The sequence below is a fragment of the Paraburkholderia ultramafica genome (assembly GCF_902859915.1).
GTDB lineage: Bacteria > Pseudomonadota > Gammaproteobacteria > Burkholderiales > Burkholderiaceae > Paraburkholderia > Paraburkholderia ultramafica.
Map to the genome: position 1 here is coordinate 57672 of NZ_CADIKK010000022.1, position 56591 is coordinate 114262.

The window sequence follows — 56591 nt, forward strand, 5'->3', positions numbered from 1 at the left end:
TCGCGCGCATGGAGCAGAGCATCGGCTTTGCGTTGTTCGAACGCGCGCATGGGCGGCTGCGGCCCACGATGTCCGCGCTGACGCTGTTCGATGAGATCAAGCGTGCGTATATCGGGCTCGAACGGGTCGCGTCGACGGCGGCGAGTCTGCGCGAATTCCAGGGCGGCCAGCTTTCCATCATCGCGTTGCCCGTGTTCTCGCATTCGATCCTGCCGGGCGCGTCGAAACGCTTTCACGACGCGCAGCCGGGCGTGAGCCTGTCGATCGCCACGCAGGAGTCGCCGTTTCTCGAAGAATGGCTGACCGCGCAACGCTACGACCTCGGCCTGACCGAACACGGCGCGCCGCCGCCCGGCACGCGTCTGACGCCGTTGCTCGAAGTGGACGAAGTGTGCGTGCTGCCTGACGGGCATCCGTTGCTGGCCAGGCGCGTGATCGAGTTGAGGGATTTCGCGGATCAGGCTTTCATCAGCCTGTCGTCGAACGATCCGTACCGGCTTCAGATCGACGAAGCGTTCGCGCAAGCTGGCATCGCGCGCCGCCAGCTCATCGAGACGCCGACCGCGGTCTCGGTTTGCAGTTTCGTGCGCCAGGGCCTGGGCATCGCAATCGTCAATCCGCTGACCGCCGTCGATTTCGCGGGCCGCAATCTGCATATCCGGCCGCTCGCCGTGTCGTTGCCGTTTCGCGTGAGCGTGATTCATCCGGAGCATCGTCCGAGCCATCCGCTGGCCGGCGCGTTCGTCAAAGCGCTGCAAAGCGAAGCCGCCGCGCTGCGGCTACAATTGAAAACCAATGCCGGACACAGGCGCGGACACAGCCGGCAATAACGGCGTCGTCCGCAACCCAACGTGCACTCGCGCGAGCCGTCGCGGATGCCATCCGCTAAAAACGCCGGGCGCGCTTCACGCTGAACACCACTAGCAAACCGATTGCGGACGCGAGCGCGCGCACTGCGCGTTCGCGCCGTAGCGGAGTCTTCACACGTGGTAGACCATCAACAGGAGTTTCCCAAATGATGAATCGAGACAATCCCGTCTGGCTGATTACGGGCTGTTCCACCGGCTTCGGCCGCGAACTGGCGAAGCTGGTGCTGGAGCGCGGCTGGCGTGCGGTCGTCACCGCACGCGACGCGTCGAAAGTGAAAGATATCGCGGAAGCCCACGGCGACCGCGCGCTGGTTCTGCCGCTCGACGTGACGAACCGCGCGCAGATCGAAGCCGTGGTCGCGCAGGCGAAGCAGCGTTTCGGCCGTATCGACGCGCTCGTCAACAACGCGGGTTATGGTTATCTGGCCGCGATCGAGGAAGGCGAGGACGACGAAGTCCGCGCGATGTTCGAGACCAACGTGTTCGGTCTGATCGACCTGACGAAGGCCGTGCTGCCGATCATGCGCGAGCAGCATAGCGGCCTGATCGTCAATGTGTCGTCGATCGGCGGCATTGCGAGTTTCGCGGCGACCGGCTATTACCACGCGACCAAATACGCGGTGGAAGGCTTGTCCGAATCGCTGGCGCTGGAGGTGAAGCCGCTTGGCATTGGCGTGCTGATCGTCGAGCCTGGCCCGTTCCGCACGAACTGGGCAGGGCCGTCGATCAAGCAATCGGCCACCGTGATCGACGCGTATGCGGGCACGGCCGGCGAGCGCCGCAAGCAGACCGAAGCGCGCAGCGGCAAGCAGGCGGGCGATCCGGTGCGCGCCGCGCAGGCGATCATCGACGCCGCGCTGTCAGACCAGCCGCCGCTGCGTCTGCTGCTCGGCAAGGTCGCGCTCGACCTCGCGTACAAGAAGCTGGACTTCATGCGCGGCGACTTCGACACGTGGAAGACCGCGACCGAGGGTGCGGATTATCCGGAAGGGACGGCTTGATAGCGCTGGATTGCCCGGCTTGCGGGCGGGTTTAAAACTCGACCAACGCAAAATCTTCCTTGCCCACGTCGCAAAGCGGGCAGCGCCAGTCGGCCGGGACGTCCGCCCAGCGCGTGCCCGGCGCGATACCTTCGTCCGGCAGGCCGGCAGCCTCGTCGTAGACCCAGCCGCAGATCACGCAGACCCATTGCTTGAAGTCGTCCGCGCAGACGGCATGGCCGGGCGCCGGCCCGGCCGCGTTCGTTGCGGGCGGCGCCGGCGTCTTGTCGAGGCTCACGACCAGCGGCGCGGCCGTGCCGCCGCCGTTCCCGTTCGCGGCAAGACGCGCCTGCAGGCTTTCCAGCAAGCGCTGGGCTTCGTCCTGCGTCAAATCGATCCAGTACGGATCGCCGGCGCCGTCGTTGAGCCGCTCGGGGGAAAACTGGATTTCTACGGCTACGCCCTTCCTGTACATGGCAATCGCAATATCGAGAAAGCCGGGAACCCGTGCCGGCGTGGGGCCGCACGCGTCACGCAGCGGCGTCGCAGTGCGACTAGACCAGATGATTCAGCAGGATGGAGGCGATCAGGCCGGCGGCGCCGATCAGGCCAAGCAGTTGCAGCAAAGTGAGCGATTTACGCGATGCGGTGGGGAGTTGTTGCGTGGTCACGAGCGTTTCTTGAAGATCGGAAAAAGCGAAATAGTACACGGGTGTGAGCGCGGCGCATGCCGATTAGCGCAAACCCGCGCGCATCAGCCGACATTATCGCCGCTCGCGCGCGCCGCATTGCCTACCGTGTGGAGATGAATTAATTCCGTGAGATGGGGAAAGCAAGGGGCAAGCTCGCCTACGCATGCACCGCCTTGTCCACATGTTCGGAGACCGCCGCGACGATCTCGGCCAGCGCCGCAGGCTCCAGCGTCAAGCCGATATGGCCCACAGCGGGCACGATCGTGACCGGCACCACGCGCCCCGCCTCGACGAATACGCCGGCAAACGCTTCAGCGCGAAACGCCTCGTCGTCGGCGCCGACCAGCACTTCGAGCGGCCGCCGAGTCGCGCGAATATCGGCGCGGTAGTTATCGTGCGGACGAAAATTCTTCATCAGGTTGTACGAGTATTGCGGCGTGAGTCTCGCCGCCGCTTCGGGTGACAACGCGTAGGCCACTGTCGGCAGATCGTTGAAGGCGGTGATGCGCAGCTTGTTGAGGAGCGTCAGCGCGACAGTGCGCGGCACACCGACGCTCACCCATCCACCGCTCCCAGGCCGCGTGGTCGGCGCGTTGTGGTGAATGAACGGCGCAAGCAGCACATAGCGATCGAAGACCAGTTGCCGCGAATCGCCCGCAAAGCGCAGCGCAAACCCGCCGCCGGCCGAGAAGCCCACCAACGTGCGCGGCCCGGCCGGCTGAACCGCGTCGAGAAAGTCGCTGAGATCGTCCTCGAGTTGCCCGATATAGGCGATCGTGCCTTTCCTGCCCGATTCGCCGTGGCCGCGCATGTCGGGAACGTAGACGTCGTAGCCGGCCGCGCCGAGCGCCTTCGCCAACGTGTGCAGGCTGACGCCGCTCGCCGACGAGCCATGAATCAGCACCACGCTGCCGCACGCCCGCGCGAGACGGTTCGGATAACGCCGATACGCGAGCGGCGCGTTGTCGCGGGCGGTATAGCGTTCGAGCGGGGGTAAATCGGAGGTATCGACGGATTTGAACGGCTCGTTGATCGACGCGAGCGGCGGCGGTGGCTTCGGACCGCCCTTCACGAGCGCCAGCGCAATGATGGCGAGACCCACAAGGAACACGGCAACCGGCATGACCACATGCAGTTCGGGACTCATCGAATGGCCTCTCTCTCAGGCGATCAATTATGTTTGCGGCTTTCCCGCTCGATGAGTCTGTGCGTGGTGAGTGTCGTTATACCGTTGCTACCGTTATAACTGCCGCCCGGCCCGCCGCTCATCGTCGCCGATGATTGTACGATCCCGCGCGGCGTCAAGAAACCCGAATATCAGGTATTCGCCAATGGGTTGCCGTGCCGCGAATCCCAGAAGCGGATCACCACCGTGTCGCCGGTGCCGGCGCCCACCAGCTGATCGGGCGCGCCGCACTCGCGCAGCAACGCGCGCAGATCGTTGATGACCGGAAACACCTCATGATTCCAGTCGGCGCCCTGCGAGTCGTGAGCGCGCTGTTCGGCTTCGACGATCTCACGATCTTCCTTGAAAATCCGTTCGGTGAACCACACGAGAAGCGGCCACGCGAGATTCAGCACGCCGGGAATCCCGGGCTTGCGAATCGACAGCAGCCCGAACGTGCGGTTGGTGCGCTGCTCGCGATCGAGCGGCACATAGGCGATCCACAGATTCATCACCAGCGTCTGTTCGGTCGTGCGGATCTGCAGCGTCTGATACGGATACTCGGTGCGGATCGTCATCACGTCCTTGTCATTGTTGCTGCCGGTTCTGCGGCTCTGGCCGAACACGATCGCTTCGCCAAACGGCTGCTGGCCAGCCATGCGCGCAAACGTGTAGTCGACTTCGACCCAGCCTTCGCCGCGCCGCCTCCCCACCGAACGCGCCCGCATCTGCCCCATCTGCTTACGGTGCAGAAACTGATGGTTCATGTCCATCAGGTTCTCGTGCATGAATGAATAGTGGCAATTCACCGGGCGGCCGAACCGGCGCGTCTTGTACTTCTTGTCCGCCACCGAACCGAGATCGGGCAGCGGCCGTTGGTCGGCGAACTCGGCATTGCCCGGAAACACGAAAATCAACCCTTCGATTTCCTGGCAAGGATAGGAACGCACGCCGTTCGGCAGACGGTCGCGGCCCAGGTACGGCACGTCGACGCACTTGCCCGAGCAGTCATAGGTCCAGCCGTGGTAGCCGCAACGAATCGATTCGCCGGTGACAACGCCCTGATGCAGCGGCACCTGACGATGCGCGCAGCGGTCTTCCAGCGCGAACACCTTGCCGGACTCCGTGCGCGCCAGCACGATCGGGTCGCCCGCGAAGGTCACACCATGCGTCTTGCCCCGCTTCACTTCATGCGACCATGCGAGCGGATACCAGTAGTCCGGGTGAATGCCGACGCGGCGCAGATCGCGTACCGGCGCATGGTTGGCGGCGTGGCCCGGCGCGTGCGCGTGCGCCGTTGTTGCGGCGGCATGAGCAGCATTCTGCGCCGCTGCGTGAGCAGGCGACGCATCGACGGTTGCATCGACGGTGTCTTGTTCGAGCGGGGGAACAGCATGCATAAGTGAAGCCTCCGTGCACGAGCGGATAGAAGGTCGCCGCCCTGCATGTCGAGGCCGGCATCGTCGCCAGTCTACTCGAAGCGGCCGCCGCCTGGTCGGATGCCGGCACACGGCGGCCTGTCTGCGACGCCTCGCGCCTGCGTAAGCGCGCCTCCCCGCGATCCGGAACGCGCCGGAAAACGCGACGTGCGCTCAGTTCTCGTCGTGCGCCACCAGTCCGGAGCGGCGCTGCACGCCCCACGAGCGTCCGCCGCGCAGAAAATGCAGCCAGCCAAGCGCGGCACCGACATGCCGCACGAGCTGAAACGTGAACGGCTCGGCAAGCGCCGCGAGCATCGCCATCCACAGACTGTTGCCGCTGCGCTCGCCGGTCCAGCGTCGATACAGGTGAATGCTCCACAGATAGAACGCGAGATCGATCGCGGTTTTCAGGCCGATCACGCTGAAGATCGACACGACAATCGCGCCATGGCCGCCGAACAGAAAGCCAAGCAGCAGCGCGAATGCGGTCAGCCCGTAGATCGGCTGCATCGTGTCGATTGCCTTGACCGGCAGCATCAGCATGCCGAGCCTGCCGTAGCGCGGATTGCCGGTCATGTCGCGGTTCCAGTACTGCGTTTGCAGGAAGCCCGCGAACCAGCGGCGGCGCTGCCGCAGAAAACTGCCGAGGTGGTCCGGCGCGTCGGTATGAGCGTGCGCTTCGCCGACTACCCGCACGTCCCAGCCGAGCCCTCGATCGACCGAATAGCGGCGCAGCCGGTGGATCAGTTCATAGTCTTCGACCAGACATTGCGGATCGAAGCCGCCCACGTCGAGCAGCGCGTCACGCCTGAACGACGCGAACGCACCCGAAATCAGCAGCAGACTGTCGGCCCGCATCCACGCAAAGCGGGCGATGAAGTTGCGCATGTACTCATAGGTCTGGAACCACTGGAACACGCGGCCCGACATCGTGATTCTGGCGCGCCGGTTCAAACACGGCGCCACCGGCCAACAGACCGCTCACAACCGCTTCCCGTTGCACGCAGTGCCGTGGCTGGCCGGCGCGATCGCGGCGGGCGGCGTCGCCGGGCCCGCGCTGTTGATGCTGGGTCTGAACACGACGCCCGCCGCCACCGGTTCACTGCTGCTGAATCTGGAAGGCGTGTTCACCGCGCTGATCGCGTGGATCGTGTTCCGCGAGAACGTCGACCTGCAGGTGTTCCTCGGCATGGCCGCGATCGTCGCGGGCGGCGTGGCGTTGTCATGGCAGCCGGGCGCGGCCGGCCTGCCGCCCGGCACGCTGCTGCTGGTCGGCGCGTGCGCGTGCTGGGCCGTCGACAACAACCTCACCCGCAAGGTATCGACGCACGACGCGATGTTCATCGCCTGCATTAAAGGGCTGGTCGCCGGTTCGGTGAACGTGGCGCTCGCGCTCACCCTCGGCGCCCGCTGGCCGAACCTGTCGAGCGTCGCGCTGGCGATGCTCACAGGCTTCGCGGGCTACGGCGTCAGTCTCGTGCTGTTCGTCGTCGCGCTGCGCAATCTCGGCACCGCGCGTACCGGCGCCTATTTCTCGGTCGCGCCGCTATTCGGCGTGACGCTGTCGTGGCTGCTGTGGCCGGAACTGCCACCGCTGCTGTTCTGGGTCGCCGCCGCGTTGATGACGCTCGGCGTGTGGCTGCACATCCGCGAACGCCACGAGCATCCACATACGCATGAGCCGCTGGAGCACACGCATCGTCATCGGCACGACGCGCATCATCAGCACGAGCACGACTTCGCCTGGGACGGTGAAGAACCGCACACCCATGCGCATCACCATGCGCATCACCATGCGCCGATCACGCATGCCCATGCGCATTTTCCGGACATTCACCACCGGCATACCCATTGATTTCGCGCATCGCCCTGCTGCATAGGCGTTGGCCACAGCGCAAGAAAAAAATCTCTGTGAAACGGATCACACGATAGATCGATTCAATTGGCATGCTCGCGCTTCGCATCCTGTAATAAACACCTGTCGTCTGCGTTCCATCCGTTCAACCCGCCGGCCTCTCCGGAGAGATCCATGTCGCAGCCCGAGCCCAATGTAGACGAAGTGGTGAGAAGCATCGCTGAAGAAACCGATACGCCAACGGAAACGGTTTCCCAGATGTACGCGGACACCCTGGCCGATTATCGGCAAGACGCACGCGTATTCGATTACGTGCCGCTGTTTGCCGCCAAGAAGGTGCGCGACCAGCTTCGCCATAGTTCGAACCACAAACATTGACACGGTGGCGCGCGGAGACCACCGCACCCCGGATCACGCCTCGCATCGGCCCGCTAGCGCTAGTCGGCGCGCCGATTCTTGCGAGCGCGTACCGAAGATATTTCGCACTGCCAGACTCTGACCCTGAGCCATCGACTCGGGGATCGGGATGCGAGTGATAATCGTAGCCGCGGGTATCGCCGGCTTGAGCACGGCGTGGTCGCTCGCCAGGCTGGGACACGACACCACGTTGATCGAGCAGGGCTCGATTCCGAATCCGCTCGCCCCGTCGGGCGATCGTCATCGGATGATCCGCCGCGCGCAAACAACGATGTCCGACGCCAACGCACTGTTCATCCCCCAGCAGGACGACATCGACGAACCCGCGATGACGCGGGCCGCGCTCGCCTGCATCGACGGCTTCACGGCAGCCTTGGCATCACAGCGACTCGTTCGATTGCCGCCATCACTCAACAAGGAACCGTACACATGACCGACTCGATCCAGATCCGCGCCGTTACTCGTGACGACTTCGACGCATGGCTGCCGCTATGGGACGCCTACAACGCGTTCTATGGCCGCTCGGGCGAAACGGCATTGCCGCGTGAGATCACGCAAATCACATGGGGACGTTTCTTCGACGGCTACGAGCCGATGCACGCGATGGTGGCCGAACGCAACGGCCAGTTGCTCGGCATCGTCCACTTCCTGTATCACCGTCACACGACGATGGCGGGGCCGATCTGCTATCTGCAAGATCTGTATACGCTGGAAGCCGAGCGCGGCAAGGGCGTGGGGCGGGCGCTGATCGAAGCGGTGTATGCGCGCGCGAAAGCGGATGGTTCGCAGCGTGTCTATTGGCAGACGCATGAGACCAATCAGACGGCGATGAAGCTTTATGACAGCGTCGCGGATAAGTCGGGGTTTGTGGTGTATCGCAAGGCGTTATGAGGGGGGGCGCCACGTTTGTATGTTTGGCCGGTTATCCGCCCAAAAAACAAAGGCCCACCCAACCCCTCACACCCTCAAGCCTCCAGCTGCTCCAGCACCTTCCCCTTGGTTTCGATACCAAGAAAATGCACCGCAACCGCCGCCAGAAACGGCACTGCCGCAAGAATATAAAACGCCACCTGCAAATTGCCGCCGATCATCGTCTTCGACACGATCGCCGGTGCGAAGATCGCCGCCACCTTGAGCCACGCGCCGCCGACGCCGCAGCCCATCGCCCGGATACTGGTCGGATACAGTTCCGGCGTATACACGTAAGCCGTGATGAACCCGCACGCAAGGAAACCCAGCGCCAACGCGCAGCACGTCGCCACCACATACACCGACGAGCCGTGGAACACGCCCGCCATCACCAGCGAAAGCGCACACGCCACGAACGACACATTGATGATCGGCTTGCGCCCCACCTTGTCGACCAGCAACGCACAGGTCAGCGACCCAAGCACGCCGAGCACCGAAGCCGCCACCGCCAGATTCAACGCCAGTTGCAGCGGCACATGATAAATCGTGCGATAGATCGTCGGCAGCCACGTCGACAGGCCGTACTGAATGAAGCCGCAGGTGATCCACAACATCGCCACGGCCAGCGTGCGCTTCAGATACGCCGGACCGAACAGGTCCGCCATGCGGCGCTTCGGATGACGATTCGCCATCGCGTCGAATTCAGCCGCATTGGCCACCGGCGGCAGCGGACCTTTCGCGGCACGTTCGAACGCATGCACCGCCGCATCGGCATCGGCCATCCGTTCGCGCTCGGCGAGCCAGCGCGGCGATTCCGGCACCAGCTTGCGCAACACGAAGAACAGAATCAAGGGCATCCCGCCGATAAAGTACATCGCTTGCCAGCCGAAGCGCGGCACGATCCAGGCACCCAGCGCATTCGACGCCAGCAGGCCGACCGGGAACACGATTTCATAGAGGAGCACGAAACGTCCACGGCCATGCGCGCGGCTGATCTCGTTGATGTAAGTCGCGGCCACCGGCAACTCGCCGCCGAGCCCCAAGCCCTGAATCACCCGCAGCACGACGAACGCAGCGAAGGTCGGCGCAAAACCGCACGCAATACTCGTGATGCCGATGATCCCCGAGCTCAACGCAATCGCCTTCACGCGCCCCTTGCGCTCCGCATACCACGGGAACACGAACGCGCCGATCAGTTGTCCGACCGAACCGGAGCCGATCAGGAAGCCGATCTCCCATGGCGTCAGTTGCCACTTCGCGATCAGGATCGGCAGTGTGGCCGCAATCGCGATCACGTCGAAGCCGTCGAAGAACGTCGCGAGACCGATCAGAATGCGCGCGCGCACCTGCATCGCATTCTTCGGCAAGCGCTCGAGACGCGCGATGATCGAGCCCCGGGTCACGGGGCCTGAGACACCGGCGCTGCTGCGGTCCCCAATGTTGTTGTCGATGGTTCTCATGCCGTGGTGCCGTCCGTAGATGTGTTAGGCAAGCGCCGTCGAGGCGTCGGTCAGGGTGGCAAGGTCGATGGTCCGGCCTTGGTTCATCCACTTGCGCGAGAGTTTCAGTTCGCGCGGCGTGTTGATCGCGATCACGCCGCGAATCGCGCTGTCTTCCAGATAGAACAGCGTCGCGCGTTTGCCCGGCAAGTCGCCGCGCACCGCCAGTTGCGCATGGCCCGGAATGTCGCCGAGTATTTGCAGATTGACGTCGTACTGATCGGACCAGAACCACGGAATGTCCGCGTACGGTTCGAACGTGCCGAGCAAGGCTTTCGCCGTCGAGATCGCCTGGTTCTGCGCATTGGCCCACGATTCGAGCCGCACGCGGCGCTTGAGCCACGCGCTCGGATGATTGGCGACGTCGCCGCAGGCGAAAATGCGCGGGTCGTCGGTCGCGCCGAAATGATCGACGACGATGCCGTCGTCCACCTTCACACCCGCCGCTTCAGCGAGCGCCGTGTGCGGCGTGAGGCCGATGCCGGCGACAGCGAAATCGGCGTCGAGCGTCGAGCCGTCCGCGAATGTCGCGCGAACCCGGCTGGCATCATGCGGATGATCTTCGAGCTTCACGAGCGATGCGTTCAAACGCACGTCCACACCGTTCGCACGATGCAGTTCGAGCAGGAAGTTCGACACCATCGGCGGCAACGAGCGCGCGCACAGACGCGGCGCACCTTCCACCACGCATGCGTCGACGCCGAGCTTGCGCGCGGTGGCCGCCACTTCCAGACCGATCCAGCCGCCGCCCACCACCAGCACGCGCTGGCTCGCGCGCAACCGTTCGCCGAGCGCGACCGCTTCGTCGAGCGTGCGCAGGTAGGTAACGTGCGAGGTCTTCACCATCGCGTCCGGCAAACGGCGCGCCGCGCCGCCGGTGGCGATCACCAGCCGGTCGTATTGCACTTCGCGGCCCGACTGCGTGCGCACGATGCATTGCTCGCGATCGATCGAACTCGCGCACTCCGGTTGCCACGCTTCGACGTTCAGCGCGTCGAAGTCCTCGGGCTTCACCAGACGCACGGTGTCGATATCCGCGTCGCCGGAGAGCACCGCCTTCGACAGCGGCGGGCGCTCGTACGGCAGATGAACCTCGTCGGCGATCATCACGAGACGGCCGTCGAAGCCTTCCTTGCGCAGCGTCTTCACGACCCAACCCGCCGCCTGGCCGCCGCCGATCACGACGATCGTGCGCGGTGCTTCGAGTCCGGCATGCGCGGCTTGCGCCTTTGCAGTAGCAGCATCAGTCATTTTTGCGCTCCGTCATGAACTTGCCTTCCGGCGCCTTCGCGTTTTTCTGGCGCCGCGTATTGCCGTCGATGCCGCCGTCGATCGCCCATTCGGCGAACACGGTCGGCCCCGGTTCGAAATCGCGCGGCTGCCATTCGGGCGTGAGCTGGTCTTCGTCGGCGTAGTACTCGATCAGGCCGCCGGCCGGATTCTGGAAGTACCAGAAGTACGCCGACGACACCGGATGACGCCCCGGCCCGAGTTGCGTGTCCCAGCCGCAGCGGCTGACATGCATGCCGCCGCCGAACACTTCGTGGATGTCGCGCACGGTGAACGCGACGTGATTCAAGCCGCGCTTACCGTTGGGCAGCGCCAGCAGGAAAATGTCGTGATGGCCGCCGTGCGGCGCGCAGCGCATGAACGCGCCACGGCCCGGATAACGGTCCGACATTTCGAAGCCGAGCAGTTCCTGGTAGAACTTTTCCTGTTCGGCCAGTTTGTTCGTGAAGAACACGACGTGGCCCACTTCGACCGGCTCAGCGCGTTCGTAGATCGGCGACGGCTGATCGACGCGCAACGTCTGGCCCCACACGTTCGACGGCGAACCGTGCACGTCGAGCGTACGCTTGCGAGTCACTTCGACACGAATCGCCATACCGTTCGGGTCGATGCAGCCGACCGCGTCGCCGGTTTCGAAATGACCCGGCTGGCCGGCGAAACGGCCGCGCAGTTCGTCGAGTTCAGCCTTCGTCGCGACGCCCCAGGTCACCTCACGCAGCGTCGGGCCTTCTTCGAACGCGGGCGGCAGCGACGGGTCGTTCGCGTCGACGGCGAGAATCGTGCAGCCGTTGAGCGTTTCGAAGCGTGCATGCGTCTCATCGTGCGCGGTCTCCTTGAGGCCCCAGTCCGCGAAAAAGCGGCGGCAGGTGGCGAGATCCGTCACGCCGTAAATAATCTGTTCAATGCCGAGAATCGCCATAACGTACCTCTTGCCTATCTTGCGTATTCAGTTCGCCCGGGGCGCGTCAGCCCGGGGCGCGTTAGCCCACGCCAGCGGCGCGTCGTTCAAGCCCCAGTAGAGGCTCTTCTGCTGCATGTATTCGCGGATGCCGAGGCGGCCTTTCTCGCGTCCCATGCCGCTCTCTTTCCAGCCGCTGAACGGCGTCGAGATCGAGAACAGCTTGTAGGTGTTGATCCAGATCGTGCCGGCTTCGAGCGCGCGGGCGATCCGGTAAGCGCGCTTGTAATCGCGCGTCCAGATGCCGGCTGCGAGGCCGAACACACTGTTGTTCGCTTCTTTCAGCAGCGAGGCTTCGTCGTCGAACGGCATCGCCACGAGCACCGGGCCGAAGATTTCTTCCTGGCAGATGCGCGCGTCGTTGGTCAGGCCTTCGAGAATCGTCGGCTGGAAGTAGGTGCCGGCTTCGCGGCCATCGCCGACCGGACGTTCGCCGCCGCACAGCAGGCGGCCGCCTTCTTCGAGACCCAGCGCGACATAGCGCTCGACGGTTTCGCGATGCGCTGCCGTAATCAGCGGACCCATCTGCGTTTCCATCAGCGACGGATCGCCGACGCGCAGCTTGCGTGCGCCTTCAGCGAGACGCTTCATGAACGCGTCGTAAATCGAACGCTGCACGAACAGGCGCGAACCCGCGATGCACGCCTCGCCCGACGAACTGAAAATGCCGTACAGCACGCCGTTCACCGCGTGATCGAGATCGGCGTCGTCGAACACGATGGTCGGCGACTTGCCGCCGAGTTCGAGCGACACCGGCATCAGCTTGTCCGCCGCGATGCGCGCGATGCCGCGGCCCACTTCGGTGCCGCCCGTGAACGACACTTTCTTCACCAGCGGATGACGCACCAGCACGTCGCCGATCACCGAGCCCTTGCCCGGCAGCACGCTGATGACGCCCTTCGGCACGCCAGCTTCTTCACAGATGCGCGCCAGCGCCAAGGAAACCAAGGGCGTGACTTCGGCGGGCTTCAACACCACCGCATTACCGCCCGCGAGCGCGGGAGCGAGCTTCTGCGCGTCGGAAGCGATCGGCGAATTCCACGGCGTAATCGCCGCGATCACACCGATCGGCTCGTACACGCTCATCGTTAGATAGTCGCCGCGCGACGGCGTGACTTCTTCGTCGAGCGTTTCGAGGCAGGCCGCGAAATAGCGGAACGTGTTCGCGGCGCTCGCCACCAGCACGCGCGTTTCGCCGATCGGCTTGCCGTTGTCGCGGCGCTGCAATTGCGCGAGCGCTTCGTGGCGCGCCATGATCAGATCGGCGATGCGGTACAGGATCAGCGCGCGTTGATGCGGCTTCAGACCCGACCAGTCCGCGCGGCGCCATCCGAGGTCGGCGGCTTGCACGGCGTCGCGGGCGTCGTCGGCGTTGGCCGTCGAGATTTCCATGTTGACCGACTGATCCGCCGGATACAGGCTTTTGTACGGGTTGCCACGCCCTTGCCGCCATTCGCCGCCGATGAAGATATCGCCGGTAGGCACGAGGCTGGTATCGAAGTGAGTCATGTCGGTCATTCCGGTTTGCTTCAGCTAAAGTCTTAAATCACGCAACGGGCCGCGCGATTGCGCAGCGCACGCATCGCGCTGTACGCGGTCAGCGCGGACGTCTTGGGGTTGTCCGGCAGCGGCTTGCCGCACATTTCCAGCGACATCTCGCCGAATGCGCCGCGCGCCACGATGCGATGCACGTTGCGCGTCACGTTCGGGTCGGCGATCAATCGGACCGTGGTGTGGTCCAGACCGAGACCGGCCAGCGCGATCGTCGCGGCAACGTTGGCGTTCTTCGGATAGAGGCGCGCCGCTTCGCGCGCGCTGCCTTCGAAGATCACCATCTCTTCATTCAGCGCGTTCAGATCGCAGACCTGTTCGGCCGGTGTGCCGAGCCAGCCCGTCGGCGGCTTGCGGCCCGTGTACAGCACTTCGTCGAGGCCGCCGAGCTTGGCCGCGGCCAGCGCGTCCACGCCGCCAATCGCGCCGGAGAGCAGCGTCAACGTCGCGTCGCCTTCATCGGCGGCGGCGGACAACGCGTCGAGCAGCATCACATCGGACAACGCACCGATCGACGCCACCGCGCAATCGGTACCGGCTTTCAGCAGCGGCACCACGTGATCGACGAGCGCGCTGTGTCCCGCGCATTCCAAAGCGAAATGCGGCTGGCTGCTAAGCGCGGACACCGACGTCACCACGTCCACCATCGAGCCCACCACGGCGCGCACCGAGGCCATATGGCGCTCCGGCACGATCACGTGAGACACGCGCACCGCCGGATCGGCGGCGACCGAGCGGTACACCGCCTGGCCGATCGCACCGAAGCCGATCATCGCGACGTCGACGGGCGCGTGATGTCCCGCGTAGCCGGCCTCATGCATGTTGCGGCTCCTGTTCCTTGACCGGCGGCCCCGCGAATGCGGTGGCGAACGAGCCGACCGACAGCATGTCCACTTCGACCAGCACCGGACCAGTCTTCGCGATGCCTTCGCGAATGATCGCGTCGGCCTGGTCGAGCGACTTGATGCGGTAGTGCGTGAGCTTCAGGCTCGCGCAGAACTGCGCGAAATCCGGCTGATGCAGATCGACGTAGCAGCGGCGGCCACCGTATTGCGCGTCCTGAATGTTGCGGATCACGCCGTAGCACTGGTCGTTCATCAGCACGATCATCACGTTGGCGTTTTCCTGCACGGCCGTCGCGAGTTCGCCGACGTTGACCATCAGGCCGCCGTCACCGACCAGACACACGGTCTTCGCCGCATTGCCCGCGAGCGCCGCGCCGATGCCCATCTGCATGCCCTGGCCGATGCCACCGCCGAGTGCATGAACCCCCGCGCGCGGCGCGAAGATCTTCAGCATGCGGTTGCCCCACGTGCTGTTTGAGATCGTGACGTCGCGCACCCAGTTGTAGTCGCGGCCCACCGCCGCTTGCAGCGCGTCGACGAGGCACTTGTACGGGCCGAGGCCCTTGCCCACGTCGGCAACCGCGCTTTCGCGCGCGGCGGCCAGATCCTGCGCGAACTTCGGATCGACCTTCAGGCGGCCTTCGAGCAGCGTCGCGAGTTCGTCGAGGACGGCCGCCGCATCGCCGTGAATGAACATCTCGTTGCGGTAGCCGCGGTTGTCGGCGAGCGCGTCGGCGTCGATGCGATACAGCGGTTGCGGCAACGCCAGCTTGTACTTCAGCGTTTCGTTGCCACGCAGACGCGAACCGACCACCACGAGCGCGTCGCACGTCTTATAGAAACGCTCGACCGCCGCATGCACGTTGAACGCGCCGAGCGTCGCCGGATGATCTTCCGGCAGCACGCCACGGCCCTGCACGCTGGTGACGACGCCAAAGCCCAGCGCCACCAGACGCTCGACCGCCTGGGTCGCATGGCGCGTGCCGCCGCCCAGCCACAGCAGCGGGCGCTTCGCGTTGACCAGTTGCTCCGCGAGTTGCGCGACGCGCTGGCTGCAATGCGTGAGTGTCGTGACGTGCGGCGCGGCGAGGTCGGTCGGCCATTCGACTTCGGCAGCCTGAATGTCGATCGGAATCTCGACGCTCACCGGGCCGCTCGGCGCGGTTTGCGCGACCCGTACGGCTTCGCGGATCGTCGGCAGCGCGGTCTCGACCGAGCGCACGCGGAACGCGGCCTTCGAGATCGACGACAGCATCGACAACTGGTCCGGCGCTTCGTGGATGTACGCGAGGTCTTGATCCAGGTATTCGGTTTCGATCTGGCCGGTGACGTGCAGCAACGCGGTGCCCGCGGTCAATGCTTCGACCATCGCGCCCGCTGCGTTGCCCGCCGCGGTGCCGGTGCTGGTGAACGCCACGCCGAGGCCACCGGAGACGCGTGCGAGGCCGTCGGCCATGTTCACCGCGCCGGCTTCGCCGCGCGCGCCGACATAGCGGATCTTGCCGCGGTTGTGAATCGCGTCGAGGATCGGCATGTTGTGGATCGAGATCACGCCGAATGCGGTTTGAACGCCGCATTGCTCGAGAAAGGCGGCGATCAGTTCGCCAACGGTGGTTTTGTTAGACATGTCGTGCAACGCCTCCAGAAACATCGATGTGACTGCCCGTCGTATAGGACGACAGCGTCGTAGCCAGATAAAAGAGCGCTTGAGCGGCTTCTTCGGGGCGACCGAAGCGGCCTAGCGGAATGTTTTTCTTGCGCGCCAGTTCGGCGGTCCAGTCTTCCCAGCTCTGGCCCGGCTGCGCCTGGGTCGCGTAACGGCGGCGCCACTGACCCGATTCGACGATGCCGATCAGAATCGAATTGACGCGGATGCGCTGCGGCGCGAGTTCCACCGCGAGCGACTTGATGAGGTTCTGCACGCCGGCGCGCGCCGACGACGTCGCCACCATGTGCGGCTCGGGTTGCAGCGCGAGCAGCGAGTTCACGCAGACCACGGCCGCGTTGTTGCCAGCCCCGGCCGCATCGCGCAGCATCGGCAGGAACGCGCGGGTCGGACGGATTACGCTGAAGTACTTCAGGTCGAGCTCTTCGCGCCAGGCGTCGTCGCTGGTGTCGGCGAACGTCGACACGCGACCCTGGCCCGCGTTGTTCACCAGCATGTCGGTGCGGCCGAAGCGCGTTTGCACCGCTTGCGCGAACGCGTTGACGTCGTCGGTGTCGAGCACGTCGCAACTTTGCGCGAACAGTTGCGCATGGGGAAACTGCGCGTTCAGCGCGGCTTGCGCTTGCGCGAGACGCTCGGTGTCGCGGCCGCAGATCGCGACCGATGCGCCGGCCCGCAAAAACAGTTCGGCGGTCGCGAGGCCGATGCCGGACGAACCGCCCGTCACCACCGCTACCTGCCCGCACAAGTCGATTTGAATCGTCGGATCCCCAATGCCTTCATGTATTTGCTGCCCGCATTCGGCCCAAGCTTCGGCCGATAGTTGAGCCGCTGCGAAAGTTCGTCGGCCGCGCGGCGGACTTTGTCGATCAGGCCGCTGTCGAGCAGCGACGCGTCGATCTCGTGGCGCGGAATCGTCGTTGTGATGACCGCGACGATGCGGCCCGTGTCGTTGCGCACCGGCGCGCTGACCACCGAAATGCCGCGTTCGAACGACGACTCGCTGATCGCGAAGCCGCGCCGCGCGTCGTCGCGAATCCGTTCGTACAGATCCTCGACAGTGGTGGGCGTCTGCTTCGTGAAGCGCTCGAGTTCCGGTTCGGGATAGAGCTTCTTCAGATCGTCGAGCGTCATGTCGCCCATCAGCACCTGGCCATGCGTGGTCGCATAAGCGGGCAGACGGGTGCCGACGTTGACCTTCACTGAACTGAAAATCGGCGCATGGCTTTGCGCCTTGGCGACGAACACGACATCGCGTCCGTCGCGAATCACGATGTGGCTCGTCAGACCTGTTTCGTTGCGCAGCGCTTCGATGATCGGCAGGCCGAGGTCGGTCAATTCGAGCGAGCTCAGATACTCGAAACCGAGCCGCAGCACCGCGATGCCAAGGCGATAGTTGCGGTCCTTGTCGGCACGTTCGAGAAAACCGAGCGATTCGAGCGTTTGCAGCAGACGGAACACCGTCGTGCGAGGAATCTTCAGGCGCCGGGACAATTCCGGCGCGCCGAGAACCGGCTCGCGCGGCGAGAACTCGGTCAGAATCTTCAGACCGCGTTCAAGACCCGGCACCCGGTAGCCGGAATCGCTACTGGTGTCGTTGCGGTCGTCGTCCGCGTCGCGCTCGGCGTTGATGGTGTCGGGCGTCATTCATTGGCTCCGTGGTCCGCCGCTCGCGCGGCAGAACGTGTCGATGATCGCGGTGTACGCGGCGGGTGCTTCGATATAGCCGGCGTGCCCCGCGTGCGGCACGACCTGCAGTGGGGTGCGCGCGGCCTGCGCGAGACGCTCGCAGGCCGCGGGCGGCGTAACGGCGTCGGCGGCGCCGACCGCGACGTTGATGCGGCCCGTGCAGCGCGCGAGGTCGCCGGCGAGATCGGCGTTGGCGAGCAGATGTGCCGCTTGCGCGTAGCCGTGCGGGATCACGCGCGACATGTTCCAGCGCACCCACGCGCGGGCTTCGTCGCTCGCGTGAGCGGACAACATATTGGCGCTGCGCTTTTCGGCGAGACCTTGCGGGCCGAGTTCTTTCAGCATCGCGAGACGTTGATCGCGTTTCGTCTCGCGCACCTCGGCCGATGCCGCGCCGTAACCGCCCGCCGGCGACAACAGCAACAGACCGGCCACGCGCTGCGGACAAGCCGCCGCAAACGCACCGGCGATGATCGCGCCGAGCGAGTGCCCGACCAGCACGCCTCGTTCGATACCGAGCGCGTCGAGCCAGTCCTTCAGCACCGTTGCGTAATCGCCGGCTACGGGCGACTCGGCCGCGACCGGCGTGGACGCGCCATAACCCGGCGCGTCCCACGCCAGCACACGGCGGCTCGCGCCTAATACTTCAAACTGCTGCACCCACGATGCCGCGCCCGAACCGATACCGTGCAACAGCACGAGCGGCAGCGCGTCGCTGTTCGCACTCGCCGCTTCGCGATAGCTCAGCGCGCGTTGCGATGCCAGCGAGACCTGCTGCGCCGGAAAGCCCGCAAGGCGTGCTTCGAGCGTGGCGTGTTGATCGGCGGTAGCGGACGGGACTGCGGACATGATTTCCTTCGCGAGTGTTGTGAAACTGGAACGACGCTTTATCGCTTTAGCGCTTGAGCCTGGCGAGCGGCGAATCCGGCGGATACGTCGGCGTGATCGGCTTCGGCGAACCGAGCATCACGCACATCAGCGCGTCTTCTTCACCGATGTTGATTTCCGTGCGGTACACGCCCGGCGGCACCGAGATCAGGTCGCGTTCGCCGAGCACGGCTTCCCAAGTTTCGCCGTCTTTCTCGCAGATCACCTTCATCTTGCCGCGCAACACGAAGAAGATTTCTTCGACGTCCATATGAATATGGCTCGGCCCGATATTGCCGGCCGGGATCACCATCGTCGAAAACGTGAAGCCGCCTGCCGGCACCGTGTTCATGTCTTTCGCGACACCCGTGCCGCCCGTGCCGACGTAGCGCATTTGCGCGCGGCGATACTTCGGGTCGTAGTCGGCCTGGAACTTCAGCGCGTCCCAGTCATAGCGACGCGTTTCCAGACGCGCGACGCGGCTGTCCAACCATTGTCCAAAGCTCGCGTCCGCGGGTTGTTCCCACGATTTGCGTTCGATATCGGCGTCCGCCATCTCTTTCTCCTTTCGATTCGACAAGATCAATTCATCACGAAGCCGCCGTTCACCGGCAGCAACTGGCCAGTCACGAAGCGCGCGGCGTCGGACAACAGGAACAGCACCGGCCCGGTCACGTCGTCGGGCACTTGTGCGCGCGTCAGCGCGCGGCCTTGCAGGTAATACTCGTGACGCTCGGCGGGCACGTACGCGGTCGCCTCGACTTCGGTCAGGCCCGGCGCGATCGCGTTGACGGTCACTTGATGAGCGCCGAATTCGCGCGCCAGCGAGCGGGTCATCGAGATCAGCGCGCCCTTGCTCGCGACATACGCGAGCAGCTTCGGCGCGCCCCACATCGCCGTGTCCGACGCGATGTTGACGATAGCGCCACGGCAGGAGTCGCGCAGATACGACAGCGCGGCGATGCTCATCAGCCAGGTGCCGCGCACGTTGACGTTCATCACGGCGTCCCACGTGTCGACCGACAACTCGTCGGCGAACCTGCCGCCGGAGTTGGTGATCGCCGCGTTGTTGATCAGCGCGTCGATGCCGCCGAGCTGCGCGGCACCTTGCTGCGCGAATTGTTCGATGCTGACGGGGTTGGCGAGATCGAGCGGCAGGTAGGTCGCCGCATGGCCTTGTTCGCTGAGCGATGCCGCGAGCGCTGCGCCTTCTTCATGCAGCACGTCGCCGAACACCACGTGTGCGCCGGCTTGCACCAACGCGCGGACAAACGCCGCGCCGAGACCGCGCGCACCGCCCGTCACGAGGACGCGCCGGCCGCTGAGCGCTGCGTGCGTGGCGTTACGCATGGCTGTGGCCTGCTTGCGCCGCGACCGGCGTGGCTGCTGCCGCTTGCGCGCGATGCGCGTCCAGATCGGCGAAGTGCTGTTGCGCGCGCTGACGCAGCATGCGGCGCACCCGCGTCATGCCGACGTCGTGCTGATAGAGGAATTCGTGGTCGCGGGCATTCGGCGCCATGCTTTCGAGCACGTAGCGGTCCTGTTCGAGCACGGCCCAGTGCAGACCTTCCAGACGGTTGCGATACAGGAAGCGCCACGCGTCGCGCTGCCAGCCTTGCACCTTGCGGGTACGCCAGAAATAAACCTGGCAGTTGTCCCCGTCGACGGGCACCGCGAAGCCGATGATCCCGAAGCTGCCGCCCGGGCCGAACTTCTTCTGGTACGGAATCGCGAGGCGCATCCACAGGCAGCCGGTTTCGCCGAGTTCCACCCAGTCGAAGTTCACGTCGCGCTGGCCGACCTTTTCGAACATCAGACCGGTTTCGGTCTTGCGCACGCGCATGTCGGCCTGCTTGTCGCCTTCGGCCATCGAGTGCGACGTTGCGTGCAGGTACGCGCCGTGCATCGGGTCCATCACGTTGTCGATCGCGTACTGGTAATTGCACTTCCAGTTCGACACGCACAGGAAGCTCGCGTATTCGTCGTCAACCAGTTCTTCCGGCAGCACGAGCGGCGTGGGTTCCTTACGCGCTTCGTCGCCGAACCACAGGAAGATCGCGCCGGCGTGCTCTTCAACCGGATATGACTTCACGCACTTCTGGCCTTCCAGCGGGCAGTTCGACACGGCCGGCACTTTCTGCACCGTGCCGCTGCCGTCGACTTCAACGCCGTGATACCAGCATGCGACGCTGCCGCCGAGGTTCCAGCCGAGCGACAGACGCGCGCCGCGGTGCGGGCAGCGGTCTTCGAGCGCGCGGACTTTGCCTTGCTTGTCGCGCCACAGCACGATCTGGTCGCCCAGGCGCGTGATGCCGACCGGCGCGTCGCCGACTTGCCAGCTCGGCGCGACGGGATACCAGTAGTTACGCAGGCCCTGGTTCAGGTACGACTGGATCGGGTCGGCTGCGCCTTGAGTTGTAGTGGGGGACGTCATGAAGAGACTCCGGATACGGATGCGATGAAACGTGTTCGGGAAAGCGCGCTTATTCGGCGAGCAGGCGGAATTCGGCGGCAAGACGATCGGCGTCCCACGCATTGCCTTCCGGCGTACGGAAGCCCACGCGGTTCAAACCGTCGACCACTTCCTGCAACTCCATCGCGCCGCCTTCGAAAACTTTTTCGAGCGCATCGCCGAAGTCGTTTTCGTACTGGGTCGGCTCGGCCTTGCGCGTTTGCCAGATGAAGTTGCCGGTCTCGCCCGGCTTCTCGATCACCCCCTTGCCGCCGACGTTGTTCGGCTGCGGCGCGAGCCACGGTTTCAGAAAGGGATTGAAGTTCACGGCTACCTCTCGCATGTCATTCCACCTTGATCTGGATTTCTTCACCTGCCAGACGTACGGAATACATCTTCAGGTTGCGGCCACCGGGCTCTTTCAGACATTTGCCGGTCGGGATATGGAATACGGCTTCGTGCAGCGGGCACTCGACGGTGTCGCCGTCGATAAAGCCCTGCGTCAGCAACGCATATGCATGGGGGCAGACGTTTTCGAGCGCGTACAGCTCGTCGCCCACCTTGTAGATGCCGATTTCGGTGCCGTCGAGTTTGAACTCGAGCGGCGCGTCGTCGGACAGGTCGCCGGCATGGCCGGCGCAGCGCCATTGATCAGTCATTTCTTGCCTTCTCCTGAAGCCCCGTGTTCCACATAAGGAACAGTAGTTCGTGTATGGATGATTATAGGAGTGGCTTCGACGAGAAAAAATAAAAATCTGGAGTAGTAGGGGAAAACACCGACTGTGGCATTCGCAACACAGCATTGCGTGCTCCGCCGGGGCGGGGCGATGCGGCTGCGCGCCCTGTCACGCTTGGGGTTGCGCGAAATTTCCAGACAAACGCGCGGATGTTCCTTCGGGTTTGTACGGGGTTCGAAAATTTATTTTGACCACTTCCAGACTCACTATGCTTTTCCATAGGCGATACAAACGCCCATAGGTGGAACATAAAGCGGAGCGGTTTTGGCGCATAAACCCAGAGCTGCATTCAACCCAAAGCAAGGATCAGGGACGACGAATTCGGCAAAGGCCAATGTCGTGTGATCAGGAGAACCAACGGTGAAGCACATCATTGCGGCCGGCTTGACGGCAATCTGCGCGACCACGAGCGCGTGGGCGCAGAGCAGTGTGACGCTATACGGCAGCCTGGATGCCGGTGTCGCGTATATCAGCAATGTAGGCGGTCATTCCAGGTGGATTCAGGAACAGGGCAACATGCAGCCCGACCGCTGGGGCCTGAAGGGCGTAGAAGATCTGGGCGACGGTCTGAAAGCGGTTTTCCAGCTGGAAAACGGCTTCTACACGAACACTGGCGCGTTCGCTAAACCGGGCGTGCTGTTCAATCGTCAGGCGTTTGTCGGCTTGAGTTCGGACCAGATCGGCACGCTGACGTTCGGCCATCAAACGCCGTTCAGTTTCGACGTGCTGGGTCCGTTGAGCACCGGCTATCTGGCGGCCAGCTGGTATGCGTTCCACCCGGGCAACATCGATTCGCTCGCCGACACCGGCGTGGTGCCGTTCGACAACTCGGCGAAATTCCGTTCGGCGACTTTTGGCGGCTTCTCGGTCGGCGCGATGATGGGTCTTGGCAACACGACCAACTTCGCAACCGGCCGGAACCTGAGCTTTGCGCTAAGTTATGCGAACGGTCCGTTCAAGGCCGGTGCGGCGTACTCGAACGAGCATGACCGCACGCCGTCGATCGTCACCACGGGCATCACGACCTTCCAGGGTGTGCCCGCGGCGAACTACATCGCGGACAAGGTCCAGAACATGGGCGCAGGCGCGTCGTATCAGTTCGGCAAGCTGCTGCTGCATGCGCTATACACGCGCGTGAAGCTGGAGTCGGCCGGACACTCGGACACGTTCCAGAGCTACGATGCCGGCGCGAATTATCAGTTCACGCCGTTCAACACCGTGGCCGGCGGCGCCGCGACGACGACGCTGGCGGGCAATCGCTGGACGCAGTTCATGATCGGCGATATCTACTCGCTGTCGAAGTCGACGCAACTGTATGTGAATGCGCTGTATCAGCGCGCGGGTCCGGACACGAACGCCGCGTTCTTTACCGCGGGTGTGTCGAGCGGCCGGAACCAGACGATTGTCCTGACCGGCATCCATCACTCGTTCTGAGCGCCCGGCTTCTGGCTTCCGGGCAGATGGTGCGGCGAAGCTGGCGATCCGGCTGCGCACGCAGCCGGACTCGCGAACCAGCACAGACGTGGAAGCTGAAGCCGGATCAGCTTGCCGCGACCGGCTTGCGGCGCGCCTGAGCCGCGGTCGGATCATCCGGCCGCGGACGATAGCTGAGACGCTCGGACAGTTCGAGCGCCGCCTGGCAAACGGCGATGATGAGCGGTTCGCGCTCTTCGGCTTCGCCGATATCCGACCGTGGAATCGTAACGGTCAACGCGGCCACGATCTTGCCGCTTTGATCGCGCACCGGCGCGCTCACCACCGAAATGCCCCGCTCGAACGACGCTTCGCTCAGTGCGTAGCCGAGCGCTGCGCTTTCGCGCACTCGCCCATACAGTTCTTCGACGGTCGCCGGCGTGCGCTCGGTGAAACGTTCGAGTTGCGGCTCGGGATACAACTGGCGCAATTCCTCGAAGCTCAAATCGCCCATCAGCACCTGGCCATGCACCGTCGCATGGGCCGGCAAACGCGTGCCGACATGGACCTTCACGGAACTGAACATCGGCGCATGGGTTTGCGCTTTGGCGACGAACACGACGTCGCGCTGATCGCGAATCAGCAGATGCGTGCTCAGGCCAGTGGCGTCGCGCAGGCGTTCGAGAATCGGCGTGCCGACGTCGGTCAGTTCGAGCGAACTCAGATATTCGAAGCCGAGCCTCAGCACCGCGACGCTCAGGCGGAAATAACGATCGCCGTTGACGCGTTCGAGAAAGCCGAGCGCTTCGAGCGTCTGCAATAAACGGAAGGTAGTGGTGCGCGGAATGCCGATGCGCTTCGACAACTCGGGCGCGCCGAGCACCGGTTCGCGCGCGCTGAATTCAGCGAGGATCCGCAGGCCGCGCTCGAGTCCCGGCACCAGATAAGTCGATCCGCCGGCGCTCTCTTCGTCGGTGGGATCGGGGGAAGCGGCGGCATCGGCGCTGTCCGGCTGGGACAACGCCGCATCGTCCAGCGAAGCCGAGGCGGCCGCGCCGCGTGGCTTCGTGTGTTTGCGTCCCGCTCCTGTCTGCTCTTCTTTTGCCATCTTGGCTGCCGTTTTCTGCTGTTCATCATGGTCAGATCAACATGATAGCGCGAAGCATGCGGCGCTCATTTATCGTGACGCCCCGCGCACGCAAGGCTTGCGGGTCCACGAAAAAAAGCGGGCCTCATCTGCAATCACAAGACTCGCGAAATCGGCGCGCAACCATCGAAAGAGAAGTCGCAATCGCTTGCCGCGCCGTGGCCTGCGACCTGGCCCGGTGCGCTGCCGGCCGCAGCGGCTCGCCTAGCGGGCGCGCCGGCAGCGCGGGGCCATACCCGCAGGCATCGTCAAGCCAGCCTTTGCTGCACTGCCACCGTTTGCGCGCGGTGCTATTCTTTGATCCGGTCCATTGCGCGGGGCGTCACTGCCGCGCTCTCGCTCCGCTCAAGCGTAGGGAGGCCACGCTCATGTCCGATTCCATTCAGATCAAGGTTGCCGACTCGCATCTTTATCCAGGCTGCGCGGTACGCATCGCGCATTTGCCCGAGCCGGCCCGCGCGGCTGCCGCGATCGTCGAATTCGCGGACGGCTCCGGCGCGCATGCCACCTGCCATCGGCGCGCGCATGACGAACTCGAATTGACCGTCGACGGTTATGCAACGCAAAAGCGTCATCCCGTGGATGCGCGGCATTGGCTGCTGCTCGCCGTCGACGCAACCCACAGCAGTTGGCGCGTGAAGCGTCGGCTGCCTTAGCCCGCGAGGCCGTCCGGCCTCTTCGAATCAGCAACCGGTGCCGCGCGCGCGCCGCCCCGAGCGGCAGTCATGCGCCCGTCACGCAAACTTCGGAACCTACCGATGACCGACCACGATTCCAGCCTCCCGCCAAACGCCGACAACCCCGCCAACGACGCCCCCGACGATCCCGAACGCCGCCGTGTCCTCACCGGTCTCGCGGCGGTCGGCATCGGCCTCGCGCTGACCGGCTGCAAGACCGACCAGCTCACGGCGAGCAGCGGTGCGCCGCGCAGCGCCGCCGACTTGCGGCTGGACGCCGCGCTGCGCGATCAGGTCAAACACATCGTGGTGATCTACGCCGAGAATCGCAGCTTCGCGAACCTCTACGGCAACTTTCCCGGCGTCCAGCATCCGCTCGACGCGGTGAGCGCCGAGCGCTATCTGCAACTCGACCGCGACGGCAAGACGCCGCTGCCGCGCTTGCCGGCGATCTGGGGCGGGCTCGTGCCGCAAGCGCAGGAAGTCGACGGCCGGCGCTACATGATCGGCCAGAAGGATCTCGACCACCTGAACAACCGCCCTTTCCGACTCTCCGACGCGCACGGCGCGCCGCTGCCGACCGGCGTGATCACGCGCGACCTGGTGCATCGCTTCTATCAGAACCAGATGCAGATCAACGCCGGGCGCAACAACCAGTTCGCCGCGTGGGGCGATTCCGGCGGCCTGGTCATGGGGCATTACCGCAATTCCGCCGACACGCTGCGCCTGTGGAATCTCGCGCAGCAATACACGCTGTGCGACAACTTCTTCATGGCGGCTTTCGGCGGCTCATGGCTGAACCACATCTTTCTGATTTCGGCGCAGGCGCCGTTCTATCCGGACATTCAAAACAGCCCGGCGAAGAAGCTGGTGTCGGTGGTGGAAGGCGACGATCCGACCGGCACGCGTCTGAAACTGGCGACGGACTCGCCGACGTCCGCGCTCGACGGTCCCCCGAAATTCGTCAACGACGGCGGGTTCACGGCCGACGGCTACGCGGTCAACACAATGGCGCCGCCCTATCAGCCGAGCAACGTGCGGCCAGCCGAAGGCGGCAACCCGGCTTTCGCAGACCCGGCGAATCCGCGTGTGCTGCCGCCGCAAAACTACGCGACGATCGGCGACCGTCTGACGGACAAGGGCGTCGACTGGGCGTGGTACAGCGGCGCGTGGCAATACGCGCTGGAGCATCAGGACACCGGCGCGGTGCCCGACTTCCAGTATCACCATCAGCCGTTCAACTACTTCGCCAATTACGCGCCGGGCACCGCGGCACGGCGCAGGTATCTGCGCGATGGGGGCCTCGGCAATGACGCGTCGTCGAACCACCTGATCGCGGATATCGACGCGGGACGTTTGCCCGCCGTCACGTTCTACAAGCCGCAAGGCGATCTGAACATGCACGCGGGTTACGCGGACGTCGAATCGGGCGACCGTCACATCGCGACGCTGATCGAGCATATTCAGCGCGGCCCGCAGTGGGCGAATACGGTGGTGGTCGTCACGGTCGACGAGAACGGCGGCTGGTGGGACCCGGTTGCGCCGCCGCTGGGCGACCGCTGGGGTCCGGGGTCGCGGGTTCCCGCGCTGGTGATTTCGCCGCTGGCGAAGAAGGGCTACGTCGATCACACGGTGTACGACACCAACTCGATTCTTCGCTTCATCAGCCGTGTGCATGGACTGACGCCGCTCGACGGCGTGGTCGCGCGGGATCGGGCGTTCGCGAGCAATGGTCTCGCGCCCCTAGGCGATTTGACGGCGTCGCTGGATCTGGCCTGAGCGGTTTTATCGGCGGGGTGGTTCGGCGCTGGCGGCCGATATGACCGGAGTATTTGTTCGCCTGCGGCGACGCCGCAGGCGGACCACGCCACATCGAAACGCCCCGCCTCGCACGCCGCGCCGCGGCCTAGTGCGCCGCGGCATGCAGCTTCGCGATCACCGCGTCCGAAATCTCCTGCGCGGTCTTCCTGATCGTCTTCTGCTCGTCGCCGCTCGCCATCACGAACTTGGCCGCGATCACATATGGATTCAGTTTGATCACCGCGCCCGGCATGTTCTTGCTGTCGGCTTCTTCGACCGCCTGATACAGCGGCGGCAAATCGGCCGCTCCCAGGCTGTCGCACGACACCGCCACCTGGATATCGTTGTGGCCCGCGCCGAAGCCCACCATCGCACGCCGCAAACGATTGCCGTCGTCGACACTCAGAAACACGCCGCGCACTTGCCAGCCGACAGTCGGCAACGGCTGACCCGGCGCGATCCGGCGCGCGTCGACACCGCCCTTGTTTAAATCGTGCGTCAGCGCGTCCGCCATCTCGTTCACGATGTGCGTGGCGTGTTCCTGTGGATTCTTGTCCTGCCCCAACGGTCCGGGTCCGCTCGGCAGCAAACCGCGCAGCCGACGCACACGTTGCCCTGGCCCGCTATCCGGCGTCACGTTGGCCACGTCCAGATCGAAGTCGGCTACATAGACAATCGGTACCGGCGCGACGAACGGCGCGTTGTCCGCTGCAACACCTAGCGGCGCGACCGCGCTCAAGCATGTGGCCAACACCGTGAATGGCAGAAACCGACGCAGCATGGCATGCCCCCGCGAACGTCATCGTGCAGGCGGCTATCGTACCGCCGCCTGCAGCGGGCGTCCGCTTTTTTCGTGCCTGATCGTCAAACCTTTTGCCTTGCATATCGCGCGTCACCGCATAGACTGATAAAGCACGACTTCGCAATTTGTACGGAACTGCCATGCGACTAACCATCCTGATCAACGGTTCCGATCCCACCGTCAACCACGATTACGCTGTGTTATGGCTCGACACCGACGAACACCGGTGGTCGAGGGAAGCGCATCAAGGGATCGATTTGCCCCCATGGGGCGAGTTGCACGACGAAGACGGCGTGACCACGCTCTGTGCGCCCAGCACGGATGCGCCGTTATGCACGCTGCGTGGCCTGCATGTCGACCGCAAGCAACGCGTGAGCGCGGCACAAGGCGCCGCCGCATGGACGGCCCTGCCGACACGCGCGCCGACCCGCGGCTTCTGGCGCTTGCAAGCGGTGGACCGTCAAAAGGTCCGCGCCGAAAACAGCGTGTTCGGTAATTAGGTTTCAGCGTCTTTTCCGCAGACCGGTCTTATCGGTCGAAAATGCCGCGCACGGGCAAGCATTCGCTCGTGCGCGTGTGCTTGTTTGTGCGCCACGGCACACATAAGATTTTGCGTTGCACGCATTTAAGCCGTTCTTAAGATTGCGTGAGTAGATTCAAAAGTCCACGCATTAGGGTCGCTGCAAAGCGGCCCGTTTTTTTGCCCGCGCCCTTCGCGTATGTTCCTTCGCTCCATGCCGGCATCGTTTTCATTGCGATGCGTCGTCTGCTTCCTTCCCTGTGTTTGCGCTGCATTTAGGGTCGCTCGATGCGGGCTTGCAACGCTATACTTGCGCCCCCATCCCTCGAGTGAATGACACATGAAGAAGTGGTTCGCCTGTCTGTTGTTCGCCGTTGCCGCTCACGCGAGCGCGGCGCCCTCCTGCACCCAGTTCACACCGAATGCGCAATGGCCCGTTCTGACCAATCAGAAGATGGCGCCGAAAACGCGCATGCTGTGCTATAGCGATTTCGCGGTTCTGCATTCGGGCATCACGCATGGTCCGCTGTGGTCCGCCGAGCATCTGACGCGCGAGCATATCGAAGCCGCCAAAGACATGGTGCGCACCAACAAGTTCTTCGAAGATGCGCGTTTGCCCGAAGGCGAAGGCGCAACGCTCGCGGACTATAAGCGCAGCGGCTTCGATCGTGGTCATATGAGCCCGGCGGGTAATCGCTGGAATCAGCAAGCGATGGCACAATCGTTCTCGCTCGCGAACATCGTGCCGCAGAATCGCGAGAACAACCAACGGCTGTGGGCACGCATCGAAACTTCGGTGCGCAAGATCGCGGTGTCGTACGACGATACCTACGTCGTCACCGGGCCGATCTTCAACGGCCAGCAGTTGCAGACCATCGGACCGACGCGTGTGTTCGTGCCGACCCAGTTGTTCAAGGTCGTCTACGTGCCTTCGCGGCAGTTGGCGTTCGCGGTGGTGGTGGACAATGTGTCGACCAATCGGTACGACATCAGGACGATTCACGAACTCGAAGCAGCATCGGGCATCCGTTTTCCGGGCATTCCGGAAAACCTCAAGGACCAGCGACCGGGAGGACTGAAAGGTGTTTAAACCCTATTCGAACGATGACGACGTGCTCAACATTCAGGGCGACGCCCTCACGGTGAGCAACGGCACCACGCGCGTGGTGCTGAACGGCACGCTGGAGTTGACGCAGGATCAGCGCGGACTGAAGGCGGCGCTCGCGCTGAAGGAAGCGGTGGACGCGATCGTCGCCAGCTTGCAGGCGCAAGCGAATCTGCCGGCGAAGGTGAAAGACGAGCCGGATGCGAAGCCGGGCGTCGTGCAGAATCCGTTTCAGTGATGCTTCAGTGATGTGTTAGCGAAACCCGCGTGATGCGAAGGCGGAGGAACTGCTCGCCGCCTTCGCGTTCGCGATCAGTGCACGCCCTTTGTTGCAAAGCGCACGCAATCTCCTTCTCCCTCGCAGACCGTAACGCGTCACACTGATTCAGTACCCCGATATGTTTCGGCGGTTACGTTTTGTCACCAGAACCTCGTCAACTCCTGTCGTCCGGCCAACGTTAAACCGGCAGCGCTGAAACAATTCAGCTGCGACACAAAAACCACCGGTCCAACCAGGAGTTACACCATGAAGACGCTTTTCGCCGCTCTCGCTTCCGCTCTGCTCGTGTCGACCGCATTTGCTCAAACGGCCGCACCGTCCACCACACAATCCGCGCAGCCTGCGCAAATGCGGCCCGCCGGTCAAGCGAATCTGAAGGCGAGCACCGCCGCGCAAACCGGCGCGACTGACGAAGGCGCCGCCACGACGAAAGCGCCGGCCAAGGCCGCGACGAAGGCGCATGTGAAAAAGACCTCCACTCACACGACCAGGACGCACAAAGCCACCAAGAAAGCCGCTGCGGAAACCAGCGCCGCGAAGACTAAAACGGAGAGCGCGAAAGAGGCCAGCAATGCCCCGGCAAAAGCCGACGGCGCACAAGCCGACACGACAAAGACGCAATAACACGTGATCGGCTTCGGCACGCACCGGCCGCATCTGTGTAGTTAATCGAAGCCGAACTGTGCCGTTCAGGGAGGGCGAGTCATATGACTCGCCTTTTTTTCTGCGCGGGTTGCATTGAACTGCGGGAGTCGATATTCAAGCACAAGCACATGAAGTCCCTATGATTTTTTCAGCGGACACGTCAATTTTTGCACTGCGTTTACTTGCGGAAGTCTAAGCTCGAACTGTCTTGATCAACCATGGCGTCAATGAACGCCGCATCACATGGCTCTCACACAATCAATCGACAACTTCGCCACGCAGCCGCTCGACAAGCCGCCGGTTCAAGCCAACAACGTCATTCCCTTCCCCTCGGCACGCGCCCTCTTGCAGGTGACGCTGCCGCACCCGTCGCACGATCTTGCGGGTACTCAACTCCGCGCACTGCTTCGCTCGCCGCTTGGCGTGTATGTCGTCAGCGCGGATGCGGTTCGGGAAGAAGTACGCGTGCAACTCGACATCGCGTTCGAAGACCTCGACTTCACGCTGCATACGCTGATCTCGACGGTCCCCGCCGCGTTGATCGGACCGTTGAAGCGCCGCGGCAACATCGCAAAGGCGCGCTAATCATGTTCTCAGGTATCTGGTTGCCGATCGTGACACCGCTGCGCAATGGCGAAATCGATATCGACGCATTGCAGCGCCTCGCGGACTACTATCTGCGCACGGAGATCAGCGGCTTCGTCGCGTTGAGCACGACGGGCGAAGCTGCGTTGTTGCAGCAAGCCGAGCGCCTCACCATATTGCACGCGCTGACCGATGTGATCGGCTCACGTCTGCCGATGCTGATCGGCGTCGGCGGATCGAATACGCGCGACGTGCTGCACGAGATTCAACGCTATGAACGCTGGGATTGCGCCGGCTATCTGATCTCGGCGCCGTCCTACGTGTGTCCCGATCAGGCCGGCGTGCAGTGGCATTTCGAGCAGGCCGCGCTCGCCACCGAACGCCCCATCGTGCTGTACAACGTGCCGCATCGAACCGGCGTGACGATCGAGCCGGACACGGTGGCGCGCCTTGTCGAATGCGACAACATCGTCGCGATCAAGGAGTGCGTGAAGGAACACTTCGCCAGGCTGAGCGGCCTGCCGATCAACGTGCTGTGCGGCACCGACGAAGCATTCGACGAGTGTCTGAATCACGGCGGCACCGGCGGCATTCTGGCAAGCGCGCATGTGTGCGCGGATCTGCTCATCGCAGTACAGGACCTGATCCTGATCGAACACGACTGCAACGCACGCAACCTGTTCGCGAGTTTGCTGCCAGTGTTGCGTCTTCTGTTCTCCGCGCCGAATCCGTCCGCAATCAAGGCGATGCTGGCTTTCGATCATTCGCTGACCGACGAAACGCGCATGCCGATCACACGCGCCTCGGCGCAACTCGTCGAGCGTCTGGGCACCGCGCGCGACAGGTTGCAGGATCTGCGCGCCGAGTTCGCCAGCACAATGACCTAGCGCGCGTCCATTCGACTGCAAGTTGCGCCGCGAATCGGTTCATCATTCGCGGCGCAAACTTGCGTCGAATCGCTGCATACGCAACACGACGCGCCGCGCGTAACCTCGCCCGCCGCCGCTATAGCGAAGCAACGCGGCGTCGAGATCGCCGCCGCTTTCATCGAGGTAGTCACGCAGAATGGTCGAACCGATCCGCACATTGATCGCCGGATCGGACAGGTCCGTCGTGCCCGCGATCAATTGCGGATGCGCCGCGGGTAGCACCTGCATCAGCCCGCGCGCGCCTGCGATGCTGACCGCGTAGCGATCGAAACTCGACTCGACCGACATTACCGCAAGCAGCAATACCGGCGAGATAGCGTGACGGTCAGCTTCGGTCAGTACTGCCTGCGCGATCTTCAGCGACTCCAGCGGCGCGACGCGAAATTGCGCGCGCAGCATCGCAGTGATGCCGCTGAGCGTCGGCCAAGCGGAGGCGGGAGCGGCGTCGCTCGCGGAGATTGGCGCGGCTAACGTCGCCGTGGCGATGGGCGGCACTGTGTCGGCGGCTTGCGAAGCAGTGGCGAACGAGAAGGCGAGCGACGCAAGCATCGTCGTCAGGACGAATGTGGGGCGTCGACGGTTCGCTTTGCTTTGGGTTTGCACACTATCCAGCGCGCTTTTTCCGAACATATTTTCGCTTCCTGACCGGGGTGTCTCGACCTTACCGGGCTTGGTGTAGCGAATCGCCAAAGAAATAGGGGCGCGCCGTAAAATGCTTATAAAGATGTTCGCGCCGTCTGGCGCGTTATTCAGACATTCGATAGGTCAGAAAGGTTGGACTCCGATATGATCGCCACGGCCTTCGCTATGACAGCGGCCTGGTCTCCAGGTCCGCAAGCGTGCCGAGTTTCCGCGCATCGGCGATTTCAGCGCGCCAAGCTGATTCGATGAAAAACTCACAGTCACAGGACAGCATCCGTGCGCGATTGTCGGCTACCCGATGGTTTCAAATTCCGCTGCCCGCGATTATGCTGACTTTGAAGGAGGAGCGGCACCCATGAGAACGCTGACGCAACAACTGACGCAATACGCGGCTTACCATCGTGACCGGCGCAATATCGCCACGCACTTCATCGGCATTCCGCTAATCGTGCTGGCGTTGGCCGTGTTGCTGAGCCGCCCCGCGTTCACAGTCGGTGCACTGCCGTTGACGTTCTCGGCGGCGTGGCTGCTCTTCACCGTGGCAACGGTCTACTACCTCGTGCTCGACGTGCCGCTCGGCGTGATGATGGCCTGCGTGTCGGCGCTATGCGTCGCGTTCGGCGAGTGGATCGCCGCGCAATCCACGTTGGTATGGCTCGCCAGCGGCATCGGTCTATTCGTGATTGGCTGGGTGTTCCAGTTCATCGGCCATATTGCCTACGAACATCGCAAGCCGGCCTTTGTCGACGATGTGATCGGCCTGCTGATCGGGCCGCTGTTCGTCCTCGCGGAAGCGCTGTTCGGCGTCGGCTGGCGGCCTGCGCTGCGCGAAGCGATCGACGCGCAAGTCGGTCCGACGCGTATCAATGCGGACCACACGGCGGCGCATCGCTAGCCACGGAGCGCGCCGCCTGCTTCAAGCGCCGCTGCTCGAAGCCGCTCAATTCGGCGCCAGCCGGACGAGACGCACGCCATGCAGTGCCGTGAACGCAACCGCGATCCAGATCGGGATATAAGTTGCCAATTGCGCAGCGCTCAGCGTTTCGCCAAGCAACGTGATCGACACCAGCACCAGCAGCACCGGCTCGACATAGCCGAGGATTCCGAACAACGCGACCGGCAATAAACGGCTCGCCTTCAGATACGAAGCCAGCGCAATCGTGCTCAACGCGCCGAGGCCCGGCAACAGCAGGCACCACATGTCGACGCGGCCGGCAATCATCGTCAGCGAACCGCCGCTGATGATGAATACGATTGCCGCCGGCAGCAGCAGCGCCATTTCCACCGTGAACATCGCCAGCGAATCCTCGTTGATTTTCCGGCGTAACGCGAAGTACGGCGGGTAGCCGAGTGCTACAAGTAACGTCGGCCATGAAAAGGCGCCCGTCATCCACAGTTCGTGGCCGACACCCACCGCCGCGCACACCACGGCGAGCCACTGCAACGTGTCGAGGCGTTCGTGATAGTAGAAGCGCCCCACCAGCACCATCACTAGCGGCAGCAGGAAGTAGCCGAGCGACACTTCGAGCATCCGGCCATGCAGCGGCGCCCATAGAAACACCCACAGCTGCGCGCCGAGCAAAGCCGCGGTCACGAGCATCGCGGCGGCGAGCTTCGGCTCGGCCACCATCCGGTAGAGAAGCCGTCGGAGAATGGGCAGGCGTTTGCGCAACGCGACCAGCAACAGCGCGCCCGGCACTGTCCACACGATGCGCCACGCGAAGATGTCGAGGCCGCTTAGCGGTGCCAGCAGCGTTGCGTAAGCGGACAGTAAAGCGAACATTGCCGACGCACCGACCGACAACGCAATACCGCGCTTTGGGTCATACTGGTTCATCGCGCGGCCCGTTGCGCAATCGCTTCGGCATACAGTGCGAATGCGGGTGAATCGGTTTGCAGCGCAGCATTCGATCGCGCGGCGTTCGTTGTTGTCATTGGAAGTGAGGTCTCACAAGCAGGCAGTGCGAATCAACCCGCGCTGCGTTTTCGTTTTAGACAGACGGTTGCAAGCCGGCATTCTAGACGGGTTATTCGGCCATGGGTCTGCGCTTTTCCGTCGACGGATCGCAATTAGTCCGTGCGCATCGCGCGTCGATGCACTAAAACATAACTTCACGCGCGGCAGGCGAGCCCAGGCTGTTTTGATCGGCTACGCCGCAGCGGGTCCCACCAGGCGACTCAAGCGCGAATCTTGCTACGAAGTCTCGCGACGCTGTTTGCAACGTCGTCTGCAACCGCAGGTACAGCATCAACGAGCCGGGCCGGCTAACGCAGTCCCATGGACCAAGCCCGCCCTTCTCTCCCACGGCAGGCATCGCTCGCGCCTCACCGCGCACGCCGTTGCCCGGCCAGCAATCCCGCTCATCGAATATGACTACTGGAGCCAGCATGACCCAGCCAGCCTTATCGCACGACGCGTCACCCGACCTACGCTCCACCTTCGCCGCAGAGGTTCGCGCCGGACTCACCCACACGCCGCAGAAAGAGCTGCCGTCGAAGTACTTGTACGACGAGGTGGGCTCCGCGCTCTTTGAAGTGATTACCGTGTTGCCCGAATACGGCGTGACGCGCGCCGAGGAGCGGCTGCTAGCGAAACACGCGGCGGAGATCGTCGAGCATCTGCCGCATGACGTGACCGTCGCCGAACTCGGCAGCGGCAGCGGCCGTAAAACGCGGCGTATTCTTGAAGCATTGTGTAAAAAACGCCCCACTTCTTACTGCCCGATTGAAATTTCGCGCAGCGCGTTGCAGTTGTGCAGACGCGAACTTGGCGACATCGAGCGGATTTCGATTGTCGGTTATGAACGCGATTATCTGGCCGGTCTCGCTGAAGTGAGCAAGCAGCGCGCAGCGGACGATCGGTTACTCGTGCTGTTCCTTGGCAGCACGATCGGCAATTTCGGCAGACTCGCGGCGACGCGTTTTCTGCGCGAGATCCGCACCATGCTCGCACCCGGCGACGCGTTGCTGCTCGGCACCGATCTGATCAAGCCGACGCCGGTACTGGTGGCCGCGTACGACGATTCGATCGGGGTCACCGCATCGTTCAACCTGAATCTGCTCGCGCGCGTCAATCGCGAACTCGATGGCGACTTTCCGCTCGACGCGTTCGAGCACGTCGCGCGCTTCAACCCGGACGCGCGCAGCATCGAGATGCATTTGCGGGCTAAGCGCGATCTCACCGCGCATGTCGGCGCGGCGCAGTTGACGGTGTCGCTCAGGCAAGGCGAAACGATCTGGACCGAGAGCAGCCACAAATATCGCGCGGAAGAGATGCCCGCGATTGCCGACGGTGCCGGCTTCGTGTGCAGCCATCAGTGGATCGAAGAAGAATGGGGCTTTGCGGAGAGCCTGCTGGTAGCCCGCTAGGCGCTACCCGTCCCTGACGCTCAGCGCGCGTACAAACGACAAAGGCGGCACGCCATCAACACAATGGCGCGCCGCCTTTTACGTCAGTCCGCTCAGTGCTGCTCGAAACGCTCGTAACGCTTTTCCGTCGAGCGCTCTTCGCCGGTCACCTCGGTCACGCGCGCCGCCGGCGGCCCGTGACGCAGCCACGACAGCATCCGGTCGACCTGGTTGGCCGGACCCTGCAGCATCGCTTCGACGGAACCGTCGTCGAGGTTCGCCACCCATCCCTTCAGGCCGAGCGCGTGCGCCTGCCGCACGGTCGCGTGGCGAAAGCCGACGCCCTGCACCATGCCGCGCACTCGCACGTAATACGTTTCGATCCGCTGATCCAGATCCGGGGCCATGCCGTCTTCTCCTCACACTCTTTCAAGCCGGCATTCTAGTCGTGTCGCGGCGAGCTTGCTCGGCGGCGCTTGAACTCGACTGCCCATTGATGACGCCTCGCGCGCCACTCAGCGTGCGCGCCACGTACAATCCGTCGACTGTCACGCGGGGAATGGAAACAGAATGACCGAACAGAATCGCGATCTCGTGCTCGTGACCGGCGCGTCCGGCTTCGTCGGCTCGTCGGTGGCGCGCATCGCGCAGCAGAAGGGCTTCAAGGTGCGCGTGCTGGTGCGCGCCACCAGTTCGCGCCAGAACGTCGAGGCGCTGGATGCGGAAATCGTCGTCGGCGATATGCGCGACGAAGCGTCGATGCGCAACGCGCTGCGCGGCGTGCGCTATCTGCTGCACGTGGCCGCCGACTATCGGCTGTGGGCGCCGGACCCGAGCGAAATCGAACGCTCGAATCTCGAAGGCACCGAGGCCACCATGCGCGCGGCACTGAAGGAAGGCGTCGAACGCATCGTCTACACGAGCAGTGTGGCGACGCTCAAGGTGACCAGCTCCGGCCAGTCCGCCGACGAAACTTCGCCGCTCAAAGCCGACCAGGCGATCGGCGTGTACAAGCGCAGCAAGGTGCTGGCCGAACGCGCGGTGGAGCGGATGATCGCCGAGGACGGCCTGCCGGCGGTGATCGTCAATCCGTCCACGCCGATCGGTCCACGCGACGTCAAGCCGACGCCGACCGGGCGCATCATCGTCGAAGCGGCGCTCGGCAAGATTCCCGCGTTTGTCGATACGGGCCTGAACCTCGTGCATGTGGACGACGTCGCGGCCGGCCATTTTCTCGCGCTCGAACGCGGCAAGATCGGCGAGCGCTATATTCTCGGCGGCGAAAATCTGCCGCTTCAGCAGATGCTTGCGGATATCGCCGCGCTGACCGGCCGCAAGGCGCCGACGCTGAGCTTGCCGCGCTGGCCGCTGTACCCGCTCGCGATGGGCGCGGAGGCGGTCGCGAAGATCACGAAACGCGAACCGTTTGTCACCATCGACGGGCTGAAAATGTCGAAGAACAAGATGTATTTCACGTCGGCGAAGGCGGAGCGCGAACTCGGCTATCGCGCGCGGCCTTATCGCGAAGGCTTGAGCGACGCGCTCGACTGGTTCCGCCAAGCCGGCTATCTGAAGCCCTGACGCGCATCAACCAACGCGCTGCGCAGGACGATACGGCGCAGCCGTAAGCAATTTGTTACAAGTCCCGTGTTTGCGACAGGTCAAAGCCTACGCACAGCAGGTAAAATCGCGGGTCTTACAAGAGAAACCTCGCATGAATCTTCACGAACAGCTCGGCGCGCTGGAAATGGGCGTCGCTCAGCTCATTCAGGCTGTCGTGGCCCAGCAGGCCGAAAACATCCCCGAGACACCCGTGGAAACCGGCGCGCCGCAAGCGCCGGCGGATCATGTTGCGTCCGCAGCCGCGGCGCAGACGGTGGTGGCTGAGACGGCGGCGGCGGTCGTCGAGGACAACACGCCGGTGTCCGACGAACAAGCGGACCAGCAAGCGGACGAACAGGCGGCTGAACAGCCGGTAGAACGCCCGGCCCCGCAAGTCAAGCCGACGCTCGAAATCAATCGCCCCGCGCAGGACGAGATCACGATGACGATCGGCGACCAGATGGTCGCGCTGCGTCCGGACCAGATCGGCAAACTGATCGAGGAATTGTCGAACGCGCGCGCGTCGATGACGCCGGAGCAGCCGCCGGGCATTCCGCCGGGCTGGCACTTCGTATCGACGAAGAACCCGGTGATGGCAGTGCAGAAGCAATCGAATGGCGACCGCTTGCTGGTCATGCGCCACACCGGCCACGGTTGGGTGCCGTTCACGTTTTCGCCCGACGTGGTGATCCAGCTCTACATGATGCTGACCAACGCGTGATGCAAAAATAGCGGCGCCCAAGCGCCGCTATTTTTTCGTCCGGTCAATGGTCGATTTCAGCCCTGCCGCATCAACGCTCCTGCACGGGCGCCTGGACCCGCGCCTTCCACTGGCCGCCCTTGCCGCGCCAGTAACGCACCGCCGACGCGAACGTCGCGCCGACATAAAACAACGCCACCAACGGCAGGAAAGGCGCCCACAACGGCGAGCGGCGGTAGTAGCTGAGCATCGGCGCATACGCGCAGCACATCGCCGCCCACGCGAGCCATGCGGGCCAGCCCAACGGACCGAGCACCAGCGCGGCGACGGGCGGCATCAGATAGATGATCGTCATGCCGGCCAGCGTGCCCGCCAGCAGCAGCGGCGAATAATGCAGCTGCGTAAAGGCGGTGCGCGCGATCATGTTCCAGATCTCGCGCCAGCTATCGTACGGACGCAGCGACACGCTGCGCGCCGCCACATCCAGCCGGATCGGATGACGCCCGGTACCGCGATGCTTGATGCGCGCGGCGAGGCTGCAATCGTCGATCAGCTCGGCGCGGATCGACTCGATGCCGCCCGCTTCTTCGAGCGCGCCACGCCGCACCAGCATGCAGCCGCCCGCCGCCGCCGCGGTGCGATTGCGCGGGTTGTTGACCCATGCGAACGGATACAGCTTCGCGAAGAAGAACACGAAGGCCGGAATCAGCGCCTTTTCCCAGAACGAATCGCAGCGCAGACGGACCATCAGCGAGACGAGATCGCGCTTTTCGGCGTCCGCGCGGGCGACGAGTTGCGTGACCGCATCGGCGGGATGGCCGATGTCGGCGTCGGTCAGCAGCAGGAAGTCGGCGGGCAAACCGAGCGTGCGCACCGCCTCGATGCCCTGCGACTGCGCCCACACCTTGCCGGACCAACCCGGCGGCAGCGGCTTCGCGCTCAACACCGTCAGGCGGTCCGGACATTGCAATTGCAATGCGGCCGCGCGGGCGGCGTCGGCGGTGCCGTCGGTGCTGTGGTCGTCGACGACGATCACATGGAACGCGCCGGGATAGTCCTGCTGAAGCAAAGTGGTGACCGCCTCGGCAATCACATCGACTTCATTGCGGGCCGGCACCACGGCGGCCACCGCCGGCCATGCCGCGCGTGGCGCGACAGTCAGCGGCGCGGCGGGACGCGCGCGCCAGAAGCCGCCGCGCGCGAACAACAGCACGCCCCAGATCAACAGGGAAACACACGAAAGAAGAAACAGGACCACCGCCATTAAGCTTTACCCTCGATTGAACGCGCCTCTACACCGACGCGCCGCGACAGCCGCATCACCACAGTGCGCACCGCGACCACGCACCAGTCAAACGTATTGAGCACCGGACGCCGGCGAAACACATCGTAGCCCGCTTTCTCGATGCGCTCGAGAAAGCGCAGGCCGCCATGCACGGCGCCGCATAGTTCGATCCCCAGCCGCCCCGGAATACGCAACGCGAGCGGCGCGCCACGCACCAGCATGTCCCGGACGAACGACACCTCGTGCGCCATCAGCGCCCGCCAGGCATCGTCGACGACACCCTTGGCGATGTGCGCCTCGGTCACGCCAAAGCGCCGCAGATCCGCAAGCGGCAGATACACGCGGTTCTTGTTCCAGTCGGCGGCGACGTCCAGCCAGAAACTGATCAGCTGCGACGCGGTGCAGATCGCGTCGGCGTCGGCGAGATTCTCCGGCGTGGCCGCGCCCACCAGATGCAGCATCAGATGCCCGAGCGGGTTCGCCGAGTGACGGCAATAGCCGAGCAGCGCGGACCGGTCGGCATAGCGGCTGGTGTCGATGCCCTGCACGCACGCGTCGAGCAGATCGTAAAACGGCGCGAGCGGCAGTTTATACTGAGCCACCACGCCGGCGAGTTTGCCGAACAGCAGCGGATGAACCGGCGCGGCACGCCGCTGCGCCACCGCGTCCAGGCCGGCCCGCAAGTCGGCGAGACGGGCGTGCCGCGCGGCCGCGCTCCAGTCGCCTTCGTCGGCGATATCAGCCGCCGTGCGGACAACCTGATAGATAATGTCGACAGGCGCGCGCAGCGCCTTTGGCAGCAACACGCTCGGGACCGGAAAATTTTCGTACTGATCGACTTCCATCCAGCGAGCCTCGAAACCATTCTGTAATGCGGACACTGATAGGCGCCGCAGGGACCCTGTAGTTTAAGGGTTCCGTCAAACCGGTGCAGCGTGCAATCATTACCGCATGTAGCATCGACGCGGCGCCGAACGGCACGCCGCGACTGCGGCAACCGCCCAACACAAGGGGCGCGCGAAAAGCAAAGCTGGCCTGATAGCGTTAGAATGCGCGTTTGGTTTTGCTGTACCGGCCCCTCGCCGGGCTCAAGACGTCAACTAATTAGATGATCGCGGCGATAAAGTCAGATTTACCGACTTCTTCGAAACCCGCGTCAGTCGGAGTTCGCCAACTTATGCGAGTCATCCTTGCTCAGCCCCGCGGCTTTTGTGCGGGTGTTGTTCGCGCAATCGAGATCGTCGATCGCGCGCTACAGCAACACGGCGCGCCCGTGTATGTACGTCACGAGATTGTCCACAACCGCCACGTGGTCGACAATCTGCGTGATAAAGGCGCGCGCTTCGTCGAGGAACTCGATGAAGTGCCGCAAGGCGCCGTGGCGATTTTCAGCGCGCACGGCGTCGCTCAAACTGTCGAACGCGATGCGCAAGCGCGCGGCCTCGACGTGCTCGACGCAACCTGCCCGCTCGTCACCAAAGTGCATGTGCAAGGTCGACAATATGTCGGCGCCGGCCGCACGCTGATTCTGATCGGCCACGCCGGGCATCCTGAGGTGGAAGGCACGATCGGCCAGATTCCAGGCAAGGTGCTGCTGGTGCAGAGCGAGGCCGAGGTCGCGTATCTGGACCTGCCGCTCGACACGCCGCTCGCGTATGTCACGCAGACCACGCTGTCGGTGGACGACACGCGCGGCATCATCGACGCGTTGCTGCGCCGGTTTAGCAACATCGTCGGGCCCGATACGCGCGACATCTGCTATGCGACGCAAAACCGCCAGGCGGCGGTGCGTGAGCTAAGCAAGCAGGTCGACGTGCTGCTGGTGGTGGGCGCAACCAACAGTTCCAACTCGAACCGGCTGCGCGAGATCGGCAGCGAAAGCGGCGTGGCGAGCTATCTCGTCGCCGACGGTTCGGAAGTGAAGCCGGAATGGTTTGCCAACGTGCAGACCGTCGGCATCACAGCCGGTGCTTCGGCGCCGGAAGAGATGGTGAAAAACGTCATCGATGCGCTGAGCGCATTGGGGCCCGTCGATGTCACGACGATGGCGGGCCGTGAAGAGAAAGTCGAATTCAAGTTGCCATCGAAACTGATGCAACCACTCGCCGCACGCGAAGTTTAAGGAGGACGTCTTGTCTATTCCGCTGCTACAGAAAGTTCGGGTCGGCGCATACATCATGCGTCAGCACCTCTCCGGCAACAAACGCTACCCGCTCGCCTTGATGCTGGAGCCGCTGTTCCGCTGCAACCTCGCCTGCAATGGCTGCGGCAAGATCGATTATCCGGATCCCATCCTGAACCAGCGCCTGTCGCTGGAAGAATGCCTCGGCGCAGTCGACGAATGCGGCGCGCCGGTGGTGTCGATCGCAGGCGGCGAGCCACTGCTGCACAAGGAAATGCCGCAGATCGTGAAGGGCATCATCGCGCGCAAGAAGTTCGTGTACCTGTGCACGAACGCGCTGCTGATGGAAAAGAAGATGGACGACTACGAGCCGAATCCGTACTTCGTCTGGTCGGTCCACCTGGACGGCGACAAGGAAGCGCACGATCACTCGGTGTCGCAGGAAGGTGTGTACGAGAAGGCAGTGGCGGCGATTCGCGAAGCGAAGCGCCGTGGCTTCCGCGTGAACATCAACTGCACGTTGTTCAACGACGCGGTGCCGGAACGCGTGGCCGCGTTCTTCGACACGCTGGGCCCGATGGGCGTGGACGGCATCACCGTTTCGCCGGGTTATGCATATGAACGCGCGCCGGACCAGCAGCACTTCCTGAACCGCGACAAGACCAAGCATCTGTTCCGCGAAATTTTCAAGCGCGGCAACAACGGCAAGAACTGGTCGTTCAGCCAGTCGGCGATGTTCCTCGACTTCCTGGCCGGCAATCAGACGTACGAGTGCACGCCCTGGGGCAACCCGGCGCGTACCGTGTTCGGCTGGCAGAAGCCGTGCTATCTGGTCGGCGAAGGCTATGTGAAGACCTTCAAGGAACTGATGGAAACCACGCAGTGGGACAACTACGGCACCGGTAACTACGAGAAGTGCGCCGACTGCATGGTCCATTGCGGCTTCGAAGCGACGGCCGTGATGGATACGGTGGCGCACCCGCTGAAGGCGTTGAAGGTCAGCCTGCGTGGGCCGAAGACCTCGGGTGCTTTCACCCAGGATATTCCTTTGGACAAGCAGCGCCCTGCCGAATATGTGTTTTCCCGCCACGTCGAGATCAAGCTGGAAGAGATCAAGGTCGCCGGCAAGGGCAAGAAGGTGCAGACGGCTACGGCCGCGCACTGACGGTTCAATGGGGCGGCTCCGCACCGCCCCAGGTTGCGCACGATAAAAAAAGCGCGGTGGCTCGATGGCCACCGCGCTTTTTCTTTTGCCAGCTTGAAGCCAGCTTGAAAACAGTCGGACTTTAACCGGCGCTGCGCGCATTATGCGCGGTCAGGAACTTGATCAGCCCGTCGATCCCGCCTTTGGCAATCTGGTCGGCGAATTGCGTCTGATACACCTGGATCAGCCACGCACCCATCATGTTGATGTCGTAGATCTTCCAGCCGGACGGACCCTTGGTCAGCCGGTAGTCGATCCCATCGTCACCGCCATTGCTGATCACGTGCGATTGCACGACGACGTCCTTCGCGCCGGCCGGCAAATCCACCGGTAGAAACTTGAACTGCACGTCCTGGTCACGCAACTGCGAGAGCGAAGCAGCGTAAGTGCGCACCAGCAGCAGCGTAAACTGCTCGTACAGTTGCTTTTGCTGCTCAGGGGTCGCGGTGGCCCACGCCTTGCCGACCGCGATTCGCGTCGTGCGCTGGAAGTCGGTGGCCGGCACGAAGCGCGTCTCGACCAGCTGGGTGATCTTCGCCATGTCGCCGCCGCGTGCCTGGGGATCGGCCTTCATCGCGGCAACCGTGCCCTCGACGGCACTTTTTACCAGCGCATCAGGCGCACTTTGCGCGTAGGCCGCAGTGGATACCACGGCCGCAGCCAGAAAAGCAGACAGATAACGTTTCATACGTTCGCCAGGATCTGAGAGAAAAGTAAGCGCCGGCGGGCTTGCGAGCCCGAGACGACAGCAAGATAGACCAGTATACCGAGATTGCGTTCCCGCCCCTGAAAGCCCCTTCGTGAGCCGCACTTGCTATCGAAGTCGGGTTGGAGTGCTCCGGCTCTGTATACTTGTGCACTTTCGTCAAAAACAACATCCGTGATAAGGCTACGTTCGCCTACATGCTGAAGTCATCTATTGTCCGTCTCGTCGCCTATTCGGTGCGTCATCCGCGCAGGATCATCGCACTGTCGCTCGTGCTCGCCGTTTTGAGCAGCTTCTATGTCGTGTTTAACTTCAAGATCAACACGGACATCAGCCGTCTCATCGAGACTGACAAGCAATGGTCGAAGTTCGAAGACGCGATGAGCCAGGCCTTTCCGGATCGCGGTCAAACCGTGCTGGTGGTGGTCGAAGCGCGCGCGCCTGAATTCGCCGACGCCGCTGCCAATGCGCTGACCGCCGCGCTCAAGGCCGATCCGAAGGAGTTCGTCGCGGTGTCGCAGCCCGCCGGCGGCCCGTTCTTCGAACACAACGGCCTTCTGTTTCCGTCGACCGACGAGGTGATGTCGACCACCTCGCAGCTCGTCCAGTCGCGCCCGCTCGTCAACACCCTCGCCCACGATCCGAGCCTGACCGGCCTCGCCGGCACGCTGACCACGACCCTGCTGCTGCCGCTGCAACTCGGCCAGGTGAAGCTCGCCGACATGAGCCATCTGCTATCGCAAAGCGCGAACACGCTCGACCGCGTGCTGGCCGGACAGCCAGCGGCGTTCTCGTGGCGCGCGCTGGTCGACAAGAGCGTCGCGACCGATCCGGCGCGCGCGTTCGTGATCGTGCAGCCGGTCGTCAACTACGACGCGTTGGAACCGGGCGCCACCGCGTCCAAAGCAATCCGCGACACCGCCGCGGCGCTGCACCTCGACTCACGCTATGGCGCGACGATCCGTTTGACCGGCGAACAGCCGCTCGCCGACGAAGAGTTCGCCTCGGTCCAGGACGGCGCGGTGCTCAACGGCATCGGCACGTTCATCGTCGTGCTGGTCATTCTGTGGCTGGCGCTGCGTTCGGGCCGCATGATCGCCGCCGTGTTCATCACGCTGTTCGTCGGTCTCGCGATCACCGCCGCGCTCGGCCTGATGATGGTAGGCGCGCTCAACATGATTTCGGTCGCGTTCATGGTGCTGTTCATCGGGCTCGGGGTCGATTTCGGCGTGCAGTTCGGCGTCAAATACCGAGAGGAGCGCAACCGCGACAACCGCCTCTCCGCCGCGCTGATGCATACGGCGCACAGCATCGGCGTGCCGCTGACCCTCGCGGCAGTCGCAGTCGCGCTGAGCTTCTTCTCGTTCCTGCCGACCGCCTACCGGGGCGTGTCGGAGCTGGGCCAGATCGCCGGCGTCGGCATGTTCATCGCGTACCTGACCAACATGACGCTGCTGCCGGCCCTGCTCAAAGCCTTCAATCCGCCGGGCGAAGCCGGTTCGCCAGGCTTCAAGCAGCTCGCGCCCGTCGACGATTTCCTCGATCACCACCGCAAGCCGGTGCTGATCGGCACGCTGATCGTCGTGATCGGGGCGGCGCCGTTGCTCACGCATCTGCGGTTCGACTTCAACCCGCTGCACCTGAAAGACCCGCATACGGAATCGATGGCGACGCTGCTGTCGCTGAAGGATTCGCCGGAAGCTGCGGTCAACAACGTGAATGCGCTCGCGCCGTCGCTCGCTGCGGCCGAGCTGATGGCCGCGCGTTTGCGCGCGCTGCCGGAAGTGGGCCGCGTCACCACGCTGAACACGTTCATTCCAACCGAGCAGCAGCAAAAGATGATGCTGCTCGCGAGCGCCGCGCAGCAGTTGTTGCCCGCGTTGCAGCAGCAGCCCGCGCAGCAGGCCACTGACGCGGTGCGCGTCGCCGCGCTCAAGCGCGCGTCGAACCAGTTGTCGCTCGCCGCCGACGATCATCCGGGCCCAGGCGCCGCCGAAGCCAGGCATCTGTCGGCGACGCTGCAAAAGCTGGCCGACGCGAACGCCGCCACGCGCGAGCGTGCCGAGACCGCGATGTCCGACACGCTGCGCATCGCGTTGAAGCAGTTGGAGAACCTGCTGCAACCAACCGAGATCACGCGCGAGAACCTGCCCAAACCCATCTCCGCCGCCTGGGTGTCGAAGGACGGCCGCGCGCTTGTCGACATCGCGCCGAAGATCCAACCCGGCGCCGATCCGAACGACGACGCGGTGCTCGCCCGTTTCGCCCACGCGGTGAAGAAGGCGGAGCCGGGCGCGATCGGCGGGCCGATTTCGATCCTGCATTCGGCCGACACGATCATCAAGGCGTTCCTGCAAGCCGCCGCCTACGCGCTGCTGTCGATTGCGATCCTGCTGTGGATCGCGCTGCGGCGGATCAGCGACGTGCTGCGCACGCTGGTACCGCTGCTGGTCTCGGCGCTCGTGACGCTGGAATTGTGCGTGGTGTTCGGCATGCCGCTGAACTTTGCGAATATCATCGCGTTGCCGCTGATGCTCGGCGTCGGCGTGGCATTCAAGATCTATTTCGTGATGGCCTGGCGCAACGGCCAGACCGGCCTGTTGCAGTCGAGCTTGACGCACGCCGTACTGTTCAGCGCGGCGACCACGGCGACGGCGTTTGGCAGTCTCTGGCTATCGCACCATCCTGGGACGTCCAGCATGGGACGACTGCTGGCGCTTTCGCTGTTTTGCACGCTGATCGGCGCGGTGGTGTTTCAACCGGTGCTCATGGGCAAGCCGCGCCAACGTCGCGCGAAGCATAAAGGAAAATAAGCATGAAGCTGCGTAACACTGCGCTGGCGCTCGTCGCTACGGGGTTGATCTCCGGTTGCGCGACCGGTCCCGACCGCAAGCCCGGCGACCCGTTCGAACCGATGAACCGGGTCGTGTTCAATTTCAACGACGGGGTGGACCGCTACGTCGCGGCGCCGGTTGCCAAGGGCTATCAGAAGGTGACGCCGCAGCCGTTGCGCACCGCTGTCAGCAACTTCTTCTCGAACCTCGGCGATCTGAACAACGCCGCGAACGCGCTGTTGCAACTGAAGTTCACCGACGCGACGGAAGACATCATGCGATTCGCGTTGAACTCGGTCTTCGGCCTGGGCGGGCTGCTCGACTGGGCAACGCCGGCCGGTCTGCCCAAGCACCACCAGGACTTCGGCCTGACGCTGGGACACTGGGGCATTCCGTCGGGCCCGTTTCTGGTCCTGCCGCTGTTCGGGCCGAGCACCGTGCGTGACAGCATGGGCCTTATCGTGGATGTGAAGTTCAACCCGTTGAACTACATTGAACCAGCGGTGCGCAATCCGCTGTACATACTGCAGTTCGTGAGCGTGCGTTCCGACCTGCTGGGCGCAACCGATTTGCTGCAGCAGGCCGCGCTGGACAAATACTCGTTCGTGCGTGACGCGTACACGCAGCAACGCCGCGCGCGTCTGCGCGGCACGAGCGACAACACCGCGCCGCCGCCGAACTACGAGGACCAGGACGATTCGGGCGGGACGGCTCCTGCGGCTCCCGCTACGGGCGCTCCGGCGGCCGGTGGCTTGCCGAACTACGCAGACCCGGGCGACGCCGCCGAAGCCCCGAAGGCGGCCTCTGGAGCAGCTACGGGCGCGCCGGCAGGCGTACCCGACTACACCGATCCAGGCGACACCCCGGCCAGCGGCGCGGCGGGCGCCATGCCGGCCGCGCCGCCGGCCACAGCACCCGCAGCCGCGTCAGGCACACCGGCGCCTCAGACCGCACCGGCCGACGACAAGCAGCCGGCTGCGGCACCGGTCGTGCAATAGGGATTCGGAGAAGGTGCGCAAGGCATGGGAATGCGCCGCGGGACGCCCAGAACGGGCGTCCCGTGAGGACGGGCTACAAGCTGGCGGGAATGAACAGAACCGGCAGTACAACTACGGCGCGCAAAGGCGCGATACACGCCGCGCCGTGGCCTAAACCGTCAAACGACAGCAGCCATCCGCAAAGCCCCAGCCTCGGCCATCGCCTGCCGCGCCTGCACCAGCGAAGTCCGCGCGGCGCGGGCGTCGACGGCAACCTGAATCAGCGCGCCGAGCTGCGACGGCTGCCGCAGCAACTCCCGCAGAATCGGCCCGAGAGCCGTGCTGCCGTCGTCGCGCAGGCCGGCAGTGGCAGCCGAAGGCAGCGTGCGCCATGCCGGATCGACAATCGCCCGGCACACGGCGAACGGCAGCCCGTGCGCGGCGGCCGTTGCGCCGGCGATGTGCGACTCCATATCCACCGCCAACGCGCCGGTCGAGCGATGCAACGCACGCTTGTCGTCAGCCGTCACCAAAGGCGCGGTGACCGCCGCCATCAGACCGCGTTGCAGACGCGTCGCGAGCGGCGCTGCCGCCATCGCGGCGGCGAGCCTGTCGGCCCAACGCCGGTCGGTCTCGACGCGCCCAAACGGCCCTTCGACGGCGTCCGCGACGATCAGCGAGCCCGGCTCCAGAGCCGGCGCCAAACCGCCCGCCGTGCCGAAACTGACGATGCCCGAGCAGCCGCGCGCAACCGCCGCGCTCAACGCGCGTTCGAGCAGATCGGCGCGCGCCGCGTACACCACCTCGACGCCCTCACCGCGCGCGATCCGCGCTTCGAACGCCATGCCCGTCACCACGATCACCGGCAAGCTGCTGCGGCCGGCATCGGCTGACGGCGTTGTCGAAAGCGGCATCCGTTACATCCCGACCGCGACGCGCGTGAGTCCGTTGCGCTTCAGATGGCGGAAGCGCGCCAACGCCCACAGCGGGAAGAACTTGCGATAGCCGTGGTAACGCAGATAGAACACGCGCGGGAACCCGGTCGCGGTGAAGCGCGTTTCGTCCCACAGACCATGCTCGCGCTGCTCGTTCTGCAAATAATCGATACCGCGCGCGACGGCTTCGTGATTGACCTCGCCCGCCGCCATCAGGCCCATCAGCGCCCACGCGGTCTGCGACGCCGTGCTCGGTGCGCGCTCGTAACCGCGGTAGTCGAGCTTGTAGCTCTCGCCGCCCTCGCCCCAGCCGCCATCCGGATTCTGGATCGACAGCAGCCATTGCGCGGCGCGCTTGATGCGCGGGTCGTCGTGCGGCATGCCGGCGGCGTTCAGCGAACACAGCGCGGTCCACGTGCCGTAGATGTAGTTCAGACCCCAGCGGCCGTACCAGCTGCCATCCGACTCCTGCTCCTGCAGCATGTAGTCGAACGCGCGTTGCGCCGGCTCGCTGCCTTGCGGCAATTCACCGAGTTGCGCGAGCATCGACAGACAGCGGCCCGACACGTCCGCAGTCGGCGGATCGAGCAACGCACCGTGATCGGAGAACGGAATGTTGTTCAGGTAGTACTGGGTGTTTTCCGGTTCGAACGCACCCCAGCCGCCATCGCTGCTCTGCATGCCGACCACCCATTCGCGCGCGCGCGCAATGGCTTCGCGATCGACAGTGGATTGCGTGAGCTTCGCCGAGCGATCCATCGCCATCACGACCACCGCCGTATCGTCGACGTCCGGGTAGTGCGCGTTGTTGTACTGGAACGCCCAGCCGCCAGGCCGCACATTCGGCCGGCGCGAGATCCAGTCGCCACGCACGTCGAGAATCTGCAACGGACGCAGCCACGCGAGCCCGCGTTCGGCCGCCTGCTCGGCATGCGCTTCGCCGGTTTCGAGCAGCGCGTGCGCGGCGAGCGACGTGTCCCATACCGGCGACAGACACGGCTGGCAATATGCTTCGTCATCCTTGATAACGAGCAGCTTGTCGATCGACTCGCGCGCGATCGCGCGAGTCGGATGATCGGCCGGATAGCCGAGCACGTCGTACATCATCACCGAGTTGGCCATCGCGGGGAAAATCGCGCCGAGGCCGTCTTCGCCGTTCAGCCGCTCGTCGACGAAGGCCACCGCCGCGCGCACCGCGCGCTCGCGCGTGACTTTCGGGAGCAGGCCGTCGACCGCGCGCAGCACCGCGTCCACGCTGCGGAAAAAGCTGAACCAGCCGGCATGCTGATGCGGTGCGCGGTGATTCATGCCGGTGTTGACCGGCGCGCCGCGGAACAGCTCGTCGATCCGCACACGGCGCGGGTTGCGCGCGAGCGGCCGCTTCGCGTTGAGCACCAGCAGCGGCACGATCACGGTACGCGCCCAGTACGACACCTTCGACAGATGGAACGGGAACCACATCGGCAACAGCATGATCTCGACGGGCATCATCGGCACGGCGCGCCACGACACCACGCCGAACAGCGCGAGCAGAATCCGCGTGAAGACGTTCACGTTCTCCGCGCCGCCGTGGGCCAGAATCGCCTCGCGTGCGCGGACCATGTGTTCGGCATCCGCCGGGTCGCCGATCATCTTCAGCGCGAAGTACGCCTTCACACTGGCGCTGACGTCGAGCGCGCCGTCGGTGAACAGCGGCCAGCCGCCGTTCGGCAACTGGATGCGGCGCAGATAGCGCGCGATCTTCTGCTCCAGCTCGAGGTTCGGCGTTTCGCCGAGATAGTGAACCAGCAGCACGTATTCGGCGGGAATCGTCGCGTCGGCTTCGAGTTCATAGACCCAGTGGCCATCCGGCTTTTGCGCGGCGAGAATCGCATCGGTCGCGCGCGTGATCGCGGCGTCCAGCGACGCGGCCGGCGCTTGCGTGTCGGCGGCGGACGCTTGCGTCTCGACGACCGGCGCGTCGAGCGGCGCGTCGGCGAGTTCGGGCAGGACCGCGTCCAGCGGCTGGGCTTGAGATAAGTCGTTCATCGGCGTTCCATCGGTTCATTCAGCAACGTATCCGCGGCCTTCTGGCCGGAGCGGATCGCGCCTTCAATCGTCGCGGGCAGGCCGGTGGCCGTCCAGTCGCCCGCGAGCATCAGGTTGTTCCAGCGAGTGCGCGTGCCCGGACGCAGCGTTTCCTGGTCCGGCAGCGCGGCAAACGTCGCGCATTTTTCCATCATGACCTGCCAGGCCGGCATCGGCGCGGCGGGAAGATTGGCGGCCTGAGCCACTTCAGCCCAGACGGTGCCCGCGAGTGCTTCGTGCGGCATGTCGAGCAGACGCTCGGCCGCGTTGACCGTCACCGACAAGCGCTCGTCGAACGCGAACAGCCATTCGGCCGTCGAGTTGAGCAGGCCGGTGACCGGCGGCACACCGAACGGTGGCTCGACCGCAAAATGCACGTTGGCGGTCGCCGCGAAGCGAGTCGGCGCCCGCAGACCCGGCACGAGGGTCGGCGCGATCTCCGGCGGCAGCGCGAGAATCACCGCCTGGTTCGCTTCGAGCGTGACGCTTTCGTCGACGAAATTCAGCACCTGCACGCGGCCGCCGTTGGCTGCCAGGACGATTTCCCGCAGCCGCGAACCCAGCCTGATCGTCGCGCCGCCGTGTTGCAGCAAGCGCAACGCCGGATCGACGAACGCACTGCCGAGACCGTTGCGCGCCACCAGCGGCCGGCAGGCGAGGCCGCCGGCCAGCAAGGTCTCGCGCACCATTGCGCCGGTCAGTTCCGCCGATGCTTCGCGCGGCTCGAGGTTCAGCATCGCGTGAAACAGCGGCCTCAGCAGGCGCTCCCACAGCGGGCCGTCGCAGCGCATCGTTTGCGCGACGCTGCGCCCCGGTTTGGCGAACAGCAGCGGCACGAGCGCCAGATAGTCGCCCGGACCGGTGTTCGGCACGCGCGCGTTCGGATCGAAAATCCACCACGGCAGCGCGCCCGGCGACATCCGCACGGTCCAGCGCGCCCGCGTGGCCAGATCCACGAATGGATACTCGGGCTGCGGCGGGCCGGTCAGTTCGTCGGCGGCGCCGATCGCCCGCATGTAGTTCAGCGTTGCGGCATTGCCCGACAGCACCATGTGATTGCCGCTGTCGACGGTCGCGCCCAGCTTGGAGTCGTAGTACGAACGGCAGCGGCCGCCGGCCTGGGCAGCCGCTTCATGCAGGACGACTTGCGCGCCGCGCCGCTGCAGCTGCACTGCGGCGGCCAGGCCGGCGAGGCCCGCACCGACCACATGTACGAGCTTTGGCATCAGCTCAGAAGAGCGCGTAACGCGCGACGATCCACAGCATGCGCAGCTTCGGCTTGCTGACTTTCGTGCGCGGAATGTCGAAGCCGCGCTCCAGCGTGCGTTCGAACAGCAGGCCATAGACGCCCGACATGATGCGCGGCGCCTTCACCTGATTGCGCGGCTCGCGATCCATGATCGCATCGGACGCGGCGAAGTGTTCCCGCGCGCGCTCGGCGAGCGCGGCGCAGACGCGCGGCAGCGACGGATCGTCGGCGATCTGCAGCGGGTTGGTCACCGCGATGCCTTCGCGCGCCAGCAATTCGTGCGGCAGGTAGCAGCGGTTGATGTCGGCGTCATCGTCGATATCGCGCAGGATGTTGGTCAGTTGCAGCGCGCGGCCCAGATGATGCGCGAGCAGACGGCCGGGCTCGTCCTGCATCCCGAATATCCTCACCGACAGCCGGCCCGCCGCGCTGGCTACGCGGTCGCAGTAGAGGTCGAGCGTGGCTTCGTCGGGTGCGCAGATGTCGGCGGCGGCGTCCATTGCCATGCCGTCGATCATTGCGTGAAAATCTTCGCGTTGCAGATGAAACGTGTGAATGTGCCGCGTCAGCGCGCGCAACGACGTGCGCGGCGCGCCGGCATAGCACGCGTCGATGTCGGCGCGCCAGCGCTCGAGCGCGGCGGCGCGTTCGGCGCGCGGCATGTCGCTGTCGGCGATGTCGTCGACGGCGCGGCAGAACGCATAGACCTGATACATCGCATCGCGCTGCGCAGCCGGCAGGATGCGCATGGCGAGATAGAACGAGCTGCCGGACGTGGCGGCAGCGGCGTCGATTTCTTTATCGTCCACGACAAGATTGGAAACAGCCAAGACGATCTCCGCTGGAGGCGCCCGCTGAAAGGCGTTGAATGAGGTTTGATGCCTACCCGCAGGGCAGAGGGTCCGCGCGCGCGGACACGCGCGAAACACCCGGCAGGGATGCCGGAACGGCGAAAAGTATATCAACGTTTGCGAGACGCCGCAGTTTCGCCGGTAAATTAGGGGCAGGAAGGGAGCCCCGGCTGCGCGGCGAAGCGGCGCTGGCCACGCGCGGTGCGCCGCGCGGGAACGAAACGCCGCGTGCCGGCGCAGAAACGCCGCCGCTCCCGCGCCGTGCGCGATACGCCGCGTCCCGTCAGCCAAACGAGACCGAGCGGTTGCGTCCTTGCCGCTTCGCGCTATACAGCGCCGCATCGGCCTCGTTGATCAGCACGTCATAGGTCGGCACGCCCGCGCGCGCCGCCGCGCCGCCGACGCTCGCCGTCACCGGCACGCCCGTGCCCAGCACTTCGACCGGCGTATCGGCGATCACGCAGCGAATCTTGTCCGCAACGCGCATCGCGTCGTCGAGCGGCGTGCAGGGCAGCAGCAACGCGAACTCCTCGCCGCCGAAACGCCCGAACGTGTCCTGCGCCCGCACCACCTCGGCGACGCGTTGCGCCATCGCGCGCAGCACCGTATCGCCGACGCCGTGGCCGAACTGGTCGTTGATTTTCTTGAAGTGATCGAGATCGAACAGCAGCATCGACATGTCGCCGCCGTAACGCTGCCAGCGCGTGAATTCGTCACGCAGACGCGCTTCGAAGAAACGGCGGTTGGCGATGCCCGTCAGACCGTCGCGGTCCGCGTACTCCTGGAGCTTGGCGACCGCCTCTTCACGCTCGCGCTGCACGATGCTCACATGCGTGACATCCGAGATCGTCACGCACACGGCGACCACTTCACGATCGCGCGTGAGCGGCATGAACGTGCAGTCCTGCTGCATGAAATCGACCCCGCCGGTGATCGGGCGGTCATGATCGAACCTGAACAGATACGGCCGCTGTTCCCACGAACTGAACGCAAAGCTGCCGAGCTGAAACACGCTTTCGATCTTGCGCGACAACCACACGCGCGGCAGTTCCGGAAAGTGCGTGAACAACGACTTGCCGACCACCTGTTCCGGCGACAAACCGCTGTGATCCTGCATGAAGCGGTTCCACATGAGCACGTTCATCTCGCGGTCGAGCACGAAGATGCCGAAGCCGACACGCTCGACCACCAGATCGCTCAACGAATCGACGGACGCATTCATAGGCTGGACAACAACGCGTCGAGCGCTCCGTTCATATGGCGAATCGACTCCTCGGCCATCAGCATCACGAGGTGCGCGCGGAAGCTGTGATCCTCGAGCGCGAAATTCACTTCGACCAGCAGCGCGACTTGCCGCTGCAGCACGCCGGGCTGGAATACCTCGTCGAGCGTCATTGCTTCGCCGAGCAGACCGGGCGCGGAAAACACCGGCGTGCGGCCGAACTGATCGAGAATCGACGACACGCACGCGCCCGTCAGCACGTTCGCGACGTCGAACACCAGTTCCCTCTGACTCACCGCCTCATAGCTCGAGCGCGCGTACGGATCGCTGACGAGCGAGCACAACTGCGCGATGCAGTCGCTGCGGCAGATCACCAGCGCCTCGCCCTTGATGTCGGAGCGAAAGCCCTGGCGCACCGCGCTCACCGTGTCCTCGATCCCGGTCATCTGCCGCAGCGCCTGCGCCGCGTCGCTGACCGCCACCATCTTCACGCGCGGCACGGACAATTCGATAAACGCATCGAGCAGCCGCGCAAGGCGCGTCGCGGCTTGGCCCATCGCCAGATTGGCGACCTCTTGCAGCGCGTCGCGCTGGTCTTCGGTGAGGACTGGCTCAGACATACAACCCGTACTCCTTGAGGATGGGCAGTACCGCCTGGGGCGTCACGGGCTTGGCGATGAACGCGGCGGCGCCGAGCGCGCGCACGCGCGCCTGGGCCATCGGCTGAACATCGGCGGAGACGACGATCACGAAGGTGTTCAGATCCTCATGCTGCAACGCTTCCAGCACCTGGTAGCCGGTCATGTCCGGCATCGTCAGGTCGAGGAACATCACCGACGCCTTGCCTTCGCGATACAGACCGAGCGCTTCGCGCCCGTTCGATGCGTAGGACACGTCGACATCCCAGTCCGGCGGCAATGACTTGGTGAGCACCTTGCGGGCAAGCAACGAATCATCGGCGATCACAATAGGCAAAGGCATGGGCGGGTCGGAAAACGTGTTTAGCTATTACGCATTAACGGCGCATAGAGGCGGTTTCTTTAGCGCGAGGTCTGTCGACCGGCGGCAAAGTGCGGTGAAGCCTGCTGAAGCGCAGGTTGCGTGCGAGCGGGGAGCGAGCGCGGCGACGCGTGTCTGGCGGATCTGGTCCGCCTGCATGACTGCGAGCGCGCACCGTGGACGACGGCTATGACCGGCATGTTCGAAGCCTACCCCGTAGATCAATCTGCGCGGCTTCATGGATCAGGATGGTCCCTTTGCCGCGCGTGGTTCCGCGAATGCCTCGACTCGCGCACGGTATGCACGGTCTGGCTGCCCTCGCGGCAAATGCGTCCGAACATGGCAGACGAATTTTTATTCGTGGCATGGATTTTCGAAGCAAAACTGCGCAAAGGCAACTCTCCGGATTGGCATTCGTCAACGATATTTTTCCGTTCAGGCCTATTTATAAAAATGTTTGGATAGATCAAGAACGTTTTCTTTTATATTTATACTTTTGTATACGTTTGCGCTTTTCGATTCATCGCTGTTTAAAGAACAGACGAATAGGGTATGGTCAGCGCCGGCCCGTTAGTCAACGGTAACTTCTACCGCCGCTCTGTGTCTATGCTTCTCCTATGAAGCCGACTCCCAGGCCTCCTGGTCCCGAACGACTTTGGCATTATCGACAATGACACCAGACCGGTTCGACCCGCCTCGCGCGAGCCGCCTTTCCCGCCGTTCCGCCAACCGGCCGGACGAGGCGTCGTTCCCCGCTGTACCGGAACAGAATTTTCACGTGCGGCGCATCACGCTGATCGCGCTGCTGGTCGTGGCGATCGTGCTGCCATGCGTCTATGTCGCGGCGATGGCGCTCACCGATCTGCGCATGCGCGAGGCCGACGCCACCGATATGACGCTGCGCACGGTGCGGGTGGCGGAAGAGCACGCGCTGAAAGTGTTCGACATGAACGAGACGCTCGACGCGCGCATCATCGATCTGACCGAGGGTCTGGACGACGACGGCATCCGCGCCCGCGAAGCCGAGATTCACGACAAGCTCCGCACGATGGGCGGCGGCTATCCGCAAGTGGCCGCCGTGTCGATCTTCGGGCGCGAGGGGGTGCTGCTCGCCAGCAGCCGCTACTACCCGTCGCCGACGCGGTCGATCGGTACGCGCGACGACTTCGTCGGCATTCGCGGCGGCAACGAGCTCGAACACGTGTCGAAGGTGATGACCGGGCACGTTGCCGGCGAACAGGTGTTCAACATGGGCGTGGAGCGGCGCGCCGCCGACGGCTCGTTCGCCGGGGTGGTCTCGGTGGCGCTGCGGCCCAGCTATTTCGATGCGTTCTACCGCGAACTGCTCGGCGGCAGCGACAGCACGCCGATGATCATGAGCCTGGTCCGCACGGACGGTGCGGTGCTCGCGCATTATCCGCGCACCCCGCGCGAGGCGGCCGCCATGGCGCCGGATTCGCCGTTTGCCGAAGCGGTCGCACAGGGGCGACGGGCCGGGGTCGTGCGCATGCGCTCGAACGTCGACGCTGACAATCTGATCCTCGCGTTCCGGCATGTCGGTTCATATCCCGTGTACGTGCTGTGCGGCTATCGCACGTCAGCGATCTGGGCCGCGTGGTATCGGCACCTGGCCGTTCTGATCCTGTCGATGTTCACGCCGTCGATCGCGCTGTGGTGCGTGATCTGGCTGTCGCTGCGGCGGCTCGGCGCGGAAGAGGAGGCGTGGCAGCGCTGGCAGGCCGAAGCGTCGATGCGCCGTTCGATCGAATCCGCGTATCGCCAGTCGCGCAAGATGGAGGCGCTCGGCACGCTGGTCGGCAGCGTCGCGCACGATTTCAACAACCTGCTGATGATCCTCTCGGCCAACGTGCAGATCGTGCGGCGGCGCAGCGTGGCCGGGCTCGATCGCGAACTGTCGGCGATGGAGCGGGCGCTCAAGAGCGGCCAGTCGCTCACCCGGCAATTGCTCGGCGTCGCGCGCAAGCAGCCGTTGCGCACCGAGACGCTGTCGCTCGAACGCTGGTTGCCGACGTGCCGCGAGTTGCTGCGCGCGTCGCTCGGCGCGAAGGTTTCGCTGGTGATC

General features: G+C 64.3%; 56 protein-coding genes and 1 pseudogene (2 of these 57 cut by a window edge). 24 read left to right on the forward strand and 33 right to left on the reverse strand.

Going from position 1 to position 56591, the window contains the following annotated elements:
* On the forward strand, window positions 1–830 hold the 3' portion of the coding sequence (locus HV744_RS22655; RefSeq protein WP_175151635.1) for a LysR family transcriptional regulator. The gene continues 112 nt to the left of window position 1, outside the view; only the last 830 of its 942 coding nucleotides appear in the window; its start codon lies beyond the left edge, outside the window; its stop codon occupies window positions 828–830.
* Between the two features lie 185 nt (window positions 831–1015).
* Window positions 1016–1870: an oxidoreductase gene (locus HV744_RS22660; RefSeq protein ID WP_175151636.1), complete on the forward strand. Its 855-nt coding sequence runs from the start codon at window positions 1016–1018 to the stop codon at window positions 1868–1870.
* A gap of 31 nt (window positions 1871–1901) precedes the next feature.
* Here the strand turns inward: HV744_RS22660 and HV744_RS22665 are convergent, their stop codons facing one another.
* The 4 genes and pseudogenes from HV744_RS22665 to HV744_RS22680 all read right to left on the reverse strand — a co-directional run.
* Window positions 1902–2324 carry a rubredoxin gene (locus tag HV744_RS22665; protein ID WP_175151637.1) on the reverse strand — a complete coding sequence of 141 codons (423 nt, stop codon included), beginning with the start codon at window positions 2322–2324 and terminating at the stop codon, window positions 1902–1904.
* Window positions 2325–2698: 374 nt separating this feature from the next.
* A complete protein-coding gene (locus HV744_RS22670) occupies window positions 2699–3688 on the reverse strand; it encodes an alpha/beta hydrolase (protein WP_175151638.1) in 990 nt (329 codons plus the stop codon).
* 170 nt (window positions 3689–3858) lie between these two features.
* Entirely contained in the window at window positions 3859–5106 is a 1248-nt protein-coding gene (locus tag HV744_RS22675; protein ID WP_175151639.1) for an aromatic ring-hydroxylating oxygenase subunit alpha, read from the reverse strand.
* Between the two features lie 192 nt (window positions 5107–5298).
* Window positions 5299–6060: pseudogene (locus HV744_RS22680) on the reverse strand (glycosyltransferase family 2 protein); the annotation flags it as partial.
* Between HV744_RS22680 and HV744_RS22685 the strand changes: the two are divergent.
* From HV744_RS22685 to HV744_RS22700, 4 genes are all read left to right on the forward strand, one after another.
* The gene (locus HV744_RS22685) at window positions 6059–6982 is read left to right on the forward strand and encodes a DMT family transporter (RefSeq protein ID WP_281363664.1); all 924 of its coding nucleotides are present in this window, start codon (window positions 6059–6061) and stop codon (window positions 6980–6982) included. The pseudogene HV744_RS22680 and the gene HV744_RS22685 overlap by 2 nt on opposite strands.
* A gap of 174 nt (window positions 6983–7156) precedes the next feature.
* Window positions 7157–7360: a DUF3562 domain-containing protein gene (locus HV744_RS22690; RefSeq protein WP_175151640.1), complete on the forward strand. Its 204-nt coding sequence runs from the start codon at window positions 7157–7159 to the stop codon at window positions 7358–7360.
* A gap of 148 nt (window positions 7361–7508) precedes the next feature.
* Window positions 7509–7832 (forward strand): FAD-dependent oxidoreductase, encoded by a 324-nt coding sequence (locus HV744_RS38295; RefSeq protein ID WP_343056445.1) that lies wholly within the window; start codon window positions 7509–7511, stop codon window positions 7830–7832.
* Window positions 7829–8290, forward strand: a complete 462-nt coding sequence (locus HV744_RS22700; RefSeq protein ID WP_175151641.1) for a GNAT family N-acetyltransferase — start codon at window positions 7829–7831, stop codon at window positions 8288–8290. Before HV744_RS38295 ends, HV744_RS22700 begins: the two co-directional genes overlap by 4 nt.
* Before the next feature lie 74 nt (window positions 8291–8364).
* Here HV744_RS22700 and HV744_RS22705 read toward each other — a convergent pair whose 3' ends face one another.
* The 14 genes from HV744_RS22705 to HV744_RS22770 are packed head-to-tail and all read right to left on the reverse strand — an operon-like array spanning window position 8365 to window position 21784.
* On the reverse strand, window positions 8365–9768 hold the full coding sequence (locus HV744_RS22705) for an MFS transporter (RefSeq protein WP_175151642.1): 1404 nt from the start codon (window positions 9766–9768) through the stop codon (window positions 8365–8367).
* A 24-nt stretch (window positions 9769–9792) separates the two neighbouring features.
* Window positions 9793–11058 carry an NAD(P)/FAD-dependent oxidoreductase gene (locus HV744_RS22710; RefSeq protein ID WP_175151643.1) on the reverse strand — a complete coding sequence of 422 codons (1266 nt, stop codon included), beginning with the start codon at window positions 11056–11058 and terminating at the stop codon, window positions 9793–9795.
* Window positions 11051–12016 (reverse strand): VOC family protein, encoded by a 966-nt coding sequence (locus HV744_RS22715; RefSeq protein ID WP_175151644.1) that lies wholly within the window; start codon window positions 12014–12016, stop codon window positions 11051–11053. Before HV744_RS22715 ends, HV744_RS22710 begins: the two co-directional genes overlap by 8 nt.
* Before the next feature lie 27 nt (window positions 12017–12043).
* Entirely contained in the window at window positions 12044–13564 is a 1521-nt protein-coding gene (locus HV744_RS22720; protein ID WP_175151697.1) for an aldehyde dehydrogenase, read from the reverse strand.
* A 32-nt stretch (window positions 13565–13596) separates the two neighbouring features.
* The gene (locus HV744_RS22725) at window positions 13597–14427 is read right to left on the reverse strand and encodes an aspartate dehydrogenase (protein ID WP_175151645.1); all 831 of its coding nucleotides are present in this window, start codon (window positions 14425–14427) and stop codon (window positions 13597–13599) included.
* Complete coding sequence (locus HV744_RS22730) at window positions 14420–16078, reverse strand: thiamine pyrophosphate-binding protein (protein WP_175151646.1); 1659 nt, start codon at window positions 16076–16078, stop codon at window positions 14420–14422. The genes HV744_RS22725 and HV744_RS22730 overlap by 8 nt, the downstream gene beginning before the upstream one ends.
* Window positions 16071–16877 (reverse strand): SDR family oxidoreductase, encoded by an 807-nt coding sequence (locus tag HV744_RS22735; protein ID WP_175151698.1) that lies wholly within the window; start codon window positions 16875–16877, stop codon window positions 16071–16073. Before HV744_RS22735 ends, HV744_RS22730 begins: the two co-directional genes overlap by 8 nt.
* Window positions 16850–17764: an IclR family transcriptional regulator gene (locus HV744_RS22740; RefSeq protein WP_175151647.1), complete on the reverse strand. Its 915-nt coding sequence runs from the start codon at window positions 17762–17764 to the stop codon at window positions 16850–16852. Before HV744_RS22740 ends, HV744_RS22735 begins: the two co-directional genes overlap by 28 nt.
* On the reverse strand, window positions 17765–18655 hold the full coding sequence (locus tag HV744_RS22745; RefSeq protein ID WP_175151648.1) for an alpha/beta fold hydrolase: 891 nt from the start codon (window positions 18653–18655) through the stop codon (window positions 17765–17767). It abuts the gene before it with no gap.
* A 46-nt stretch (window positions 18656–18701) separates the two neighbouring features.
* Window positions 18702–19229 carry a cupin domain-containing protein gene (locus tag HV744_RS22750; protein WP_175151649.1) on the reverse strand — a complete coding sequence of 176 codons (528 nt, stop codon included), beginning with the start codon at window positions 19227–19229 and terminating at the stop codon, window positions 18702–18704.
* 26 nt (window positions 19230–19255) lie between these two features.
* The gene (locus HV744_RS22755; RefSeq protein WP_175151650.1) at window positions 19256–20023 is read right to left on the reverse strand and encodes an SDR family oxidoreductase; all 768 of its coding nucleotides are present in this window, start codon (window positions 20021–20023) and stop codon (window positions 19256–19258) included.
* Entirely contained in the window at window positions 20016–21107 is a 1092-nt protein-coding gene (locus HV744_RS22760; RefSeq protein ID WP_175151651.1) for an aromatic ring-hydroxylating dioxygenase subunit alpha, read from the reverse strand. The genes HV744_RS22755 and HV744_RS22760 overlap by 8 nt, the downstream gene beginning before the upstream one ends.
* A 49-nt stretch (window positions 21108–21156) precedes the next feature.
* Window positions 21157–21468: a recombinase-like helix-turn-helix domain-containing protein gene (locus tag HV744_RS22765; RefSeq protein WP_175151652.1), complete on the reverse strand. Its 312-nt coding sequence runs from the start codon at window positions 21466–21468 to the stop codon at window positions 21157–21159.
* A 1-nt stretch (window position 21469) separates the two neighbouring features.
* Complete coding sequence (locus HV744_RS22770) at window positions 21470–21784, reverse strand: non-heme iron oxygenase ferredoxin subunit (RefSeq protein ID WP_175151653.1); 315 nt, start codon at window positions 21782–21784, stop codon at window positions 21470–21472.
* 438 nt (window positions 21785–22222) lie between these two features.
* On the opposite strand from HV744_RS22770, the gene HV744_RS22775 reads away from it, so the two are divergent.
* The gene (locus tag HV744_RS22775; protein ID WP_175151654.1) at window positions 22223–23296 is read left to right on the forward strand and encodes a porin; all 1074 of its coding nucleotides are present in this window, start codon (window positions 22223–22225) and stop codon (window positions 23294–23296) included.
* Between the two features lie 106 nt (window positions 23297–23402).
* Here the strand turns inward: HV744_RS22775 and HV744_RS22780 are convergent, their stop codons facing one another.
* The gene (locus tag HV744_RS22780; protein WP_175151655.1) at window positions 23403–24383 is read right to left on the reverse strand and encodes an IclR family transcriptional regulator; all 981 of its coding nucleotides are present in this window, start codon (window positions 24381–24383) and stop codon (window positions 23403–23405) included.
* 407 nt (window positions 24384–24790) lie between these two features.
* Here HV744_RS22780 and HV744_RS22785 point away from each other — a divergent pair, with 407 nt between their 5' ends.
* On the forward strand, window positions 24791–25078 hold the full coding sequence (locus tag HV744_RS22785) for a hypothetical protein (protein WP_175151656.1): 288 nt from the start codon (window positions 24791–24793) through the stop codon (window positions 25076–25078).
* A gap of 102 nt (window positions 25079–25180) precedes the next feature.
* Window positions 25181–26878 (forward strand): acid phosphatase, encoded by a 1698-nt coding sequence (locus HV744_RS22790; RefSeq protein ID WP_175151657.1) that lies wholly within the window; start codon window positions 25181–25183, stop codon window positions 26876–26878.
* Window positions 26879–27005: 127 nt separating this feature from the next.
* Here the strand turns inward: HV744_RS22790 and HV744_RS22795 are convergent, their stop codons facing one another.
* Entirely contained in the window at window positions 27006–27680 is a 675-nt protein-coding gene (locus HV744_RS22795) for a DUF4410 domain-containing protein (protein ID WP_175151658.1), read from the reverse strand.
* Window positions 27681–27841: 161 nt separating this feature from the next.
* Between HV744_RS22795 and HV744_RS22800 the strand changes: the two genes are divergently transcribed.
* The 6 genes from HV744_RS22800 (at window position 27842) to HV744_RS22825 (ending at window position 31723) form a co-directional block, all read left to right on the forward strand.
* Window positions 27842–28201, forward strand: coding sequence for a DUF3564 domain-containing protein (locus HV744_RS22800; protein ID WP_175151659.1), 360 nt, complete (start codon window positions 27842–27844; stop codon window positions 28199–28201).
* Between the two features lie 360 nt (window positions 28202–28561).
* The gene (locus HV744_RS22805; protein ID WP_175151660.1) at window positions 28562–29311 is read left to right on the forward strand and encodes a DNA/RNA non-specific endonuclease; all 750 of its coding nucleotides are present in this window, start codon (window positions 28562–28564) and stop codon (window positions 29309–29311) included.
* Window positions 29304–29564 (forward strand): hypothetical protein, encoded by a 261-nt coding sequence (locus HV744_RS22810; RefSeq protein ID WP_175151661.1) that lies wholly within the window; start codon window positions 29304–29306, stop codon window positions 29562–29564. The genes HV744_RS22805 and HV744_RS22810 overlap by 8 nt, the downstream gene beginning before the upstream one ends.
* Window positions 29565–29852: 288 nt before the next feature.
* Entirely contained in the window at window positions 29853–30230 is a 378-nt protein-coding gene (locus tag HV744_RS22815) for a hypothetical protein (RefSeq protein WP_175151662.1), read from the forward strand.
* Between the two features lie 264 nt (window positions 30231–30494).
* Window positions 30495–30836: a hypothetical protein gene (locus HV744_RS22820; RefSeq protein ID WP_175151663.1), complete on the forward strand. Its 342-nt coding sequence runs from the start codon at window positions 30495–30497 to the stop codon at window positions 30834–30836.
* Window positions 30837–30838: 2 nt separating this feature from the next.
* Window positions 30839–31723 carry a 4-hydroxy-tetrahydrodipicolinate synthase family protein gene (locus HV744_RS22825; protein WP_175151664.1) on the forward strand — a complete coding sequence of 295 codons (885 nt, stop codon included), beginning with the start codon at window positions 30839–30841 and terminating at the stop codon, window positions 31721–31723.
* A 42-nt stretch (window positions 31724–31765) separates the two neighbouring features.
* Here the strand turns inward: HV744_RS22825 and HV744_RS22830 are convergent, their stop codons facing one another.
* A complete protein-coding gene (locus tag HV744_RS22830) occupies window positions 31766–32395 on the reverse strand; it encodes a lytic transglycosylase domain-containing protein (protein ID WP_175151665.1) in 630 nt (209 codons plus the stop codon).
* A gap of 367 nt (window positions 32396–32762) precedes the next feature.
* On the opposite strand from HV744_RS22830, the gene HV744_RS22835 reads away from it, so the two are divergent.
* Entirely contained in the window at window positions 32763–33302 is a 540-nt protein-coding gene (locus HV744_RS22835) for an Mpo1 family 2-hydroxy fatty acid dioxygenase (RefSeq protein ID WP_175151666.1), read from the forward strand.
* Between the two features lie 45 nt (window positions 33303–33347).
* On the opposite strand, the gene rarD is transcribed toward HV744_RS22835, so the two are convergent.
* Window positions 33348–34244 (reverse strand): EamA family transporter RarD, encoded by an 897-nt coding sequence (gene rarD, locus HV744_RS22840; RefSeq protein ID WP_175151667.1) that lies wholly within the window; start codon window positions 34242–34244, stop codon window positions 33348–33350.
* A gap of 551 nt (window positions 34245–34795) precedes the next feature.
* Here rarD and egtD point away from each other — a divergent pair.
* Window positions 34796–35776, forward strand: a complete 981-nt coding sequence (gene egtD / locus HV744_RS22845; RefSeq protein WP_175151668.1) for an L-histidine N(alpha)-methyltransferase — start codon at window positions 34796–34798, stop codon at window positions 35774–35776.
* Window positions 35777–35868: 92 nt separating this feature from the next.
* Here egtD and HV744_RS22850 read toward each other — a convergent pair whose 3' ends face one another.
* Complete coding sequence (locus tag HV744_RS22850; RefSeq protein WP_175151669.1) at window positions 35869–36162, reverse strand: acylphosphatase; 294 nt, start codon at window positions 36160–36162, stop codon at window positions 35869–35871.
* Between the two features lie 163 nt (window positions 36163–36325).
* Here HV744_RS22850 and hpnA point away from each other — a divergent pair, with 163 nt between their 5' ends.
* Window positions 36326–37336, forward strand: a complete 1011-nt coding sequence (gene hpnA / locus HV744_RS22855) for a hopanoid-associated sugar epimerase (RefSeq protein ID WP_175151670.1) — start codon at window positions 36326–36328, stop codon at window positions 37334–37336.
* A 133-nt stretch (window positions 37337–37469) separates the two neighbouring features.
* Window positions 37470–38078: a hypothetical protein gene (locus tag HV744_RS22860; protein ID WP_175151671.1), complete on the forward strand. Its 609-nt coding sequence runs from the start codon at window positions 37470–37472 to the stop codon at window positions 38076–38078.
* Between the two features lie 70 nt (window positions 38079–38148).
* On the opposite strand, the gene HV744_RS22865 is transcribed toward HV744_RS22860, so the two are convergent.
* The gene (locus HV744_RS22865) at window positions 38149–39321 is read right to left on the reverse strand and encodes a glycosyltransferase (RefSeq protein WP_175151672.1); all 1173 of its coding nucleotides are present in this window, start codon (window positions 39319–39321) and stop codon (window positions 38149–38151) included.
* A complete protein-coding gene (hpnC, locus tag HV744_RS22870) occupies window positions 39321–40187 on the reverse strand; it encodes a squalene synthase HpnC (RefSeq protein ID WP_175151699.1) in 867 nt (288 codons plus the stop codon). Before hpnC ends, HV744_RS22865 begins: the two co-directional genes overlap by 1 nt.
* A 332-nt stretch (window positions 40188–40519) precedes the next feature.
* Between hpnC and ispH the strand changes: the two genes are divergently transcribed.
* Together ispH and hpnH are read left to right on the forward strand one after the other, a co-directional pair.
* Window positions 40520–41464, forward strand: coding sequence for a 4-hydroxy-3-methylbut-2-enyl diphosphate reductase (ispH, locus tag HV744_RS22875; RefSeq protein WP_175151673.1), 945 nt, complete (start codon window positions 40520–40522; stop codon window positions 41462–41464).
* Window positions 41465–41474: 10 nt separating this feature from the next.
* Complete coding sequence (gene hpnH / locus HV744_RS22880) at window positions 41475–42629, forward strand: adenosyl-hopene transferase HpnH (RefSeq protein ID WP_175151674.1); 1155 nt, start codon at window positions 41475–41477, stop codon at window positions 42627–42629.
* A 121-nt stretch (window positions 42630–42750) separates the two neighbouring features.
* Here the strand turns inward: hpnH and HV744_RS22885 are convergent, their stop codons facing one another.
* Window positions 42751–43356 (reverse strand): MlaC/ttg2D family ABC transporter substrate-binding protein, encoded by a 606-nt coding sequence (locus tag HV744_RS22885; protein WP_175151675.1) that lies wholly within the window; start codon window positions 43354–43356, stop codon window positions 42751–42753.
* 215 nt (window positions 43357–43571) lie between these two features.
* On the opposite strand from HV744_RS22885, the gene hpnN reads away from it, so the two are divergent.
* Window positions 43572–46187 carry a hopanoid transporter HpnN gene (gene hpnN, locus HV744_RS22890; RefSeq protein ID WP_175151676.1) on the forward strand — a complete coding sequence of 872 codons (2616 nt, stop codon included), beginning with the start codon at window positions 43572–43574 and terminating at the stop codon, window positions 46185–46187.
* Window positions 46188–46189: 2 nt separating this feature from the next.
* Window positions 46190–47206, forward strand: coding sequence for an MlaA family lipoprotein (locus tag HV744_RS22895; protein WP_175151677.1), 1017 nt, complete (start codon window positions 46190–46192; stop codon window positions 47204–47206).
* A 158-nt stretch (window positions 47207–47364) separates the two neighbouring features.
* Here HV744_RS22895 and HV744_RS22900 read toward each other — a convergent pair whose 3' ends face one another.
* The 7 genes from HV744_RS22900 to HV744_RS22930 all read right to left on the reverse strand — a co-directional run bounded on the left by HV744_RS22900 (window position 47365) and on the right by HV744_RS22930 (window position 54490).
* Window positions 47365–48099 (reverse strand): phosphorylase, encoded by a 735-nt coding sequence (locus HV744_RS22900; RefSeq protein WP_175151678.1) that lies wholly within the window; start codon window positions 48097–48099, stop codon window positions 47365–47367.
* A 3-nt stretch (window positions 48100–48102) separates the two neighbouring features.
* Window positions 48103–50148 carry a squalene--hopene cyclase gene (gene shc / locus HV744_RS22905; protein ID WP_175151679.1) on the reverse strand — a complete coding sequence of 682 codons (2046 nt, stop codon included), beginning with the start codon at window positions 50146–50148 and terminating at the stop codon, window positions 48103–48105.
* The gene (gene hpnE, locus HV744_RS22910; RefSeq protein WP_175151680.1) at window positions 50145–51413 is read right to left on the reverse strand and encodes a hydroxysqualene dehydroxylase HpnE; all 1269 of its coding nucleotides are present in this window, start codon (window positions 51411–51413) and stop codon (window positions 50145–50147) included. Before hpnE ends, shc begins: the two co-directional genes overlap by 4 nt.
* A gap of 4 nt (window positions 51414–51417) precedes the next feature.
* Entirely contained in the window at window positions 51418–52266 is an 849-nt protein-coding gene (gene hpnD, locus HV744_RS22915) for a presqualene diphosphate synthase HpnD (protein WP_175151681.1), read from the reverse strand.
* A 304-nt stretch (window positions 52267–52570) separates the two neighbouring features.
* Window positions 52571–53509, reverse strand: a complete 939-nt coding sequence (locus HV744_RS22920; RefSeq protein ID WP_175151682.1) for a sensor domain-containing diguanylate cyclase — start codon at window positions 53507–53509, stop codon at window positions 52571–52573.
* On the reverse strand, window positions 53506–54129 hold the full coding sequence (locus HV744_RS22925) for a chemotaxis protein CheC (RefSeq protein ID WP_175151683.1): 624 nt from the start codon (window positions 54127–54129) through the stop codon (window positions 53506–53508). Before HV744_RS22925 ends, HV744_RS22920 begins: the two co-directional genes overlap by 4 nt.
* On the reverse strand, window positions 54122–54490 hold the full coding sequence (locus HV744_RS22930) for a response regulator (RefSeq protein ID WP_175151684.1): 369 nt from the start codon (window positions 54488–54490) through the stop codon (window positions 54122–54124). Before HV744_RS22930 ends, HV744_RS22925 begins: the two co-directional genes overlap by 8 nt.
* 688 nt (window positions 54491–55178) lie before the next feature.
* Here HV744_RS22930 and HV744_RS22935 point away from each other — a divergent pair.
* Window positions 55179–56591: the 5' portion of a hybrid sensor histidine kinase/response regulator gene (locus HV744_RS22935; protein ID WP_175151685.1), read on the forward strand. The gene runs 879 nt beyond the window's last position; only the first 1413 of its 2292 coding nucleotides appear in the window; the start codon lies at window positions 55179–55181; the stop codon falls past the right edge of the window.

Coding starts and splice junctions, on each gene's coding strand:
- egtD (WP_175151668.1), top strand. CDS start 34,796: ATGACCCAGCCAGCCTTATCGCACGACGCGTCACCCGACCTACGCTCC.
- HV744_RS22820 (WP_175151663.1), top strand. CDS start 30,495: ATGGCTCTCACACAATCAATCGACAACTTCGCCACGCAGCCGCTCGAC.
- HV744_RS22660 (WP_175151636.1), top strand. CDS start 1,016: ATGATGAATCGAGACAATCCCGTCTGGCTGATTACGGGCTGTTCCACC.
- HV744_RS22795 (WP_175151658.1), bottom strand. CDS start 27,680: ATGCTGCGTCGGTTTCTGCCATTCACGGTGTTGGCCACATGCTTGAGC.
- HV744_RS22825 (WP_175151664.1), top strand. CDS start 30,839: ATGTTCTCAGGTATCTGGTTGCCGATCGTGACACCGCTGCGCAATGGC.
- shc (WP_175151679.1), bottom strand. CDS start 50,148: ATGAACGACTTATCTCAAGCCCAGCCGCTGGACGCGGTCCTGCCCGAA.
- ispH (WP_175151673.1), top strand. CDS start 40,520: ATGCGAGTCATCCTTGCTCAGCCCCGCGGCTTTTGTGCGGGTGTTGTT.
- HV744_RS22765 (WP_175151652.1), bottom strand. CDS start 21,468: ATGCGAGAGGTAGCCGTGAACTTCAATCCCTTTCTGAAACCGTGGCTC.
- hpnN (WP_175151676.1), top strand. CDS start 43,572: ATGCTGAAGTCATCTATTGTCCGTCTCGTCGCCTATTCGGTGCGTCAT.
- HV744_RS22700 (WP_175151641.1), top strand. CDS start 7,829: ATGACCGACTCGATCCAGATCCGCGCCGTTACTCGTGACGACTTCGAC.
- hpnC (WP_175151699.1), bottom strand. CDS start 40,187: ATGGAAGTCGATCAGTACGAAAATTTTCCGGTCCCGAGCGTGTTGCTG.
- HV744_RS22815 (WP_175151662.1), top strand. CDS start 29,853: ATGAAGACGCTTTTCGCCGCTCTCGCTTCCGCTCTGCTCGTGTCGACC.
- HV744_RS38295 (WP_343056445.1), top strand. CDS start 7,509: ATGCGAGTGATAATCGTAGCCGCGGGTATCGCCGGCTTGAGCACGGCG.
- HV744_RS22710 (WP_175151643.1), bottom strand. CDS start 11,058: ATGACTGATGCTGCTACTGCAAAGGCGCAAGCCGCGCATGCCGGACTC.
- HV744_RS22790 (WP_175151657.1), top strand. CDS start 25,181: ATGACCGACCACGATTCCAGCCTCCCGCCAAACGCCGACAACCCCGCC.
- HV744_RS22760 (WP_175151651.1), bottom strand. CDS start 21,107: ATGACGTCCCCCACTACAACTCAAGGCGCAGCCGACCCGATCCAGTCG.
- HV744_RS22830 (WP_175151665.1), bottom strand. CDS start 32,395: ATGTTCGGAAAAAGCGCGCTGGATAGTGTGCAAACCCAAAGCAAAGCG.
- HV744_RS22740 (WP_175151647.1), bottom strand. CDS start 17,764: ATGACGCCCGACACCATCAACGCCGAGCGCGACGCGGACGACGACCGC.
- hpnE (WP_175151680.1), bottom strand. CDS start 51,413: ATGCCAAAGCTCGTACATGTGGTCGGTGCGGGCCTCGCCGGCCTGGCC.
- HV744_RS22900 (WP_175151678.1), bottom strand. CDS start 48,099: ATGCCGCTTTCGACAACGCCGTCAGCCGATGCCGGCCGCAGCAGCTTG.
- HV744_RS22860 (WP_175151671.1), top strand. CDS start 37,470: ATGAATCTTCACGAACAGCTCGGCGCGCTGGAAATGGGCGTCGCTCAG.
- HV744_RS22925 (WP_175151683.1), bottom strand. CDS start 54,129: ATGTCTGAGCCAGTCCTCACCGAAGACCAGCGCGACGCGCTGCAAGAG.
- HV744_RS22850 (WP_175151669.1), bottom strand. CDS start 36,162: ATGGCCCCGGATCTGGATCAGCGGATCGAAACGTATTACGTGCGAGTG.
- HV744_RS22865 (WP_175151672.1), bottom strand. CDS start 39,321: ATGGCGGTGGTCCTGTTTCTTCTTTCGTGTGTTTCCCTGTTGATCTGG.
- HV744_RS22690 (WP_175151640.1), top strand. CDS start 7,157: ATGTCGCAGCCCGAGCCCAATGTAGACGAAGTGGTGAGAAGCATCGCT.
- HV744_RS22835 (WP_175151666.1), top strand. CDS start 32,763: ATGAGAACGCTGACGCAACAACTGACGCAATACGCGGCTTACCATCGT.
- HV744_RS22780 (WP_175151655.1), bottom strand. CDS start 24,383: ATGGCAAAAGAAGAGCAGACAGGAGCGGGACGCAAACACACGAAGCCA.
- HV744_RS22755 (WP_175151650.1), bottom strand. CDS start 20,023: ATGCGTAACGCCACGCACGCAGCGCTCAGCGGCCGGCGCGTCCTCGTG.
- HV744_RS22920 (WP_175151682.1), bottom strand. CDS start 53,509: ATGAATGCGTCCGTCGATTCGTTGAGCGATCTGGTGGTCGAGCGTGTC.
- HV744_RS22750 (WP_175151649.1), bottom strand. CDS start 19,229: ATGGCGGACGCCGATATCGAACGCAAATCGTGGGAACAACCCGCGGAC.
- HV744_RS22725 (WP_175151645.1), bottom strand. CDS start 14,427: ATGCATGAGGCCGGCTACGCGGGACATCACGCGCCCGTCGACGTCGCG.
- hpnA (WP_175151670.1), top strand. CDS start 36,326: ATGACCGAACAGAATCGCGATCTCGTGCTCGTGACCGGCGCGTCCGGC.
- HV744_RS22745 (WP_175151648.1), bottom strand. CDS start 18,655: ATGTCCGCAGTCCCGTCCGCTACCGCCGATCAACACGCCACGCTCGAA.
- HV744_RS22885 (WP_175151675.1), bottom strand. CDS start 43,356: ATGAAACGTTATCTGTCTGCTTTTCTGGCTGCGGCCGTGGTATCCACT.
- HV744_RS22730 (WP_175151646.1), bottom strand. CDS start 16,078: ATGTCTAACAAAACCACCGTTGGCGAACTGATCGCCGCCTTTCTCGAG.
- HV744_RS22805 (WP_175151660.1), top strand. CDS start 28,562: ATGAAGAAGTGGTTCGCCTGTCTGTTGTTCGCCGTTGCCGCTCACGCG.
- rarD (WP_175151667.1), bottom strand. CDS start 34,244: ATGAACCAGTATGACCCAAAGCGCGGTATTGCGTTGTCGGTCGGTGCG.
- HV744_RS22770 (WP_175151653.1), bottom strand. CDS start 21,784: ATGACTGATCAATGGCGCTGCGCCGGCCATGCCGGCGACCTGTCCGAC.
- HV744_RS22785 (WP_175151656.1), top strand. CDS start 24,791: ATGTCCGATTCCATTCAGATCAAGGTTGCCGACTCGCATCTTTATCCA.
- HV744_RS22800 (WP_175151659.1), top strand. CDS start 27,842: ATGCGACTAACCATCCTGATCAACGGTTCCGATCCCACCGTCAACCAC.
- HV744_RS22665 (WP_175151637.1), bottom strand. CDS start 2,324: ATGTACAGGAAGGGCGTAGCCGTAGAAATCCAGTTTTCCCCCGAGCGG.
- HV744_RS22895 (WP_175151677.1), top strand. CDS start 46,190: ATGAAGCTGCGTAACACTGCGCTGGCGCTCGTCGCTACGGGGTTGATC.
- HV744_RS22670 (WP_175151638.1), bottom strand. CDS start 3,688: ATGAGTCCCGAACTGCATGTGGTCATGCCGGTTGCCGTGTTCCTTGTG.
- HV744_RS22720 (WP_175151697.1), bottom strand. CDS start 13,564: ATGACTCACTTCGATACCAGCCTCGTGCCTACCGGCGATATCTTCATC.
- HV744_RS22715 (WP_175151644.1), bottom strand. CDS start 12,016: ATGGCGATTCTCGGCATTGAACAGATTATTTACGGCGTGACGGATCTC.
- HV744_RS22930 (WP_175151684.1), bottom strand. CDS start 54,490: ATGCCTTTGCCTATTGTGATCGCCGATGATTCGTTGCTTGCCCGCAAG.
- HV744_RS22705 (WP_175151642.1), bottom strand. CDS start 9,768: ATGAGAACCATCGACAACAACATTGGGGACCGCAGCAGCGCCGGTGTC.
- HV744_RS22675 (WP_175151639.1), bottom strand. CDS start 5,106: ATGCATGCTGTTCCCCCGCTCGAACAAGACACCGTCGATGCAACCGTC.